Annotated in this window: 35 protein-coding genes (1 of these 35 cut by a window edge); 22 read left to right on the plus strand and 13 right to left on the minus strand. The window is 36.3% G+C overall.

The features are described 5' to 3' along the window. The 5 genes from OWO01_RS07345 to OWO01_RS07365 all read right to left on the minus strand — a co-directional run. Nucleotides 1-245 carry the 5' portion of a cupin gene (locus OWO01_RS07345; protein WP_268779793.1) on the minus strand. Its footprint begins 175 nt before the window's first position, so 245 of the gene's 420 nt are visible here — the first part of the coding sequence; it begins with the start codon at nucleotides 243-245; its stop codon lies beyond the left edge, outside the window. Between the two features lie 108 nt (nucleotides 246-353). Further along, nucleotides 354-1,178 carry a sugar phosphate isomerase/epimerase family protein gene (locus OWO01_RS07350; RefSeq protein WP_268779794.1) on the minus strand — a complete coding sequence of 275 codons (825 nt, stop codon included), beginning with the start codon at nucleotides 1,176-1,178 and terminating at the stop codon, nucleotides 354-356. A gap of 167 nt (nucleotides 1,179-1,345) precedes the next feature. Continuing rightward, nucleotides 1,346-2,665 (minus strand): anaerobic C4-dicarboxylate transporter family protein, encoded by a 1,320-nt coding sequence (locus OWO01_RS07355; RefSeq protein ID WP_268779795.1) that lies wholly within the window; start codon nucleotides 2,663-2,665, stop codon nucleotides 1,346-1,348. 71 nt (nucleotides 2,666-2,736) lie between these two features. Then, the gene (locus OWO01_RS07360; RefSeq protein ID WP_268779796.1) at nucleotides 2,737-3,603 is read right to left on the minus strand and encodes a PfkB family carbohydrate kinase; all 867 of its coding nucleotides are present in this window, start codon (nucleotides 3,601-3,603) and stop codon (nucleotides 2,737-2,739) included. Nucleotides 3,604-3,642: 39 nt separating this feature from the next. Next, nucleotides 3,643-4,617, minus strand: coding sequence for an SIS domain-containing protein (locus tag OWO01_RS07365; protein WP_268779797.1), 975 nt, complete (start codon nucleotides 4,615-4,617; stop codon nucleotides 3,643-3,645). 130 nt (nucleotides 4,618-4,747) lie between these two features. Between OWO01_RS07365 and OWO01_RS07370 the strand changes: the two genes are divergently transcribed. Further along, complete coding sequence (locus OWO01_RS07370) at nucleotides 4,748-5,452, plus strand: GntR family transcriptional regulator (protein ID WP_268779798.1); 705 nt, start codon at nucleotides 4,748-4,750, stop codon at nucleotides 5,450-5,452. A 1,187-nt stretch (nucleotides 5,453-6,639) separates the two neighbouring features. Here the strand turns inward: OWO01_RS07370 and OWO01_RS07375 are convergent. After that, entirely contained in the window at nucleotides 6,640-7,563 is a 924-nt protein-coding gene (locus OWO01_RS07375; RefSeq protein ID WP_268779799.1) for an AraC family transcriptional regulator, read from the minus strand. A gap of 142 nt (nucleotides 7,564-7,705) precedes the next feature. Here OWO01_RS07375 and OWO01_RS07380 point away from each other — a divergent pair, with 142 nt between their 5' ends. From OWO01_RS07380 to OWO01_RS07430, 11 genes are all read left to right on the plus strand, one after another. Then, complete coding sequence (locus OWO01_RS07380) at nucleotides 7,706-9,157, plus strand: rhamnulokinase (protein WP_268779800.1); 1,452 nt, start codon at nucleotides 7,706-7,708, stop codon at nucleotides 9,155-9,157. A gap of 20 nt (nucleotides 9,158-9,177) precedes the next feature. Continuing rightward, on the plus strand, nucleotides 9,178-9,837 hold the full coding sequence (locus OWO01_RS07385) for an L-fuculose-phosphate aldolase (RefSeq protein ID WP_268779801.1): 660 nt from the start codon (nucleotides 9,178-9,180) through the stop codon (nucleotides 9,835-9,837). 13 nt (nucleotides 9,838-9,850) lie between these two features. Beyond that, nucleotides 9,851-11,002 (plus strand): lactaldehyde reductase, encoded by a 1,152-nt coding sequence (gene fucO / locus OWO01_RS07390; protein ID WP_268779802.1) that lies wholly within the window; start codon nucleotides 9,851-9,853, stop codon nucleotides 11,000-11,002. A gap of 201 nt (nucleotides 11,003-11,203) precedes the next feature. Continuing rightward, entirely contained in the window at nucleotides 11,204-13,006 is a 1,803-nt protein-coding gene (locus tag OWO01_RS07395; RefSeq protein ID WP_268779803.1) for an L-fucose isomerase, read from the plus strand. 92 nt (nucleotides 13,007-13,098) lie between these two features. Beyond that, nucleotides 13,099-13,530: an RbsD/FucU family protein gene (locus OWO01_RS07400; RefSeq protein ID WP_268779804.1), complete on the plus strand. Its 432-nt coding sequence runs from the start codon at nucleotides 13,099-13,101 to the stop codon at nucleotides 13,528-13,530. Nucleotides 13,531-13,541: 11 nt separating this feature from the next. Continuing rightward, nucleotides 13,542-15,041, plus strand: coding sequence for a sugar ABC transporter ATP-binding protein (locus OWO01_RS07405; RefSeq protein WP_268779805.1), 1,500 nt, complete (start codon nucleotides 13,542-13,544; stop codon nucleotides 15,039-15,041). Nucleotides 15,042-15,047: 6 nt separating this feature from the next. Further along, nucleotides 15,048-16,028, plus strand: coding sequence for an ABC transporter permease (locus OWO01_RS07410; protein ID WP_268779806.1), 981 nt, complete (start codon nucleotides 15,048-15,050; stop codon nucleotides 16,026-16,028). Nucleotides 16,029-16,039: 11 nt separating this feature from the next. Continuing rightward, nucleotides 16,040-17,140 carry an ABC transporter substrate-binding protein gene (locus tag OWO01_RS07415; RefSeq protein ID WP_268779807.1) on the plus strand — a complete coding sequence of 367 codons (1,101 nt, stop codon included), beginning with the start codon at nucleotides 16,040-16,042 and terminating at the stop codon, nucleotides 17,138-17,140. Nucleotides 17,141-18,450: 1,310 nt separating this feature from the next. After that, the gene (locus OWO01_RS07420; protein ID WP_268779808.1) at nucleotides 18,451-19,332 is read left to right on the plus strand and encodes an aminoglycoside 6-adenylyltransferase; all 882 of its coding nucleotides are present in this window, start codon (nucleotides 18,451-18,453) and stop codon (nucleotides 19,330-19,332) included. Nucleotides 19,333-19,444: 112 nt separating this feature from the next. After that, nucleotides 19,445-20,215 carry a class I SAM-dependent methyltransferase gene (locus OWO01_RS07425; RefSeq protein ID WP_268779809.1) on the plus strand — a complete coding sequence of 257 codons (771 nt, stop codon included), beginning with the start codon at nucleotides 19,445-19,447 and terminating at the stop codon, nucleotides 20,213-20,215. Between the two features lie 287 nt (nucleotides 20,216-20,502). Further along, nucleotides 20,503-21,726 (plus strand): InlB B-repeat-containing protein, encoded by a 1,224-nt coding sequence (locus tag OWO01_RS07430; RefSeq protein ID WP_268779810.1) that lies wholly within the window; start codon nucleotides 20,503-20,505, stop codon nucleotides 21,724-21,726. A gap of 247 nt (nucleotides 21,727-21,973) precedes the next feature. Here the strand turns inward: OWO01_RS07430 and OWO01_RS07435 are convergent, their stop codons facing one another. After that, entirely contained in the window at nucleotides 21,974-23,077 is a 1,104-nt protein-coding gene (locus OWO01_RS07435; RefSeq protein ID WP_268779811.1) for a Fic family protein, read from the minus strand. Nucleotides 23,078-24,365: 1,288 nt separating this feature from the next. On the opposite strand from OWO01_RS07435, the gene OWO01_RS07440 reads away from it, so the two are divergent. Further along, nucleotides 24,366-24,638, plus strand: a complete 273-nt coding sequence (locus OWO01_RS07440) for a DUF4190 domain-containing protein (protein ID WP_268779812.1) — start codon at nucleotides 24,366-24,368, stop codon at nucleotides 24,636-24,638. A gap of 264 nt (nucleotides 24,639-24,902) precedes the next feature. On the opposite strand, the gene OWO01_RS16145 is transcribed toward OWO01_RS07440, so the two are convergent. Then, nucleotides 24,903-25,271: a competence protein ComK gene (locus tag OWO01_RS16145; RefSeq protein WP_418936208.1), complete on the minus strand. Its 369-nt coding sequence runs from the start codon at nucleotides 25,269-25,271 to the stop codon at nucleotides 24,903-24,905. A gap of 125 nt (nucleotides 25,272-25,396) precedes the next feature. Next, nucleotides 25,397-25,585: a helix-turn-helix domain-containing protein gene (locus OWO01_RS07445; protein WP_268779813.1), complete on the minus strand. Its 189-nt coding sequence runs from the start codon at nucleotides 25,583-25,585 to the stop codon at nucleotides 25,397-25,399. A gap of 404 nt (nucleotides 25,586-25,989) precedes the next feature. Here OWO01_RS07445 and OWO01_RS07450 point away from each other — a divergent pair, with 404 nt between their 5' ends. Beyond that, nucleotides 25,990-26,487, plus strand: coding sequence for a sigma-70 family RNA polymerase sigma factor (locus OWO01_RS07450; protein ID WP_268779814.1), 498 nt, complete (start codon nucleotides 25,990-25,992; stop codon nucleotides 26,485-26,487). Nucleotides 26,488-26,686: 199 nt separating this feature from the next. Here the strand turns inward: OWO01_RS07450 and OWO01_RS07455 are convergent, their stop codons facing one another. After that, the gene (locus OWO01_RS07455) at nucleotides 26,687-28,426 is read right to left on the minus strand and encodes a methyl-accepting chemotaxis protein (protein ID WP_268779815.1); all 1,740 of its coding nucleotides are present in this window, start codon (nucleotides 28,424-28,426) and stop codon (nucleotides 26,687-26,689) included. A 428-nt stretch (nucleotides 28,427-28,854) separates the two neighbouring features. On the opposite strand from OWO01_RS07455, the gene OWO01_RS07460 reads away from it, so the two are divergent. Then, entirely contained in the window at nucleotides 28,855-29,451 is a 597-nt protein-coding gene (locus OWO01_RS07460; protein WP_268779816.1) for a histidine phosphatase family protein, read from the plus strand. A 144-nt stretch (nucleotides 29,452-29,595) separates the two neighbouring features. Here OWO01_RS07460 and OWO01_RS07465 read toward each other — a convergent pair whose 3' ends face one another. Then, nucleotides 29,596-29,940 (minus strand): hypothetical protein, encoded by a 345-nt coding sequence (locus tag OWO01_RS07465; RefSeq protein WP_268779817.1) that lies wholly within the window; start codon nucleotides 29,938-29,940, stop codon nucleotides 29,596-29,598. A gap of 413 nt (nucleotides 29,941-30,353) precedes the next feature. On the opposite strand from OWO01_RS07465, the gene OWO01_RS07470 reads away from it, so the two are divergent. Continuing rightward, a complete protein-coding gene (locus OWO01_RS07470; protein ID WP_268779818.1) occupies nucleotides 30,354-32,417 on the plus strand; it encodes a BMQ_0737 family morphogenetic spore coat protein in 2,064 nt (687 codons plus the stop codon). A 245-nt stretch (nucleotides 32,418-32,662) separates the two neighbouring features. Here the strand turns inward: OWO01_RS07470 and OWO01_RS07475 are convergent, their stop codons facing one another. Next, nucleotides 32,663-32,872, minus strand: a complete 210-nt coding sequence (locus OWO01_RS07475) for a hypothetical protein (RefSeq protein ID WP_268779819.1) — start codon at nucleotides 32,870-32,872, stop codon at nucleotides 32,663-32,665. 139 nt (nucleotides 32,873-33,011) lie between these two features. Here OWO01_RS07475 and OWO01_RS07480 point away from each other — a divergent pair, with 139 nt between their 5' ends. From OWO01_RS07480 to OWO01_RS07490, 3 genes are all read left to right on the plus strand, one after another. Beyond that, on the plus strand, nucleotides 33,012-36,794 hold the full coding sequence (locus tag OWO01_RS07480; protein WP_268779820.1) for a 5'-nucleotidase C-terminal domain-containing protein: 3,783 nt from the start codon (nucleotides 33,012-33,014) through the stop codon (nucleotides 36,792-36,794). A 658-nt stretch (nucleotides 36,795-37,452) separates the two neighbouring features. Beyond that, nucleotides 37,453-37,995 (plus strand): phosphodiesterase, encoded by a 543-nt coding sequence (gene yfcE / locus OWO01_RS07485; RefSeq protein WP_268779821.1) that lies wholly within the window; start codon nucleotides 37,453-37,455, stop codon nucleotides 37,993-37,995. Between the two features lie 346 nt (nucleotides 37,996-38,341). Then, entirely contained in the window at nucleotides 38,342-40,018 is a 1,677-nt protein-coding gene (locus OWO01_RS07490) for an alpha/beta hydrolase (RefSeq protein ID WP_268779822.1), read from the plus strand. Between the two features lie 163 nt (nucleotides 40,019-40,181). Here the strand turns inward: OWO01_RS07490 and OWO01_RS07495 are convergent, their stop codons facing one another. Further along, nucleotides 40,182-41,489, minus strand: a complete 1,308-nt coding sequence (locus tag OWO01_RS07495; protein ID WP_268779823.1) for a methyl-accepting chemotaxis protein — start codon at nucleotides 41,487-41,489, stop codon at nucleotides 40,182-40,184. 763 nt (nucleotides 41,490-42,252) lie between these two features. Here OWO01_RS07495 and OWO01_RS07500 point away from each other — a divergent pair. Genes OWO01_RS07500 through OWO01_RS07510 form a run of 3 tightly spaced genes read left to right on the plus strand, consistent with a single transcriptional unit; the run spans nucleotide 42,253 to nucleotide 45,839 of the window. Continuing rightward, nucleotides 42,253-43,731: an ABC transporter permease gene (locus OWO01_RS07500; protein ID WP_268779824.1), complete on the plus strand. Its 1,479-nt coding sequence runs from the start codon at nucleotides 42,253-42,255 to the stop codon at nucleotides 43,729-43,731. Between the two features lie 16 nt (nucleotides 43,732-43,747). Then, the gene (locus OWO01_RS07505) at nucleotides 43,748-44,419 is read left to right on the plus strand and encodes an ABC transporter ATP-binding protein (RefSeq protein WP_268779825.1); all 672 of its coding nucleotides are present in this window, start codon (nucleotides 43,748-43,750) and stop codon (nucleotides 44,417-44,419) included. A gap of 40 nt (nucleotides 44,420-44,459) precedes the next feature. Further along, complete coding sequence (locus tag OWO01_RS07510; RefSeq protein WP_268779826.1) at nucleotides 44,460-45,839, plus strand: PASTA domain-containing protein; 1,380 nt, start codon at nucleotides 44,460-44,462, stop codon at nucleotides 45,837-45,839. Nucleotides 45,840-46,071 lie beyond the last annotated feature (232 nt).

Here is a 46,071-nt window from a genome sequence, read left to right on the forward strand (position 1 = left end):
CCAATTTTCATCTCAGTTAATTCAATATTTTCAAACCTTAAATCTTTTAAGTCAGCAGAAATCAAGATAGCTTTACCATTGACTAAAATAAACTGTTCGTCAGTCTCATGATGAACTTCAAGGTGCTTAACACCTGAAATATCATTATCGGGTTTCCAGTTTTTAATTGATACTAGCCATTCCTTATTTTTGTATACACATGAGATACCTTCTCTTGTATTTTCAAATATTTGTACACTTGACATTGCTACTTCCCCCAGTTCTTTTCTATCATCAAACTCTAATAGCTAAGAATTTATCATTTTTTCATTATCAAACGCTTGTAAAAATTTGCGGACTATATCCATATCGTTTTATTTTTGTTGTTCGAACCATTCCAAAGTTTTTTCAAGAGCTTGCTCAGGTTTGAAATAATAATTACGATCAAAGAATTCTAGACCATAGTAACCATTGTAGTTCGCGTTTTCGAGTATTTCTAACGCATTCACCATATCTAAAGAGCCTTCACCTGGAATTACATGACCACCTGGGTTTCCATCAACAAAATGGACATGGTTTATATAGGATCCCAAAGTTCCAACAAATCCTGCAACTGTTTCTCGCCCTGTAGTTGCTATTACGTCTGTATCAAGTAATACCTTTAACGCTGGGCTATTAACTTCCTCTATCATTTTTAAAATTTGCTTAGATCCATTTAAAGTTTGCGTAGAATATTTAGTGAACCCCTCTAACACCATTAGGACACCTGAATTTTCTGCTTTTTTAGATATTCTTTGTAGCGCTTCCACGCACCATTCCCACGTTAGCCTTGAATCGACGTCTATATAATCAATTCCTGTTGTTACGAGCACACGTGGTGAATCCAAGAAAGTAGCCGCCTCAATATGACGATTAAAAAAATCAATACTTTTTTCTCTATACTTTTTGTCAGGGTGCGAGATACTGACTGGATAAACCGCTTGTTCAGGCGTTAAACATTTTATACCTAAGTCATAGTACTTAAGTTTATTCTTTAAATCTATCATGTCTTGTCTAGAAAAGTATTCCAGATGAAAGTGAGGGCCAGAAGCCCAAAGTTCAATGTTTTTAAATCCTAATTCATGACACTTTTTTAAAAAATAATCTAAACTGTAACGTTTAAAATGATAGTTACCAGGTAATATACGTTCGATTTCCACATTACTGCCCTCCTATATTGCAATTATGACTTTGGTCTAGTAACTAAATGGCGATTAGAGCCCCCATAAGGGATGAAAAAATATCCTTCTGTTCTTCGTCTAATAAATGTTATTTCTTTATTTTCATCCCACTGTGTATTTTCTGTGTAAAATAGTAATAAAGATACTTAGATGATTATAAACCCTAAAATAATTGCAATCACAATGGAAAAAATAGTATTAAGAAGCCCTGGAATCATAAAGCTGTGATTTAATACATATTTCCCGATTTTCGTTGTACCTGCTGTATCAAACGATAACGCTGCTATAACTTGAGCAGAAACAGGAATAAAGTAGTTTGCATTTACAGCCATCCAAGATCCTATAATAATGGCGGGGTGTAGACCTAATCCAATTCCTATTGGCATCATAATTAATGTTGTTGCAGCTTGGCTTGTAATAAGAGCCGCTACAACAAATACTATAATTGCGAATACCCAAGGAATAGTTTCTACGATACCTGCAACATTGCCTTCGATAAATTCCCTTTGGGCATCTATAAATGTATAACTCATCCAAGCTAAGCCGAATGCACAAATTATAGCAAGAGATCCGGCACGAAATATACTAGTATTTAAAATTTCCTCTATTTTAGGTTTACAAAAAATTACTATTGCTGCTGCACAAACTAACATAATGATCTCAATTGTATAGGGCATCGATAGCACAGTAATCTCCCCATCTACTTCCCATGAAGGACGTAATTGAGAAAAAACACCCAATAATACAACCGCTATTACACCAACTAAGAAAATAAATACTGATTTTTTTTGGTTTTTAGTAGTTTGTTTTTGTTCTACTTTTTCTGTATCTCTATTTAGCGTCAACCCGTTTTCTAAACGCTTTTGAAATTCAGGATCTTCCCGTAACTCTTTTCCCTTTTTTAGTGTTATAAAGGCAGATAAAACAACACCAATAAGCGTAGCAGGAATAGTTATCATTAGTATTTCCGCAAAACTTACTCCTAATGGAAGCATAAATCCAATCATGGCTGCTGTTGCGGCCGACATAGGAGAGCAAGTAATAGCCTGTTGAGAGGAGATAATGCTATTTGAAATCGGTCTCTCTGGCCGGATATTATTATTAATTGCTAACTCATTAATAACAGGCAAAAGGCTATATACAATATGACCAGTCCCTGCAAGGAACGTAAATAACCAAGCAACAATAGGTGCCACTATAGTTAAATATTTTGGACTTGTTCGGAGTAATTTTTCTGCTAAAAACACTAAATAATCTAGTCCTTTTGCTGTCTGTAATGCTGAGGCGGCTAAAACGACAGATAGAATAATCAACATAACATCTATAGGAGGTGCGGCAGGTTGTTCTTTAAAAATGAATACAAAGATTGCAACACCAACTCCTCCCATTAAACCAATAAATACATCACCTTTCTTAGCACCAAAGTAAATAAGGATAGCAATTACGACTAATTGTAACCAAAACATACTAATACCCTCCATTTTTTATAAGATGTAAGCACTTTCATTTTTTTAGAAAAAACAAGCAAGAAGAACCCTTACTTGTTTATAATCGTACCATGTCCAAATGCCCCTTCAATTTGACATACTTTAGCAGAGAAATTAGCACCTTTCTTCATTGCTTGAGATACATCTTTAATGATACTCAATTTGTTAAAATCTATATGTCCGTTATGCACGCTAAGTAATTCGTGTAAAAAGGCAGTTAAATAAGCGTCGCCTGCTCCCATAGTATCTTTGGCTTCTTTTTGTAAAGAGGCTTCTTGATAAATTAAATTGTCTTTTACTAAGGAATATGATCCTAATTCGCCTACAGTTCCAACTACAATTTTAACCCCTAGATTAGCGAACTTCCTCATTTCAGATTCTCTTTCCGTTCTACTCAAATGACTAGTTGAAAGAAATGCAATGTCAATGTAAGGGCATACTTTCTTTATATATTCATCGTTCCAGCGAACAGAAAAATCATAAGAAATGGGCACTTGCAAAGTAGCTAATTGAGATAAATCAACTTCAATATAACTATTTAAACTAGAGTGAACCAACGAGAAGTTCTTGATATAATTTTCGTCAGCATCAGAAAAATTCCACCCATTGTTTTTAGAGACCCCCCCTTTATTAGATCTAATAAAACTACGGTCTCCTTTGATTAATTCTACTTCCGCGAAACCATTTTCTCCTTCAAAGCAACGTGAACGGTAATACTCAATATCAAGTGAGTCTAAAACGCTTTTTATATAGGTCGCGATTTCATCGTTTCCAAATTTAGTGATCAAAGAAGCCTTATTACCCAACATTTTTGTATAGACGCAAAAATTAAGTACATTCCCTCCTGGATACATAATGCCTTTGTTTATATATTTATCTACTACGTTATCGCCAATCCCTAGTACCTTATATGACATTTCAAAGCCTCTTTTCTACAGCTGGTTTAGTTAAGAATTTTAATATTCAACCTTCCACATGTAACGACGTGTTGACAGAGGGTGGTCACGAATTTCGGCTAACGCTTCATTGTAGACTGGATAAACATTATTGAATAACAAGTGGTTAAAGTAATCGATAACTTTACTATCAATTGTGGATAATCCTAATTCTTTCGCATCTAACACTTCAATTCGTTTGCCGTATTTATTTAGAAACGCTAAAGCTCGCTCATCAAGGGAGCGCGTACTACCCTCTGATACTTGAATAATAAATGGAATATTTGCATCAGTGATTTCAAATGGGCCGTGGAAAAATTCACCAGTATGAATAGTGGAAGAATTGATCCATTGCATTTCCATAAAGATACAGATGCTCTGCAAATAGGCAGCTCCCCAACCTGCACCACTTGCCATAGTATAAATAACATTATCATCTTTATGATTTATCGCAAATTGTTTGGCTCGTTTTTCTACATGCTTTTGAGCATTACTTACTATTGAATCGATCATGGAACGACCTTCCATAAACTGACTATAGTACTCATAACCTTCCGTTTGATTTAAAATTTCCACTGCAGTTAACAACGCATTCATTGTTTTTTCTTTTGAAATCTCTTTAGATGGTCCAAAAGAATAATCTATCACATAATCTGCTTCTGAAACAATTGGTGAATCATTAATCCAAGTTAATGCAATAACAGTAGCCCCTTTTCCTTTCGCGACAGTAGCTGCTTTAATAGTTTCAGGAGTATTACCTTTATGAGAAGCAACGATTACAACAGAGTTTTCTCCTAAAGATACTGGAGTGTTATGAACAAACTCATTACTGCTATAAAGGCTTACTTTCACTTCTTTAGCCTCTTTTTCTAAAAATGCCTTAGTTGGATAGAAGGCTGCATATGAGCCGCCACAGGCTGCATAGTAAACTTCTTTAATACCTCCCACATCTTTCTTTTTTTCAATAATTCTTGCAATAACGTCTTTTACTTGCATTTTAACCCCTCCATTAATGTATTGTTTTGTTATACCTGTATAATAATACATTTAGATACATTAAGCAATAGCAAATATTAAAAAAAATTGATATACTATAATTAGAAAATCTCAAAGGGAGGTTTATAAGTTGAAAGATGGAGCAATACCCAAATACAAACAACTAGAAAAAATAATTCTAGATAGCATTACGAAGGGTGAACTAAGCGCGGGAGACCAGATTTCTACTGAAAAAGAACTTAGCACTAAATACAATATTTCTCGGATTACTGTTAGGAAGGCATTAGAAAATTTAGAAAAACAAGGATATCTAACTCGAATATCAGGTAAGGGGACATTCATTGCGGACAAGGTATTATTAAAAGATATTTCAAATACATTAGGCTTTAGTGAAAATATCCTTTTGCAAGGAAAAAAACCTGGAGCCAAAGTAATAGAAAATAAAATTATTGATTCAACACCAGAAATAGAAAATGCATTAAATTTAGAAAAAGATGAAAAAGTAATTTCTGTTATTCGGGTTAGAACTGCCAATGAGGAACCGATTTCTTTGGAATACTCTATTTTCCCAATGGATTATGAATACCTTTTACACGAGGATCTAAATGATAAATCAATGTATGATATTCTTAAGAAGCAAAGCAATATACACTTTGGGAACAGTAGAAAAACAATCAAAATAGTAAGTTCAAATTTTGAAGAATCAAAATACTTAAAAATTCCTGAAGGTCATAGTGTATTATGCTTAAAAAGCGTGGTTGTAGACACCAATAACAATAAAATTCACATTTCAAAACAGATAATACTAGGTGATAAATTTACACTGATTGTATAAATCTGTTCATAGTATGTATTGATAGTGTGGTTGTGGTATTAACATGATTTAGGTAGATTCTTATCCCGGTAGTATACAATTTTGTGGAACCATTGGGGAGTAAACAAAGAAGAACGAGTCATTGAGGAAGTATTTACTTATCAACGAGATCGAATGATAATGGGGCTGCGGTGGGCATTTTCGAACAAAAACATTAACTTATTTGAGGGTTGAGAAATATTTAACAGATGAAAAATCCTTCGCTATTTAGCCTTAAAATAATGAACGATAGTAGAAAAATAATGCTTATGACAAGGATAGAACGATTTGTAATATTGTTCGTAACCGTAATAGTAGCTCCCAGAGGAATTCCAGATTTCTTTGAAAATGGCGGGCCAGGAAAAGCCAGTACTCGACTAGCACTAATGCGTTATTGATCGAAGAAAGTGATGAGGTAATAGAGGGAAAGACGATTTATGTAATAAAAAAGTAAGACCGTCAAGTGCAGGGTTTAGATCGAAGACATGGGTTCAGTTCCCATCAAAAGATAAATTGATGGATTTATTTTGGATCCGAGGGTCAGACCTCTTCTATGCAGCCCTTACTAAATTCTGTAGAAGAATCTAGTACTATGGCTTCTGCTGACTTCTGGTAGTTCAGCGAACAGTTGACTGTTCAGTTATGCAGTGTTGCACGTATCTACCAGACCTCCCCGGGTAAGTGCGTAATCTTTTTCTTCATCTATCTGCTTCATTTACTCTGTACAACCTTTGGTAGAATGGAATTTGTTTTGATTAGCAAACTCATCCAAATTGTACCTAGCCTTATATGAAGTTCGTGTTCCTCAGACCAAAGGTTGGCCACTCGCTTCCTTCAGATTCCACTTCACGATTGACACACCCTTGCGTTAAGCTAACTGTTACTTCTACCTTCACAGTTCGGGACCCTTACCCTATAGTTTACGCCCAGTATGAGGGTATGCTGGTGTTAAAAAACTAAAAAAGCGCCAAGCTTAAGCAAGCTATCACTTGTTTCGTCAAGAAGAAGTTAAGAATGACGGTCAACAGAATAATAAGTCAGAAACACATCCAAAATGACAAAAGCTAGCATGCTTTTTTAGTGCGTAATAGAATCAGTGAAGAGAAATTCAATTCATCCTGATGATGACGGTGCAATTGCAAATAAGTAAGCGAAGTTGCTTAGTTGAGTCACACTGAGCCATTTAAATTTAAAATCGTTTTATTTTCAAATTCTTCGGTATGTTCAATGTGAGCGGACTTTCTAATCTTATAAATGTACTCATCTTGATTCGCTACTTTCATGAACTGACTAGGAGCAATGCCAGTAAACTCTTTAAATACGCGGTTAAAAGATCGAATGTTATTGTAACCACAGTCGTAAGCAATTTCAATAATGCTTTGCTCCTTTTTTTGAATATACTCCAAAGCTTTTTCGATCCGAATCGCATTTAAATATCGAACAAAGGTTGAACCTGTATAGTCTTTAAATAATGTCGAAAAATAACTAGTATTTAAATTTAAATAATTTGCACCATCAGAAAGGGAGATGTCTTCTGAATAATTTCTTTCAAGGTAGTCCAGGAAAGATTGGAATTCATCGATACGATCACGTTGGCATTTTGGTTGATCATCATTGATTAAATACGCTGCATTTCTTTTTAATAATAGACAAAACTTACGTAATTCGGCCTCAATAATCTCATCGTAAAATTTGTTTTTATACTTTACTTCATAATTGATCGTGTAAAGTAAAGCCTGTAAATGTTTAGTCAATTGAGATTTTTTCAAAGTGTTTTTTGTTAACAAGGCTGTTTTTAGATTAAAGCCTTTAAAAATTGAATTAATGATAGCAGGGTCAAAAATGATAAATTCTAATACATTAGTATTTTTACCAATATTACTATAATGGATTTCACCACTTTCAACGATGATTAAGTCCCCTTTTGTTCCTCGGACACTTTCACTTTCTAATGTTACTTCTAAAGCCCCTTCTCGTATATATATCATTTCAATTTCCGTATGCCAATGGGGGACAAATGCAAGGTTTCGATATACCCTATGCCAAATCTTCACATGAGATTCGTATTGACGAGTTTCGTAAAACGCTTTCATTTAATAATACCTCCCTAGTACGTTTAATACGAATATACAGTGAATCTAAAAATTTGTCCATGTTTATAAAAAAAAATACTAGAAATGTAAGCGTTTTAATAAGATGATAAGGTTAATCATAAATAGCAAAGAAGGTGATTCAATGACAAATGTTTTAGCGATTGATTTAGGGGCTACATCGGGGAGAGCAATAATTGGAACATATGAAGCTGGTGGCGTTCATTTAACTGAAATATCTCGTTTTAAAGATTACGTAATGAAGTCAGAAAATACATGGTTTTGGAATCTTGATGAGATTATGCGACAAATAAAACAAGCCATAATAAAAGCGAATGATTATGACGGAGTAGATAGCATAGCTGTAAATACATGGGGTGTAGACTTTGGATTAATTGATGCGGAAGGCAAGTTAATCAGACAACCGATTCATTATCGAGATGAACGAACAAAAGATATGTTAGAGGTTGCTGCTGATTATATGCCACTAGAACAAATATATAAGGAAACAGGCATCCAGTTAATGGAGATTAATACGCTGTATCAATTGTTGTATGTGAAAATAAACGAACCTGAAATATATAAACGCGTTGATAAAGTCTTGATGATGCCAGATCTTATTAATTATTTATTGACAGGTATCATGCTTTCTGAGAGAAGTATCGCCTCGACAACACAATTATACAATCCAATGAAGAAGCAATGGAGCGAAGAAATAATTGAGTCGTTTTCGTTTGAACGTCACTTCTTCACTGACTTAATCGATGCAGGTCAAGTTATTGGAAAACTTAAACCGGAATTTACATCGGAGGAAACACAGTCTATTCAGGTCGTATCCATCGCAAGTCATGACACAGCTAGCGCGGTGTTTAGTGTGCCATCAGATGATGAGGCTTTTACATTTATATCGAGTGGAACGTGGTCTTTAATTGGACAAGAATTAGACTATCCAATTATTAATGATCAAGCATTTTCAAACGAAATAGGAGTGAAAGACAAAGTTACTTTCTTAAGGAATCTAACAGGACTTTGGATCCTAGAGCAGTGTAAAGCAGAGTACAAACGAAAAGGGTACGACTATAGCTACTCTGAGATTATGCAATTAACGAACGAAACAACGGAAACAACCGGTTACATTGATGTGAATGATGCTGTTTTCTCTACTTCTGGAGATATGATTGATCGAATCAATGACTACTTACTGCTCACTGGGCAAAAGAAAATCCAAACACCAGGAGAGGTGTTCAAGCTTATTTATACGAGCTTAGCAATGAAATATAGAGAAGTTCAAGAGCAACTCGAATCTATTACCAATATAAAGAGCAATAAAGTTTATATTGTTGGAGGAGGAGCTAAATCAGATTTATTGTGCCAATTAACAGCGAACATTTCAAATAAAGTAGTTGTTGCGGGGCCTTCTGAGGCGACAGCTACAGGGAATATTTCCATGCAACTTGTTGGATTAAATCATTTTGAAGACACACGAGAAGCCAAGCAACTGTTGAGAACTATTGGTGACGTTAAAGAGTACTTACCGATAGAAACAGACAACTGGGAAACAGCATATCAGCACTATGCGTCAATAATTAACAGATAACTTAAAAGGTGGTAATTAAAATGTTAATGGAAAAAGAGCGTTATGAGCTAATTGAGTTTGGCAAGAAGTTAGTGGACACCGATTTAACTAAAGGGACGGGCGGAAACTTAAGTGTATTTGATCGTGACCAAGGTCTAATGGCGATAACGCCATCAGGTATTGATTTTTACGAAATTAAGCCAGAAGATATTGTAATTATGAGATTAGATGGTGAGATTGTTGAAGGGGATCGCAGCCCATCAAGTGAATGGAGTATGCATAAAATTTTTTATGAGAAACGAACAGATTTAAATGCGATCATTCATGCGCATACGACGTATTCAACGGTATTAGCTACTTTACGTTGGGAGTTACCAGCTTCTCACTATATGATTGCTGTTGCTGGATCAACGGTACGAGTGGCGGATTATGCTACATACGGCACACCTGAGCTTGCGTTCAATGCTTTTGAAGCTATGCAAGATAGAAAAGCTGTTTTATTAGCAAATCATGGTATTGTTGGTGGCGATAAAGACTTATTAAATGCATTCAATGTTGTAGAGGAGGTAGAGTATTGTTCTAAAATATATGTAAAGGCGAAGACTATTGGTGATCCTGTTGTATTGCCTGAGGATGAGATGAGGCATATGGCTGAAAAATTTAAAACGTATGGTCAAAAAAAGTCTATCAAATCTGAATAAAGGAGAGATTAATATGGTAAATCGAATGATTCTTAATGAAACGTCATACTTTGGTGAGGGAGCTATTGAAGAGCTACCAAAAGAGATTCAGAAAAGACAGTTTAATAATGTATTTATTATCACAGATAAACAATTAGTAAAGATTGGTTTAATAGATACAATCTTAGCATTATTAGATAAGTATTCGATAAATTATACAGTCTTTGATGAAATCGATCCTAATCCATCAATTGAGAATGTGAAAAAGGGACTAAGTGTTTTTAAAGAAAAAGCTTCCGATTGTATTTTAGCGTTCGGCGGTGGTTCGCCTCAAGATGCGGCAAAAGCGATTGGTATTATCGCAACGAATCCGGAATTTGCAGATGTAAGGAGTCTAGAGGGCGTAGCTGATACTAAGCATCCTAGTCAACCTATTTTTGCGGTACCGACAACGTCTGGGACTGCGGCAGAAGTGACTATTAATTATGTCATTACAGATAAGGAGAACAAAAGAAAATTTGTTTGTGTGGATCCGCATGACATTCCAATTGTTAGCTTTGTCGATGCTGATTTTATGCTCGGTATGCCGAAGGCTCTAGCTGCAGCTACAGGAATGGACGCTTTAACTCACGCGATTGAAGGTTATATTACTCAAGCAGCTTGGGAAATGACGGATATGTTGCACTTGAAAGCTATTGAAATAATCGGTCGGTCTTTAAGAGATTCAACAACAGGAAATCCAGAGGCAAGAGAAGAAATGGCGCTCGGTCAATATATAGCTGGTATGGGATTTTCAAATGTAGGACTGGGGTTAGCTCATGGTATGGCCCATCCACTAAGTGCACATTATGATTTACCGCATGGTGTCGCGTGTGCAATGTTGCTCCCATTGGTTATGGAGTTTAATAAACCTTTTGTTACTGCTAAATATCATGAAATTGCGAAGGCTTTAAAGGTACATGATGTCCATTTGCTTTCTGAAGAGGAAGCGGCAGATGCGGCTTGTGAAGCTGTTAGAACTCTAAGTAAAGATGTTGATATTCCTACATCTTTAAGTGATCTGGGCATTCAAGTAGATAACCTTGATCAATTGGTAAAAGATGCGCAAAATGATGTATGTACACCTGGAAATCCTCGTCCGGTTAATATTGATGATATTAGAAAGATTTATTTAAGTATCCTATAAAAGGAACGTTATTCATACCTATTTAAACTCTGCACCATTATTTGGTGCAGAGTTTTTTATTGTTCAAATATAGGATTGATTAATAGAGAGAGAAAACATCAATCTAAAAAAATGTCCATATTGTAAAAAAAGCTTGCTAGCAATGTAAGCGCTTTTATTATAAAGTTTAATTACATTAAAAAACAACTGGAGGAGATATATATGTTTAAAAAGCGATTTGCAGAAAGTTATCCTAAAATAGGTATAAGACCAACCATTGATGGAAGACAAGGTCCTTTAAATGTTAGAGCCAGTTTAGAAGAACAGACTATGAGAATGGCGGAAGCGGCAGCTAAGCTAATTAAAGATAATATTAAATATAGTAATGGTGATCCGGTTGAGGTCGTAATTTCGGATACAACAATTTCACGCGTTCCTGAAGCAGCGGCATGTGAAGAAAAGTTTCGAAAGGAAGGCGTTGATATTACATTAACAGTAACGCCTTGCTGGTGTTATGGTTCAGAAACAATGGATATGAATCCACACACAATAAAAGGAGTATGGGGATTCAATGGGACAGAACGTCCTGGAGCTGTGTACCTTTCAGCTGTGTTAGCTGCACATGCGCAAAAAGGGTTACCTGCATTCGGTATTTATGGAAGTGAAGTGCAAGATGCGGATGACACAACTGTACCAAAAGATGTACAAGATAAAATTCTTAGATTTGCGCGTTCAGCAATAGCGGTAGCGACTATCAAAGGTAAGTCATATTTACAAATTGGCTCCATGAGTATGGGTATTGTAGGTTCGGCAATGGATTATGACTTTATGGAAGAATACTTAGGTATGAGAGTGGAATCAATTGATGAAGTTGAAATCTTAAGAAGAATAGAAGAAAACATTTTTGATGAAAAGACTCTTGAAGAAGCAATGGAATGGATGAAGAAATATGCAAAAGAGGGTATCGATACTAATCCAGAGGGATTCAAGAGTGCAGAATCTAAGAAAGAAAAAGATTGGGAATTTGTTGCTAAAACAGCCATAATCATTAAAGATTTGATGAATGGCAATGATAAATTAAAGAACGATTTTCCAGAAGAAGCTTTAGGGCACAATGCGATTGCAGCCGGTTTTCAAGGTCAAAGACAATGGACAGATTATTTACCTAATGCCGATTTTGCTGAAGCTATTCTTAATTCCTCATTTGATTGGGAAGGTGTCCGAGAGCCGTATGTCCTAGCGACCGAAAATGATATTTTAAATGGTGTTAGTATGGTATTTAATAAATTATTAACAAATAAGGCGCAATTATTTGCAGATGTGCGAACGCACTGGTCATCAGATGCAATAAAAAGGATAACTAATTATGACTTGGAAGGAAAAGCTGCGGAAGCAGACGGTTTATTATTGCTCTTAAACTCGGGTTCAGCAGCGCTCGATTATGCAGGTGAAGCCGTTGACGATTCAGGCAATAAGACGGTTAAACCATTCTATGACCTAACGGATAAAGATGTAATTAAGAATTTAAATGCAACAACATGGTCTCCAGCAAATAATGGCTATTTTAGAGGTGGAGGATTCTCATCAAACTTTACTACATTTGCAAATATGCCATTAACTATGATTCGTTTAAATCTCGTGAAAGGGATAGGACCTGTTTTACAACTCGTTGAAGGATGGTCAATTGAATTACCAGAAGAAGTAAACGATAAATTGATGGAAAGTTCAGACAAAACTTGGCCAACGACTTGGTTTGCTCCACGAATTACAGGAGAAGCCCCATTTGATAAAGCATACTCTGTAATGAATAATTGGGGTTCCAACCATGGTGCTATTAGCCACGGCCATATAGGTGCAGATCTTATTACGCTTTGTTCAATGTTAAGGATTCCGATCTCTATGCATAATGTTCCAAATGAAGATATCTTTAGACCGCATGTTTGGGCTGCATTTGGTATGGATAAAGAAGGTTCGGATTACAGAGCGTGCCAACAGTATGGTCCGTTGTACCGCAATATTAGATAATAAGATGAATGCAATAATTAAACTATAATAATGGATTTGTCACGAGAAGTTTAAAACTGTTTCGTGACAAATCAAAAGGAGCGTACGAATTAGTGTTAAATAATATTTCAAAATTATTATCCCCAGATTTATTAAAAATATTGAGTGAGATGGGACACGGGGATGAAATCGTCATTGCGGATGGTAATTTCCCTGCAAACTCAAACGCAAAGAGATTAATCAGGTATGACGGTGTCGGTGCGATTGAGTTATTAACAGCCATTCTTTCTGTATTCCCCTTAGATGACTATCATCCACACCAAGTTTATATGATGGAGGTAGAAGCTAAAGATGCATATGAGCCTGAAATGTGGGGGGAATTTAAATCGGTTCTTAGTGAAACACAAAATAATTTTTCGATAAAACATCTTGAACGCCAAAAATTCTACGAGCGATCTAGACAAGCTTATGCAATCATCGCAACAGGCGAAGAAAAACTATATGCAAATATTATTTTGAAAAAAGGTGTAGTAAATTTGGTTTAGGGGGCTATTACATGAGTTCTACACTGCTAGAAATGAGTGGAATTGAAAAGAGTTTTGGAACTAATAAAGTACTAAAAGGTGTAAATTTTGAGTTAATGCCAGGAGAAGTTCATGCACTTATGGGTGAAAATGGTGCGGGTAAATCCACGTTAATGAAGATTTTAACGGGTATTCACAAACGTAATGCTGGAAAAGTAGCCTATATGGGTGAACAAAAAGAATATACGGATCCTAAAGAATCACAATTGGATGGTATTGCTATTGTTCATCAAGAATTAAATATGATGAAAGATTTGACCGTTGCTGAGAATATATACATTGGTCGCGAAGAAGTCAATAAGGGTTTTATAAATGATCACGTGGCCATAGAAAAGACCGAGCAGCTGTTTGAAAGGCTTAAAGTAAATATAAGTCCAACTGAAAAAGTCGATCACTTAACTGTGGGGCAACAACAAATGGTTGAAATAGCAAAAGCTATTTCAATGGACGCAAAGTTAATTGTTTTTGATGAGCCAACAGCAGCACTAACAGAAAAAGAAATTAATGAGTTGTTTAAAATTATTGAAGACCTAAGAAAAAAAGGCATCGGCATTATCTATATTTCTCACCGTATGAATGAAATAAAGAAAATTACTGATCGAATTACTGTGTTACGTGATGGTGAGTATATTGGAACTGTGTTGACCGAGGAAGTAACTAAAGATGAAATCATTAACATGATGGTCGGGCGTTCGTTATCAGAAGATCCAAAACAAAGAAGTAATGTTAGCCCGAATGCAGAAGAAGTGTTAAAAGTAGTAGGGCTAAAAGTTGGAAATACAGTGATAGATGTTAGTTTTAATTTGAAAAAAGGGGAAATAGTCGGTTTTTCTGGTTTGATGGGTGCGGGTCGTACAGAGGTTGCCCGTGCAATTTTTGGAGCAGATAAGAGAGACCATGGTGATATATATATTAATGGGAAACAAGTGAATATTCGTAATACACATGATGCAGTTAAACATGGCATTGGTTATTTATCAGAAGATAGAAGAAGGTATGGCTTAGTTACTGGGTTTAGTATTGCTGATAATGTTGTAATGTCTGCACTTAGTAATTATTCGAGTAATGGCATTATACAAGATCACAAAGTACATCAAGAATCAGAAAAATATAGAAGAAAGATGAAAGTAAAATCTACATCTAGCACACAAATCGTTAGGAGTTTAAGTGGTGGAAATCAGCAAAAGGTTGTAATAGCAAAATGGCTTGTCAGAGATTCAGATATTATTATCTTTGATGAACCAACACGTGGTATTGATGTGGGTGCTAAGAGTGAAATTTATGATTTAATGAATGAACTTGTAAATCAAGGCAAGTCAATTATAATGATATCCTCAGAGTTGACGGAAATTTTAAGAATGAGCGATAGAGTTGTTGTTATGTGTGAAGGCAGAATTACAGGTGAGCTGCCAATTGAGAATGCTACCCAAGAAAAGATTATGGAACTGGCAACAGATAGAAAGGAGATGTAATTGAAAATGGAAAATGAAGTTAAGAAGAAATACAAATCAACGTTTAAATTAGGATCACAACAGTTGGTAGCGCTAGGCGCACTTATTGTTCTATACTTATACTTCTTTACTATGAGTCCCTCATTTAGATCAATAAATACATTAGCAAGTATATTTGATTCTGCGTACTATATTGGATTCTTAGCTATTGGGGTTACGTTTGTTATCGCTACAGGAGGGATTGACTTATCACTAGGTACGGTATTAATCACTTCGGCATTAACAGGAGGGTGGCTATACCATAATTACAGCTTACCTATGTGGATGACAATTATTATTACAATACTTGTTGGAACAATGTTTGGTTTACTAAATGGTGTATTAGTAGCAAAATTGAAAATCGCCCCGTTTATTGCAACGTTGGGTACTCAGATGGTTGCTAGAGGACTGGGATCCATCATTACCAATGTTCAAACAGTTGTATTTCCGCTTCGTAACAGTCCAGATGGTTGGTATAAATCAATTTTTAAAACGAGTAATAATTTCCCAACCGGAATATTTGTTTTAATTTTCTTTGCGATTGTTATGGGAATCATCTTAGCTAAAACAAAGGTTGGGAGGTATATATTAGCTTTAGGAAGTAATGAAGAAGCTACTAGATTATCTGGGGTAAATGTGGATCGGTATAAGTTAATTTCTTATGTTATTTCCGGCTTCTTTATGGGCTTAGCTGGTGTAGCCTATGCCTCTACTTATACAACGATATTACCTGGTGAAGGTTTAGGTTTTGAACTAGATGCTATAGCAGGTGTAATTATTGGTGGTACATCTTTAGTTGGTGGCGTTGCAAGTATTACAGGAACGATGATTGGTGTTATGATCATGGCTGTGTTACAAACTGGGTTACCTTATATTGGTTTGCAACCACATTATCAAGTACTAATTACAGGTATTGTTATACTAGTAGCGGTATTAGCTGATGTATATAAATTCAAATGGAGAAAATAGGAGGTAGCAAAATGAAGAAAATAACTGGTTTAGTTATACTGATGATTGTAAGCGCTCTATTTTTGATAGCCTGTGGTGGAGAAAATGATACAAGTAGTAATGGTTCATCTAACGAAAATGGTGAGAAACTGCATATAGAAGTGGTAGCTAAAGGGTTCCAGCACCAGTTTTGGACAGCTGTAAGTGAAGGAGCTGAACAAGCAGCAAGTGACTTCGGCGTCACAATGAACTTTACTGGACCTGCTAATGAAACAGCGATACAAGAGCAAAATCAAATGTTGAGTAATGCAATTAATCAATCTCCAGCAGCTATAGCATTAGCTTCGCTTGATACTGAATCGCAAATAGATTTAATCAGTCAAGCGCAAAATTCAGGTATTCCAATTATTGGTTTTGATTCTGGGGTGCCAGGTGCGCCAGAAGGTTCGATTACTGCAAATGCTAGTACAGACAATTATGCTGCAGCTGAACTAGGTGCGGAAAACATCTTTGATGCTATTTCAGAAGATGTTGATAATGCAACTACTGAAGCTTCAGTTAGAATTGGAATTGTATCTCAAGAAGTAAACTCTATGTCTATTAGAACAAGAACTGAAGGTTTTATGGATCGTATTGTGGAGTTAGTAGCAACTTCGGATAATGTATCCGAAGAAGAAATCGCAATCGTTGGCCATGATAGGTATAACAACGGCGTAAGTGAGAATGATGCGAAAGTTGTAGTGGAATTACAAGTACCAGCTCAAGCAACAGATGCAGCTATTCAGGTAAGTGCTCAAACATTATTTAATAAACCTGACTTAATTGCGATTTTCGGAACGAATGAACTTGGAGGAAATGGCATTATCAATGCCAATCAAGCAACAGGCAATAGGTTACAGACGGATGTTGTAGGAGGTGGATTCGACTCTGGTGCACTACAAATCGATGCAGTTAGAAATGGTGTATTACACGGAGCGATTACACAAAATCCAGTTCAAATAGGTTATATGGCTATCGAATTAGCAGTAAAAGCAGTTAATGGTGAAGATGTGAGCGATGTAGATACTGGTGCTGTATGGTATAATGCGAGCAACGTTGATAGTGAAGATGTACAAGCACTCTTATATGAATAATGTTGACTTTAAAAAGGGGGATCTTACGGAAGCGGCATTTTTTGGCTCTCTGTCAAATGATGTTGCTGAGAAAGTTCAACCAATAATTCAACTGTATATTTCACACGTTTTCGGCTGATTTAAGCAGCTGGAGCGTGTGTTTTATTTTTCTTCTGTTGATCAACGGGTTTATACTTGAAATGCAAGAGAATACGATGTTTGTAATTATAGAAATTTCTATAGCCATATGCGACAAGCTCTATTCTGCATTCCTTCAACCTCCATACGCTATTTCTTTTAAATTGTGAAGTTCTTCTTCTAAACTTTCTCATTCGTAATAGTCAGGCAGAGCACCATCTTTATTTTTATCTATTGTATGGAAGGCTTCTTTAACTGTATCAGCTTTATATTTCATTTGAAACTCTAATAGTTCTTCTACAACTTCCTTAAGACGCTCTTCTGGTTCTTGATTCCATTACTTTTTTGTTGATACATCATTTGGACTTTAATGGAATATGCTGTGTCACGCCATAGCGGAGAAAGTAGAAGTGCTTGTCCATAGTGGAACTTTGAATAATAAGTACTACAATAGATTTGTAACTACATAGTATAGTGGGCGGTTGGTCATCTCTCTTGAAGAAGGGAGGTGGTTAGATAACGATATGAGAAGTATTAATTTTGGTAGCTCAATTCAGTTTGACACTATTAGCTACGCTTACACTTGTTGTATACATTGTCGTCTTAAACAGAACAAAGTAGTCGCCCCCGACCAAGGATAACGAATACTTCTTCTGTTTTTTACTTATAGGCTTTGGTCATCCGCTTTTTATGCGGTTTGTAGTTATACTGACCGGGTGGTGACTGCTACTTGGTACTTTAAATTATATTAAAATTATGATTCAATATTTAGTCAAATTGATTTGCAATCTGGCAGTTCTCACCCCTTTTGATAAACTAATAATATTAGGTGAATCGAACTTGTACCGATTTCTTGATGTTTTCTATTTCCTCGTCTGTCATTACGCGGGTGCGAATCGCATGTAGCAGTTCTGAGGATATTTCTTTTACCTTTTTTCATTCATTTAAAAAGAGTCCTTCTTTTAATAGATTTAAATGTAAAAAAAGTAATTTCTTTTAAAAAAGGAATTGGTGAGCATATGTTGAAATAATATATAGAGATATCCTCAAATAGAAAGGTAGGTTAAAATGAAAAAGGATTTTAATAAATTATAACCTCAATGTAATAGGTTAGGCTTATATCATTCACGAGCCCCTCCACTGTGAATCACATTCCACTCAAAATATTAATAAAGGAAACGGAGGGTTATTTAATGAGAAATGAACAAGAAATGATGGACCTAATATTAAACATTGCAAAGAATGATGAACGTATTCGGGCTGTATATATGAATGGTTCAAGAACAAACCCTAATGCCCCAAAAGATATATTTCAGGATTATGATATTGTTTATGTAGTGACGGAAACAGCAACTTTTATTACAGATAAGAGTTGGACAAATATTTTTGGTGATTTTCTTATGATTCAGGAGCCAGATAAAAATAACCAATCATGTGGTATAGAGATGGATTTTAATCGTTCCTATGGTTACTTAATGCTTTTTACAGATGGAAATCGGATAGACCTTCACATAGAGACAAAAGAGTTTATGCTTGAAGGATATGTTAGTGATAAACTGACAGTGCCATTATTAGATAAGGACAACATGTTACCACTAATTCCTGCTCCCACTGATATTGATTATCATGTAAAAAAGCCAACAGAATCAATGTTTGTGAGTTGCTGTAATAATTTCTGGTGGTGTTTGCAAAACGTTGCAAAAGGAATTTGGCGTGATGAATTACCATATTCTAAACAAATGTTTGAATATGTAATTAGACAAGAGTTAGATGAAATGGTTTCGTGGTGGATTGGAAGTAAACATGATTTTCATGTATCGGTAGGAAAAATGGGAAAGTACTTCAAACAGTATCTTACTGAATCATATTGGAAGATGTATGAAAAAACTTATTCTGACCATGAATATGATAATTTTTGGAATTCTATATTTGTCACTTGTGAATTGTTTAGATCTTTAGCAGAAGATGTTGCAAAAGACTTATGGTTCACATATCCAATTGTTGAAGATACCAACATGACGAAGTATCTTAAAAGTGTAAGAAACTTACCTTCTGATGCGCAGGAAATAATTTAAATAGATCTCCATGTAATTTATTTTTAAAATTAATTTGTAGGTTAGTGTCCCTAATCGGTTTTAGTTGATTGGGGACTTTCTTTTTTGAAACGAACAAAAGAAGGAGAAGTAAATGACACGAGATAATACTGAAGAATATAACGATCCTATTTTATACGATAAAGAAAATGAACCTCATAAGGGAGACATTCCATTTCTATTAAAATGGGCATCGAAGAAGCAAGGACCTATAATTGATTTGGCTTGTGGAACGGGTAGAGCAACAATTCCGTTAGCAAGGAAGGGATATGAACTTATTGGAGTAGACATTCATAGAGGTATGTTGAACGAAGCCAAAAAGAAAGCATCTAGGAATAATCTGTCGATAGAATGGATAGAACAAGATTGTACCGAACTTAATTTGAATCTTAAGAGTAGTTTCATATATACAGTTGGAAACTCATTTCAACATTTCATTACAAACGAATCTCAAGATAGATTATTGTCCTCAGTAAACAGACATTTAGAAGTTGGTGGGGTTTTTATTTTTGATACAAGATTTCCAAGTGTGGAGGAGTTATTACAACAGAATACGGAGGAGTACTGGAAAACTTATATTGATAGCGAAACTTTAAATGAAGTGGATGTTTATACTATTAGTAACTATGACAGTCTAAACCAAGTTCAACATAACACTACTATTAGGAAATACAAAAACAGTGCTGGTGAGGTTGTAACTGAAAATAGTACAAACATAAGTTTAAGATATGTATACCCAAAAGAAATGGAACGAGCTTTATATACTAATGGATTTAAGATCTTAAATGTTTATAAGGATTGGAGCGAAACTCCTATAACAAATGATAGTTATTCAATGATATATGTTTGTGAAAAAATGAAATAGTATTATCCTATTTTTACAGCTTTAAAATAATGCAATAGTTTAAAAAATATCGTTCAAAGATTATCTTTTTTTGGTGATTGAAATTCCCCTTTTAGCCTAATTCCATAATAGAATAATTTTTAAAATATTGGCAGGAGATACTTTCATTAGTTCTTCCTGTCAATTTTATAATAAGAAGGAATTGTTATGATTCTTGGAGAAAGGTATGAGAGGTATGTGGTAATATACTAATACCGATGGATGTTGGTGTGATAGCTTGTCGCATAATTAGACGGGAGGAAGAATGTATGCAAATAAAGATCCAATATGCTTCCTTACTCATTTTTATAGTCTTTACGATTGCTTTTGTTTTGGGATGTGAAACAGCGGAGGATAATGATGTTACAAAGGATACTGAAGTAGAATTACCCATAGCAGACATTGCGTTTGATGACTATGGTTCTTCAAACACAGCTGCCGATGAATCTTTTGTTATTGAGGCAACGAGAATCATAAGAATTAATTGTCCTGTAGATGTTGAGGTGTACGATTCATCTAACAATCTTGTAGCTTCCATAAAATCTGATGAACCTCAGGATATTGCGGATAGTAGTATTATTTCTTCGGTAAACGAAGATGGCGAAAAACTTATTTATCTTCCAGCCGATGCGGACTACTATTTAAATCTTACGGCAACCGATAATGGTACCATGTCCTATTCCATTAATGAATATAGCTACCGTGTAGGGGGACATCTCCGATTGTTAAATTATTATGATATCGATATTGAACGAGGAGATATATTCACTAGTACAGTACCTTTATTGGATACTGATAATATTTCGGATGCAGTATTAAATGGATCTGCAACAGAATATTCGTTATTTGACCCATATGATGCACTCATTAAACCAAGCATTGAGTTAATAGGTACAGAAGCAAAGGAAGCTAGTTATATGGTTAGTGTTTCTGCAGAAGATGACTATGGCTTAGTATATGGGCAAGGCAGCAGACAATTAGGACACTATGCTAAAGTTAATGCTATGCCACATGACGGTTATGAATTTGAAGGCTGGTATCTAGCTAACGAAAAAATTTCTTCAACAGCTGAATACCGGTTTCGGGTAGAATCCGATGTAAATATCATTGCTAAGTTTATACCAAATGATGACTTCACAAACAACATTAAAAATACTGTGGAAATTGATAAAAACCAATATCACACAAATGACATAGTGAAAATACAAGAAACTATTAGCAATGTAAGTACAAATGAAACGGTAGAAAACTTTCATGTAGTAACTACCATTTTAGATGAGTATCAACGTCACATATGGCAGGATAGTCAACCAATAGAAAGCTTATTACCAGGCGAATCAATATATTTAGAAAACACATGGTCAATAGCTGATGGAAGCCCTGGTAGTTATACAGTTGATTCTACCGTTTATCAAACTATTTCTTCGGATAATTCCGATCACGAAAGCATTGTTTTTGTGATGGAGGAAACTACATTTACGATAGTGGAGTGAGTCCACCGGCATTTTCCGTCGTTACAAGCATACCGGTAATTCGGCCTCCAAAGTGATGAGGTAATAGAGAGAGACGGTATATATAATAAAAAAGTAAGATCATCAAGTGTAGGGCTCAGACCCCATTAAAGACAAATTGATGGATTTGTCCATGAATAGAGGATGAAGATATTACTTATCGAATAACCTATATTAACTATAAAGCTAGTGAAAATGAAACTATCCAGTCATATGGCTGGATAGTTTTTTAATCATTCATAATATTAATGAGGTCGTAATGATAGAACCTTCTATTCCTTTTTCTATCGTCCCCATAAATCATGTTTAGTTGAACGAGTCCATTTAGACTTTTTCGGATTGTTACAGGTGCTAAACTTGTATCATTTTCTATTTGTTGCACCGTTGCAATAGGATATTTAAAAAGGGCTCCCCAAACTTTTTCGGTGGAAGGTTGTTTCAATTTTTTTAATCCTTCTTCATATAATTTTTCTGCTTGTTCAAGTTTTTTAAATTGTCTTTGTGTCATTCGAATCGTTGCATTAAGGAAAAAATTTATCCAACTGTTCCAATCCGGTTTATCTTTGTTTATTGCACGAACTCCATTTAACATTGCGTAGTATTTAAACTTTTCTTTCTCAAGTTCCTCACTTAGGAAAAAGAAGGGAGAATCGATGATATTGGATTGCAACATATATAGTACGATTAGAATTCTTCCTAACCGACCGTTGCCATCTAAAAAGGGGTGAATAGATTCAAATTGTGCATGGATGATTCCTGCTTTAATTAAAGGGTGAAGGGTGTCATCTTCTTCATTTAAGTATGGATGGCCGTTAATATATCTCTCTAAATTGGCCATATATTCTCCCGTTAATTGTGGTTCAGGTGGAACATAGGAGGCATCTTTTAATTGCTTTGTAGGTCCGATAAAGTTTTGGATAGTCCTATATTCTCCTACAGCACTTGTAGAACCACGAGCATCATTCATTAACTCGTTGTGCATATCACGAATCAAACGCTCTGATAATGGATAACCTGTTTGGATCGTTTCCACTCCAAGACTTAATGCTCTTTGGTAATTGCGTACTTCAATCCTTTCCCAATCCTTCTTTTGGTCGATTTCATCTTCTAGCATTTCACTAAAAGTTACTTGGGTTCCTTCAATTCTAGTCGATTGAACAGACTCATGTAGTGTTAATAGTTGTAAAAATGGTTCGCTGACTAAAGAATAGTGAATTTTTTGTTTCAGTATTTCCAACATAGAAGAGGCTTCGACAACTTTCTTATAAAATGAAAGTTCAGATTCAGCATCAAATGTTATGGGTAGAAGTGGTAGTGGGTAAGGTTTTTTCATTTTAACACCCCGTTATAATATATATTAACTATATTATAATCTATAAAAGAAAAATGTAAACATTAGTGATATTTTTCTGATTAAAAATATCACTAGTGTCAGGGTAGACCTCTGCTATGGACAAAATGTAGTTTTTCTCTGTGAGAAGGACTGTTTGAGTGCTGCAATAAGCGTTTGGGGTATTTGATCATAAATTAATTTTATTTTAACATGTCGGACTAAAAGTTTTTTGTATGGAAATAAGGAGATCACTTGAGTAGTTTTCTCGTATACCACTATCTTCGTTTCTTACATGCAATAATTAAGAAGCACATTGCTATACAACGTTTGATCAAGAGAAAGCAAAAAGAGGTAAAGATCATGGTGACAAAGACTCAACATAAACACAATAAAAGCAACCTTTCTCAGTAATCGTTATCAGCACCCAAAACGATTTTTCTCTGTCCCTAGTTTTAGGTGGAATTTTACGAACAGCTATTTGTGATAATAATGTACAAAGATTGTACACTATTCTCCATAAACGGCAACCACATCAGAATGCGAATAAAAATCCATTAGAATACATAAGACAAATGAATCATGTTATGAAAACTCCTTTTTTCTTATACTAAAATAACCAATCACTAACGTTACAGGTAAAGGTATCAAGCGGATATATTCCATACTGTTGGTAGCATATTCTTGAACTCGCACGATATTTACAATTGAAATGAAAGGTATTGTATCTTGATAAAAGACAGCAAGGTCAAAGATAAGTATAGCAAAGCATATCATAATGTAGATACGATATGGATACTTTGCTAGTGATTGAAAGATAAATACAATGACAAAAATTTGGAGCATCCCACTAATAAATGTGTAGCAAGATAGGGCAATTAGTTTCCCCCCGTGCTAGCACGTCCAATGGAAAAAAGGACCTGTCTAGTGCTATGAAGCAAATGATCCAATATACACCTATTAGAATAGCAAACTGACAAATCAAAGCCATTAGCATATTTATCACGCGAAATACATACCACTCACGAAAGCATTGTTTTTGTGATGGAGGAAACTACATTTACGATAGTGGAGTGAGTCCACCGGCATTTTCCGTCGTTACAAGCATACCGGTAATTTGGCTTCCAAATAATAAAACGGTAGAAATAGAGATAAATGTTGTTAATCTATACGGAGATCTGGTCTTCATTATCATAACTGAAATTACTAGATATTATTGACGCTACGCCTGTATTGTGGGATAATTATGATCGTTAATATAGTTAATTACATAAAAAAAGGAGGAATGATTATGAGTGAACAAGGAACACAACAAACTGTAGTAGTACAACAAGCTGAGGGGAACGGTTTAGCTGTCTCGGGTATGGTCTTAGGGATTATCGCTGTAGTTTTAAATTTTATTCCATTTTTACCTTATGTACTTGGTGCACTAGCCATTATTTTCGGAGCAGTTGGTCTTCAGAAACCTGTCAAACAAGGGATGGCTAAGGCTGGGATTGTCTTGGGTATCGTTTCAATTGCTATGAAAATATTATTTTGGATGTTTATCGGTTCTTTAATTTAAATCAAAAGTAAATGGTTAATTGAAATAAGCTGTCATTGGAATTATATTTATTTCTTTTTTCAGAACAAAAAGAAAATATTTGCGCATATGCGTTTTTCAAGAATGATTATACATAAAAAGTGTCCTACACAGTCCATACAATGGATTGGTAGGGCACTTTTTTTAGACCAAGGGGACAGGTACTTTGATCCATTAGAAAAACGAACGCATTCGATAAGAGACACACGAATATGTTCGTTTTTTTGTTGAAAGGAATCAGCATCGTTATTTTCTCTGCGTAATAAAATAGTTAACATTGTTACTTAGCAACATCTGGCAACGGTTCGTAATAGTCAATTGCCTGTTTACAGTGTGCACGGATAAATTCACGTGTAGGTGAGCGTGCGAGAATACAAGTGTCACGCCTTCTTGTTCTTTCTTAACTTCCTGAATATGACTAGGGAAGATCCAATGACAATCGAAGTTTCTCGGTGATTCCGTAGGGAAGGCACAAATTTGCCGATGGGGTGAAATCGGCACGGGTAGCTTTTGGCGAATATGAAGTAAATGCTGCATCGCAATAACCCTTCCTTCATAGGTTGATCCACCAATAATACAACCATCCTTGATGATAGAGAGTGGTCGTTGTTTCACGTAAATTTCTTAATCCTGTTCGTAAACGATCGATTGATAATTGATGTGGTGGGCAGGAATAATCGCTTGTGTATGCTCTGTAATGAGATAGTGGCTAACTAAAGTCTCCATGTACGTTCCTCCACTTATTCCATGCTATCAAGATCATCGGTGAGGAATTGTTCCATCTCGATGATCTCCTCTATATCCTTTAATTGGTGAGCATCGATGTCTAATGCAAGTACAATTTTATGAAAAGTAAACAGGGAGGGGAGTTTTACTCCATGTTCAATTTCTCCAACAAAATTGTGGTGCAGATTAGATGCTTCTGCCAAATTTTCAATCGATCAATGCTTCTTTTTTCGATTGGATCGAATGACACGGCCTGCGGCAAGATAATAGTTTTTTAGAGTCATAGGACAACACCTTTTTTCTCTATTGTCAAAACATGGAAAAGGTTCTAACACCGTCAGTAGACTGTATAAAGAGAAAAAACAAATTTTTTTGGTGAAAGAATGATCATGTAACGTTTGGCAAGCATGAAAATAAGTAAATATATAAGGGATCTGCATCTTTTTTATGAGTGAAATTGAAATTTGTGTGAGTAAACGACAATTTTGGAGCAAGATATGTGGTGAGTTTTGTACGATTAGTAGACTGACAGGATGATGGCTATCGCTTATGCTCAATCTACCGCGGAATCATGGAGTAGGACCCTACTCGGCTGGAGTATTGGAGAATGGAACAATGTTTTGAAGAGGTATTAAAGCAGTTTGAACCAATGGTCTATCATTTAATTAATAAGTATCGGATTCGTGATGTGGAAGGGGATTTCTATCAAGAAGCAACGATTGCTCTCTGGCGTGCTTGGAAGGATTATGATGAAACGAAGATGAAATTCTCGTCGTATGTCTATTTCCGAATCGATAAAGCGTTGCTTAGTTTGATTCGGAAACAAAACAAGCAATCTGATCGAGATCAGTATTATGTTACGTTATTTCGAGGAGATAGTGTGACAGAGGACTTTAATCTGTCCATTGATTTTGTTTGGTTAGAACAAATAAAGCAGTTGCTTACGGATAAACAATGGCTCTGGTTTAAAGGACACATTTTAGAAGACAAAACATTAAAAATGATCGCAGAAGAAAATGGTGTCACCGAAAACGCCGTTAAAAACTGGAGCCGCCTAGCAAGAGAGAAGTTGCGTGCCTGTCACCGCCCGAATTTTGTCGAATGAGAGTTCGTTTAGGTTGGTGTTTTTACGAGGGAATTGGTGAGTTGGAATCCGCTTCCTACTGAATGATACGAAACAGTTGTTAGCCTTATGACGCAATTGTTGATGCGAAGAGGAATAGCAAAGGTCTTTGAAAAAAATATGAGGAATGCGATGAAAAAAACAAGCCTCCATGAACAAATGGGGGCTTGTTTATCAAATATTATGATTGAATACGATCAATCGTTTCTTTCAGAGAATCAACCATTTTTTCAAGTTCTGCGGATCCTTTTGAACTTTGATCGATTGTTTCAGTAAGTGAATCCATTGATGCAGAGACTTCTTCTGAACTCGCTGCGTTTTCTTCAGCAATGGCAGCAAGTGATTGAATCACGCTGAGAAGTTCTTCTTTCTTTTCGGTCATTTTCGTACCGGATACTTGTATCTCTTCTATATGACCACTGACACGATCAATGGTTTCAGTGATTTGGTTAAATCGTGAAGTCGTTTCTTTAATTTGTTCGGATTGTGTATCAATTGTTTCAGTTAATTGATTCATCGATTGATGGGATTCTGTTGAGCGATGATCTAATTCGTTAATATCACTGTCAATTTGTTCTGAGAATGTTTTGGCATTTTCGGCAAGCTTACGAATTTCGTCGGCAACCACGGCGAATCCTTTTCCTGATTCGCCAGCACGTGCGGCTTCGATCGACGCATTAAGTGCAAGTAAGTTCGTTTGCTCAGCTATATTATTGATTTCTTCACTCGCTTTTTTGATCTTATCTGTACTAGAGACGGTTTCGGATAAATTCGATGTCAGATCATTCATCGCACCAATTGTTTCTGCGTTTTGTTGAACTAACTTATTAAATGTTGAATGGCTTTGACTAGTTAACTCAGCAATCGATTCAACATTTTTTGTTAAATCTTGAATTTTCTCTTGATCTTCTTCAATAATGGAACCTAATTCTTCCATCTGCATGGATCCATTTTCTGTATCGTTTGCTTGTTCAGTAGCGCCACGAGCGATTTCGTCGAGTGCTCGAGTCACTTCGTTTGATGCTTCATTTGCTCGAGTCGTAATATTGTTAAATGTTGCTGCGTTTTCAGATATGTTGTCAACGGTTGTTTCAAACAGTCGGATTATTTCATCATAGTCTTGTTTAATTGCTCGAATAAGTTGTGCTGATTCTTTTCCGACTTTTCCTTTTTTATTTAATAGACTTAGCACATTTGTCATATCAATTTCGCTATTTGCAACATCAAAATTGATTAAACCACGCTCTAAATCTTTTGATGATCTGAGCTTGATATCAATACCTGTCACACCTATAATTTTTCCATTTACTTTAATAGGTTTCGCAACAGTTGTCATTAATGTATCTTGCCCATTGACAGTATAAGTGAAAGGATCAATCACGGTTAATTGATCATTCGCTTTCGGCATGTTGTAAAAATCTTCTTGATCAATGTTGGGTAGGTGTTCGATCTGGATACCATCTTTTGTCCGAACTGCATAAGCGATCATACGTCCGGTTTGATCATAAAATTCTTTGTTTTGATAAACTGAATCTTTTTGATCAAATGCATTTGGTTCATAAGCAACCCAAGTTCCTAAATAACTTTTATTTTCTTCTAGTTCCTGTTTAATTATGTTGATCACATCATCACGCGTTGTGATTTGATTATTTTCAATTGATTCATCCATGTGATGGGTTGATTGAATCGCTTGGTCAATAATGCCATAATCACTAAGAATGATTTTCTTAACGCCTCCAACTAAGTGATTATGAATCTTTTTCAGTCTATACTGCCCGAACAATGTAATGAATATTAATAGGAATGCAACGACACTTATCATAAAAGATTGACTGACAGATTCAATGAAAATCGTACTCCCAAAAATAAGTAATCCAATCACTCCACTTACATTATACCAATCTATTTTTTTCCAGTTCATCTTGATGTCCCCCTTGTTTTACGCTGACCATCATATAATACCCCAATATGTATATCGTTTAAACCTCTAATTTTGGGGTGCCTGTCACCGCCCGAATTTTGTCTGTTTTTGACGAAGGTGCGTTAATTTTGAATATTCATGATAGGATGGAAGAAAAATAATACGAAATTCATGGTGGCGTATTCTATGTTGTAGCAAATGACCGTAAATCAAAACAACGAGAAAATCAAAGTTGCTTAAGCGGGAGGAACTCAAGGTCTATCCTGAAGACTTCAAGGGTCTTCGAGTGAACATTTATAGGTGGACACACCTAAAAACCCCTATGGATTAAATTTTCAATTTATTAGGGATAACTCATCTACTCTATCCGAGAAATTCACTTTTAAAATGCAATGGTTGAGCAATCCAAAAGGTTAGGAGAGAATGCGATGCAAATTCTTATTATCAGGCATGGACAGTCTGAAGCTGATTTGTTAAAGGTTCATGAAGGGAGAGCAGATTTTCCGTTAACGGAATGCGGTATTCAACAAGCACATCACATGGTAGATTGGATGAAAGACAGATACAAACCAGAAATAATTTGGTCCAGTCCATTAATGCGAGCAAAGCAAACAGCGAACATATTGTCGGACACAGTTGGTTGCAAAGTTACGTATGATTCAGATTTGATGGAATGGAATAACGGTGTATTAGCAGGAATGTCAAAAGAAGAAGCAAAGAAGAAATATCCAGAACCTATTAACGGACATAGACCGCACGAGTCGGTGGAGAAAGGCGAATCAGCTATTGCTTTTCGAATGAGGGCAGAAATAATGTTAGCAAAAATACAATCCGTAAGTGAAAAATATAACTGTCTAGCGATTGTTTCACACGGTGGGATGATTGCTAGAATACTACACTCTTTTATGGAATTGCCTGTTAATAATGAATATGTGATCAAAACGAGTGATACGGGTATTCATTTACTAGAATATAGAGTGGAAAAACGAGTGATTCATTTTTTCAACCAAACGAGTCATCTTTGAGAGGTATTTCATACTAGTTGCATGTTCAGAAAGCAGGAGAATTAGATTCAGATCGAATCCTCTAGTTTCTAAAGATTAGAGTTGGGTCTTCTCTTTAATTAAGTTGGGACAAAAGAAAAGCCAACCACTCATGGTCAGCCTCGATTAATTTACTGTAACTATTTCAACTGGCCCGTGGTCATCGCAATGATCTCCATGGACATGGTGAAGTCGCCCGTTTATTAAATAGTCGTAATGATCTCCATGGGGAACAAGCTCATGTCCACAATCATCGTTATGGTTACAACCACAATTCAATGGTTTACATTCATCTGGATTCACTTCTGAAGCTTCAATTTTGCATTCGTCCCAATGGCCGTCGTGCTCATGGTGCAAGTGGCCATTATGAATGTAATCAATATGATCGTTATGCCTGATTTTGGTATGACCACAGGCAATACTATGCTTGTGTGAATGATTCGTATGCATATGGTGTCCGTTGTCTGCCATAAATAATCCCTCCTTTTTCTCTTATTATTCCCTAAGATTTTTTTACTAAAACAAACTTTCCTTTTTCGTAATAGGTTGAATCCATGCAAATACATGCAACAAGCAGGAATACTACAGGGTAAAATATTGATTTCACTTAAGTAGCAGCCTCCATTCTTCACAGGTTAGAACCTCTTATATAGACAGTTATGTTTGATAACGACTTAAGCAGCCATGGGGGATTTAGGATCTTGGTCATACAACTGCTTTTAATTGTTTAGTCGATAATTATTTTTTGCTTGTTTGGATAGCATTGTTCTTTTCCCTTTCGACAGGGTATGAATTATATAACATGAAAGATATAACTGTAGTCCAAACATTATTATCTGTCCCTTCATAAAATGTCTTAGTAAATGATAAAAGGAGGTATCTCTTTGAGTTCAGATCTATGTACATTACTTGAAAATGGAGGTGTTGTTAGCTGTTATTTGTCTGATTTATTTGGAACACCGGTAAATCCTTTCCGTTCATCTGGGGTATTATGTACCATTGAAGGGGAAAGAGAAGATGTAATCGTTACAAGCTCCGAAGGTCAAGAAGTTACTTTGCAAAAAGTATGGCTAAAAAATACAGGGTACATCGTTGTACAAGTAACAAATGATTCAGAACAATGTGTATCAGCACCTATTCCGTTTTCTTTAAAAGAAAGTGCGATTCTTTGTGCACCAGAAGGTACAGATATTGTATGTACCGTTCGTGACTTTACCTGTGATGCACGTATTCAGTGTCAAAATGGTGTTTACCAGTCGATTGAGATTTCCTTGGATTTCTGTCTAGATGTTCAAGTCATTGCTGATGTTGTCATTGAAATTTCTGGGTCTAGTTGTCATCCGAGAGAACAACTACTCACGGACCGCTACAATAGAGAGGGACTTGCTTCACACCAATACGATAGATCTTTTGATCGAACAAAAAAAAATCTACCGCAATTACAAACCGAAAAATCATCGAAAAGAGAGGGATGGGCGCGAAACGACCTTAATCATATAAGAGATATGTGTGTGAATGTGACCAAGGTGTATGATTGGATAACTCAACAATCGATCACACAAATTCGCAAAAATGCCGATGATGTCCCGTTTGATTGTGATATTTGTGCCTTGCACTTTTTTGTTCCAGCTATATTGGTTTGTGAGAGAACACTTTCCGGGACACTGGAGTGTAATGGAGAACGGGTGGAAGGAGCAAGTATTCATCTTTCTGCCACCCCTGACATTGTTTCCTTTTCCCCTGATCCAGCCGTTACCGATGCAAATGGTCACTTTACGACCGTTGTTACAGTACCTACAGGAACAGAATCAACGGATATAGAGATTAACGCGTCCACCACAACTGAGGGGGAGTTTGTATCAACGACTTTACCAACGATTGCTCTCTGTTTAGCAGATCCTTGTGTCTTAACTTTGTTTGGTGCAGATAACATGGAGTGTAATGATATCATTTCAGGAAGGGTCCGATGTAACAATACATTTATTCCAGACGTTGAAGTCACAACCACGGCAAACCCAGCAATTGTTACCTTTAATCCTAATCCAGCAATTACAGACGAGCTAGGAGATTATTTCGCTGGTGTTGTGATTCCTAACGGCACGCCACCAACAGATGTGGAAATTACGACTACTGCCACCGTTAATGGTGAAACGTTAACAGAAACGATTATCGTTAATGTATCGTGTGCATCTGCATGTGATTTAACAGTGAATGCTGATGATTTCATTACGTGTGAAGGAGAAATTACTGGTGTCTTAACATGTGACGGTGACCCAGTTGAAGGAGCGGAGATTGAGTTCTCTACCTTCCCAACAGTAGGCACATTTACACCTAATCCGGCAACGTCTTTAGCAGATGGTTCCTTCTCAACAACTTTAATCGTACCTGAAGAAACACCACGTCTTTCCACGGTAATAACTGCAATGACAACGGTTAATGGGCAAAGCGTTAGTAATAGTGTTGGCGTCCACGTGGAATGTCTTCCTGTTGATGAATGTCCATGTAAATTTAGAATCGGGATCAGTGGAAACGCTGCACCTGCATCAGTTGATATTATAACGGGAGGGGTCGCATCGACGTTAACCGGAACAATTAATGTAACGGCCGTACAATGTTTTACTGCTTCTGCCTCGTGTAATCCGGCCATTGACAATTTTAATGTCTCATTTGGTAGTGGCGGTAATACCATTAACTTTATTACAGGTCGTAGAATGGAAATTGAATGTGAAGGCAATACATTTGCACGGGTAAGAGGTATGGCCAGAGCAACGGGTAATGTACTACCAACAGGTATTTATGAAGTGGTCATTACTTGCGAGATCGGTACCGGAGGATTAGCTGTATGGACGGTTGACGCAACGGACTTCAGTGGAAACAGCTTTTCCACTTCATTTACGGCTAATGTAAATCCAGTTACGTTTATTGGTGACTGTCAAGATGTACCTTGATGGTTGGTTCATGTCTTGTAATTGCTAACTTTTATTTATCACTAACATTAATTTCGAATGAGAACAGAAGAACTAGCAACACCTCTGATTAAAATAAAGTTCTTTTGCTTGTTCCGTTATTCCAGAGTAACTCACCGTAGGACTCTCGCTTCAAAACAACAAAAGGTCAACGTTGTTTAAGCGGGAGTAACTCGCAGTTTTACCCCAAAAGCTTAAGCGATTTTACTTATTTTCATCTACAAACACTAATTATCTAATGGATACGAAACGAAATAACACCAATCGCTCATCGCTGCCCCGTGTATATCTGTTTGGTTTCCCTCCATATCTATGATCACAGCACGTTTTTTGCAAACATCATGATACAATTGTTCATCCGTTTTAAGTAAAGCGTGCTTTAATGTTGCCCCGTGAAATAGTTCAATTTTTTCATTGTTGACAAAAACGGTCATCATCATGATCAGCTCCTTATTCTATTATTATACCTTTTATACCAATAGGTAGATAACTTTTACAATTATTTAACACCATTTTAACAATCATTTGGTAATCTTAAGTAAGGAAAGATTACTTTAGATAGGAGTGGTTGAAGTTATGGATTGGAAACGATCGTTGAACAAAGGTTGCGCGCTGTTATTGATTGTTGTGATGACATTATCATTATTCACTTTTAACATGCCAACTATTAGCGCAGTGGAGGATGAACTAGTAGAGTTAAAGATTTTGCACACCAATGATATCCATGCTCGAATTAATGAGTTTGGAAAAATGGCTGCTTATATAAAAGCAGAAAGAGAAGCGGCTAGTCATTCTCTTTATTTAGATGCAGGTGATATTTTTAGTGGTAACCCTGTTGTGGACTTGCAGTACGGACTGCCAATGGTGGCTTTGTTAAATGAAGTCGGTCTGCAAGCGATGGCGATTGGAAATCATGAGTTTGATTACGGACAAGAAGAGACGGTCAAGCGGATGGAACAAGCGGACTTTCCGTGGTTAAGTGCGAATATGTTTGTCGGTGAGGATACGTTAGTTGATTTCCCTCAACCGGAACCGTATCACCTTTTTGAACTCGAAGGTTTAACGGTTGGTGTCGTTGCGTTAACCGAAACGCCCCCCTCGACAGCACCAATTAATGTGACGGGTATAACGTTTGAAGATCCAATTGAAACAGCTAAAAACTATCAACACTTAGAAGAAGAAACGGATATCCTGATTGCATTAACACATGTTGGTTATTCTGTTGACCGACAGCTTGCTGAAGAAGTAGATTTTTTTGACTTAATTATTGGAGGTCATTCACACACAACGTTAAATCAGCCTGCTGTTGTTAATGGTACACCCATTGTACAAGCTGGTGGCAATGGAGAAAATATTGGTAATGTAACTGTATTTTTTAATCCAGCCTCACGAGAAGTAGAAGCGGTTGAAGGTTTTTTACAGAATGTTAGTGCCTTAACATCCGTTGATCCCGAGGTTCAAGCGATGGTTGATCAATATAATGCGGAGATGGAAGAGTTATTGTCAGAAGAGATAGGTTATACCGAAACAGGACTAACTCGTAGTGGTAGCAACGATACCTCACTAGGTAACTTCTGGACAGATGCCATGCGTCATTATACGGATGCGGATATAGCGTTGACTAACAATGGGGGAATTCGAGCGAACATTGGTGTCGGTCCGCTTACCGTTCGTGATATTTATACGATTGAACCTTTTGCAAATGAGATTATGACTTATGAAATGACAGGAGCGGCATTGAAAGATGTGATCCAATTTTCCTATGAACGTAGGCAATCGATAGATTTACAGACTTCTGGATTGCATTATACGATCTTAACGAATAATACAGGTCGTTATGTTGACGCTGAACTGTATTTAAATGGTGAACCTATTGAAGAGGATGCCACTTATACGGTAGCGGTAGGTGATTATATTGGCGCTGGTGGAAGTGGGTATGATTTTCAAGGTACTGTATTGAACGCTTTAACAGGCATGATGACAGATGCGATGATTACTTATGCAAAGTATTTAACCGCTAATGGTCATCCAATTAATTATGATGCGAACGAACGGATTACCATTGACGTGACAGAAGCGCCAATAGAAGGTGAGCCAGTTGGTTCAACCGATTATGGCTTATCATCTGTCCATAATCGAAATGGAGATTCAGGGTTAGGAAATTTATATACAGATGCCGTTCGAGCAGAGACTGGGGCAGATTTTGCTGTTTTAAATGGTTCCTCAGTTAGTGGGAATATCCCAGCAGGCGTGATTACGGATAGCCAAATAGAATTTTTAGATCAATATAATAATAGAGTAGAAGTTGTTAAGACGAATCTTGATCGACTAAAAGATGTCATTTTAACACAGTCCAATTATCATGGTGGTGTTGATCTTCAAGCATCAGGCTTGCACTATCAATTGATTAAAGAAGAAAGTCAATTTGTTGATGTACTGCTAACATTACCGGATGGGACACCGCTTGATCAAGAGAAGGAATATGTTGTCGCCTACAATGATTATATGCATGGCAGTAGCTTTTACAATCTAGGTACAGTCATGGTTGAGCAAGAATATCCATTGGTCTGGAAAGCAGTGGTTGATTATATTCGTGCACATGAAGGACCGATTGATTATCAGGAAGGATCTCGGATTACGATTGAGCAATCAGAAGAGTCTCAAGATTATCTAACCGTTGCGGAAGCGATAGCGAATAATCAAGGTATTGGAACAGTTCAAGGCTATATTGTCGGTACAATGACTGGTAACTTTGATGGTCCTTTCGTTACAACGAATATCATGCTCGCTGATTCTCCTGATCAGCGCGACATGGAGCAGATCTTACCTGTTCAACTACCGAATAATCAGATCCGATCAGCTCTTAATTTAGTTGATCATCCAGATAACCTTGGTAAACGTATTCAGATAACAGGGGATTTAGATCTGTATTTCTCTGTACCTGGATTAAGAAGTCCAACACAATATCAATTTGTGGAAGAAGCTGAAGAACCAGAACTTCCTTTGATTAGTATTGCGGAGGCAAGAGCTGTTAGCAATGGTGAACAAGTAAAAATTATAGGAACAGCGACAACAAATAGTGGGAATTGGGGCGGTGCTGGTTTCTACTTGCAGGATGGAACAGCCGGCATTTATGTTTATCAAACAGAGCTAGACAGTGAAGCTGGTGATCAAGTGGTGTTAACGGGCAGTAAAAATGTATTTAATGGAGAGGTTCAACTGTCAAACATAAGTGAACTTGAAGTTGTAGGAAACGATACAATCCCAGATCCACTAATTTTAACACCGAATCAACTTTCAACAATTAATGAAGGGATGCTTGTCCAAGTAGAGGGAGTGACCATTACTGATTTAAAACAAGTGAACGAGTATGGGACGTTCGAATTTAACGCAACTGTTAATGGTGAGACAGTGTTAGTTCGTGTCGATAATCGGACAGGACTCATATACGATGATTTCGACTTTGAAGTTGGTGATCAAGTTACCATTACAGGTATTTCTAGCGTGCATCGTGATACGATACAGCTTAAGCCACGGGGTGTAAATGATGTTGTTGAATTTGAAGAAGATCAATTAGAATCGGTTGTCGATGCGAGTATTAAAATCGATCGTAACCGAATCATGATTGAAGATGATTCGATTGAACGTCTTGCAGAAGGTGGCACGCTAACAATTGATTTAAAGGATCTAGACTGGACACATTATCGAGTCGAGCTGACGACTGAACAGTTAGTAGCTCTTGTTGCTAAAAAGGCTAGCCTTGATGTAATAGCTTCCGATATCCAGCTGAATATTCCGATGATTAATTTTGCAGAGAACACGTCTTTTGCGCTAGTCATGGAGAAAATTACCGATATCGAAAATTCGATAAGTTCGGTCTATCAATTGACGATAGAAGATGGGAACAGAATAATTTCTTCGTTTGAAGAAGAGGGTATTACACTATCTTTTGCAGTAGATACAAAAGAAGTAAACAATCAAGGCGATTTAAAAATCTTTTATTTAAATGATAATAGTGACTGGCAATTAGTGGGCGGTAAGTATTCGCTTGGATATGTCACTGCAATCACCGATCACTTTAGTCTATTTACAGTCTGGAATCAAAACGAAGAAGACCTTCCTCATGTTGAAGAGGAAGAGACTAATAATGATGATGATCAAGAGTCGTTAACAGACGATGATTCAGGTGGAAATCAGCAAGTAGATGAACCTGAAGAGAGTGAGGATATATCGATAACACAGACCTTGCCACGAACAGCAACGTCGACGTATAATTGGTTACTGCTAGGCTTTGTGTTGATAATGGTAGGGGGAGCATTTATCCTGTTCCGTTCGAACAAAAGTGCCAGCAAAGATTAATTGTTACTAGGGATTAACACCTCTCAAATTTCTAAGTATTTAGCTTATTGGAGCGAATACTTGAATGGAGAGAGGTGTTTTTTGTGCTTAGAAAAAGAAACATGTTGGATAGAGGGTTTTTCGGAACAGAATTATTAGCCACGTCCGTTTTCGAATATAATAACTAGGGAACTCCACCAAACTATCTAGGGTAAGTTATCATCGGATAGCAATTTGTTGTGATTATTTTATCCCGGAGCAACCGTCGGCAAGACTCCCACATCAAAACAACGAGAATATCAAGTTGTTTAAGTGGGAGTAACGGACGCGCTAGTACCCCGAATGGTTCAAGGGCCTTTAAGGTCATCCTTTAGGGCTAACAATCAGTGGGGGAATATCTAAAAACCCCCACTGATTGAAGTTTCACTTTATCTCCTTTGATAACACAGTCAGTAGACAGTATTTAGGTGAAAATAAATTAATGTTAAGGTATGTAGGTATTGGAATACTGTGTAACAATGAAACAAAGTGATCATAATATAAATCAGGTTTTCTATGTTAATATAAAGGGGATTAGTGGAGAGGAATTGGGCGGGATATTTCAAGGTTTATGAAAAAAATAGTATACTTATGTTGGCTGACTTTCACTATTGAATGGTAACAAGAAAGGAAGGATACGATGAAAATGGGTTTTATCAGTGATACGCATGGAGGTTATGATGATCTAGTAAAGGCACTACATTTGCTAGAAGAATGTGATCAGATTTGTCACATCGGGGATGTCCTTTATCATGGGCCACGTAATGAGATTCCAGAAACGTATCACCCAAAGAAAATAATTGAAGTTCTTAAGGAACGGGAAGATATTGTTTATGTCCGTGGAAATTGTGATGCGGATGTTGATGAAATGGTTTTGGATCAAGATCTTTCTAGTAAATCGAGGGTAGTATCTTTTGATGATTTTAAATTTTTTCTTGTGCATGGCTATGAAGAGACGGAAGACGAGCGCATAGAGGAAGCAAAAAGGCTTGGTTGTGATGTTGTTGTTTCTGGTCATACCCATGTTAAAGTGCTTGAAGAAAAAGACGGGATTGTCGTATTAAATCCCGGAAGTACAACGATCCCGAAAGATGGGACAAAGTCTATTGCACTGTATGAAAATGGACAAATTAAACTAATGGATTTGGAAAGTCAAGCTGGTATTGCGGGTATAAAACTATAGGCTCGTCATCTAGGCAGCCTATTTCAACAACTGGTTAATTTCACTAATCCAATCCTTTTATGTATAGAAATGAAAACAAGCTATCTAGTTGAGTTAACTGGATAGCTTGTTAGTCATTCATAATTCGTCTCAGTTCATCATGATAGAATCATTTATTTCTTTTCGATCGTCTCCATAATTCATGTTCAATGGAACAAGTCCATTAAGGTTGTAACGCATACTAAGTTAGGATAGGTTTATAGTTGAATAAGTATAATCCATACCACTCAATAGCCCTTTTCAATTGTTGAAAAACATAATGAAGAATATAATAGAATTATAATTTTACATAAAAAGGGGAATTTGCATGCCTTTATTCGATTCTTTGTATATCCCATTATCAGGTGTAGAACAAAAACCAGTGCGCCGCTCTATAAGTATGCTTGCCTCCACATTCGTGGTGCTGAATATTCTTTCCGTACTATTAAGCATTGTATTTTTGTACGGTTTTGATATTGCAAGCTTTCTAACTGGGTTTGGGGTAGTGCTACTCCTTACTTTTATTGGTAGTATACTGGTTGCTGCATTGCCGAGCAATAACCTTGCAATGGATCGAGGGTATTTATTGTTTTCTGTTTTGGCTATGGTTTTTCTTCCGGTTATCAATACGTTTGCTGCTAGTAATCCTAATAACCAATCTTCTACTAGTTGGATATCTAGTGCAATCATACTCCTGTTGCTTGGATTTGGAACAGTGATGGCTTGGAAGAAAAGAACAAGGTCTCATTCTGTGATATTTGGAGGTTTCCACCAAGAAAAACAATCGATGAGGTCAATAATAGAATTTATTATATTGATATTTTGTTTATTGGTTGGTCTGTTTTTTGCTTATCAACTGCTAGTAGGGAAGACTGGTGGAGTTGTCGAACTGATCCTCCCTGGCTATGCCCTTTTTTTTAGTATTGCGACACTAGCAATCACTGCTTTGCTTATGAAAAAAAAGCGGACAATGTTCAGCGTCTTTCTAGCCGTTGTAGGGATAATGATAGCTGTAATCTTCAGTGTTCCGGTTGTCGCAACGTTATTTTCCATAAATGAAGCAGAGCAAGAGTTTGCAGAGACATTTGGGGAGAGCTGGGAAGAGAATATTTCTGACGTGGATCATTCATACTTTTTGCCTACAATTTTTTCGCTACCAAACTATTTCTTCGGTACAAGAACAGAGAATTATATGTTGAAAGAAGACATTCTGTTTTATGAAGGGACAGAAGGAGTAGACGAGGGTATTGAACTATACTTTGATGCCTATTTACCAACTGAAAATAGTGAGAGTCTCCCTGGTAATCGGGCTGTTTTGATTCGAATTCATGGTGGTGGTTGGACGATTGGTAATAAAGGAGCTGTGAACTATGCAGGAGTAAATAAGTATTTCGCTAGCCAGGGTTATGTTGTTTTTGATGTCCAATATGGGTTAAGTAATGAGGAGAAGTTTGTGGACTTTGCTCCTGTCTCTGAAAATGTTGTAGGAGATTTTACGATTGACGATATGGTTCGACATATTGGAATTTTCACCGATTATTTGGTTACCAATAATGACGAGTTTAACGGGGATTTGGATACAGTATTTGTATCTGGTCCGTCAGCGGGAGGGCAGCTTGCTAGTGCAGTAGGCCTTGGATTAGCGAGTGGTCAGTATAGCGATATATTGAATCAGGCGTTGGAGGTTAAGGGAATTATTCCGATCTATCCGGCTCATGAATTAGCAGGCCAGATCGGTATTGATGGATCAGAAGAACTAGTAGATCCAGCGTTACTAGTGACGGAGAACAGTCCCCCTGCGTTAATCTTTCAGGGGTCGGAAGATGGAATCGTTGACCCTTCTATTGCGAAAGCATTTGATGAGTCATATGCTAATCAAGATAATGAGAGGTCTATTTTACTTATGATGCCATTGGCAGGACACAACAGCGACTTCTACTTTTCAACCTATTATAATCAACTATTAATCTATTATATGGAGAGATTTATGTTAAAAGTCAGATGAGACGGTAGTTTCCGTGCCTAGTTTCGGTGCCTGTCACCACCCGAATTATGTCGAATGGGGGATGGGGTGATTCTCACTGGTACAATAACGCTTATAATAGGTAACTAGGTAAACAAAAAGAGACAGCGTCATATACCTGTCTCTTTCAATCTTTCAATTTGACCTAATTAATATGAAAAGCTTTAACTGATTGTTGCAGTTCTTCTGCCATTTGGGTTAGTGTATCGGCTGATGAGGCGATTTCTTCCATCGCTGCATTTTGCTCTTCTGCTGATGCCGCAACTTCTTGTGTGCTTTTCACTGAAGCCTCGGCAACTTTTCCAGTTTCTTTTATAGAAGTAGCAATCATATTTGTTACTGCTGATATTTGTTGAACGGCAGCTGACACATCTTGAACCTGTTTTGTAACAACATGAATGGATCCTGAAATGTCCTCAAAAGAGTTTCCTGCTTGATCAACAAATTCTAAACCGCCTTTTACGGAGGATCGTGCGTCTTTCATTGATGTAACAGATTGGTTAATACCAGATTGCATGTCGGAAATGAGTTCGGCAATCTGATCAGCAGCTTCTTTTGATTGTTCAGCGAGTTTTCTTACTTCATCAGCGACAACTGCAAACCCTTTACCATGTTCTCCAGCTCTAGCTGCTTCGATTGCAGCGTTTAGTGCTAATAAGTTCGTTTGTTCCGCAACGTCAGTAATCAAAGAGATAATACTCGTGATTTTTTCTGATTTAGTGTCGAGTTCTTCCACGTTATCACCTGTTTGATTCATTATTTGCTGAATATTTCTCATTTGTTTAATGGTTTTATTTATAATAGAATCCCCTTCATTGGCTTTTAAGGACATTTGTGAAGAAGAATCATTAACGGCTTCCATACTATGAGCAATTTGTTCTACTCCATTTACAACATCGGATATGGAAGTATTGATCTCATCTGAATTATTTAATTGTTGCTCTGCTCCAGATGCCATTTCTTGAATTGTTCCCGCAATTGCGTCCGTTGTTTGACTAGTTTCTTCCGCACTTGCTGTCAATTGCTCTGATGACGCAGCCACTTGTTCAGACGCATTTGCAACGGCTTGAATGAGTTCTTTTAAGTTATCCCTCATATTATTATATCCATCTGATAAGTCACCGATCTCATCTTTAGATGTGTCCTCAATGTTAACTGTAAAATCTCCATCACCAGCTTTTTCCAAAGCAACCTTTACATTGGTTAACCTCGTTTTTATTCTTTTGGTAAAAAACATAACGCAGATTAGAGCTATTATCAAGGAGACCCCAAGCACAATATAGAAATCAGTCATCATTGAAGCGATTAGACCATTACTAACTTCAGCTTCTTGAAGAGTCACGTTTATTTGAATTTGAAAGACAATAGCTATAGCTAGTGCAAATAAGATGAGTAAACCAATTACTAACAAGTTAATCTTTGTACTTATACTAAGTTTTTTAAAAAATTTCATTAGAGCACTCCTTTTAAATTTAGAATAAAGTTAAGTATTGTAGAATATCTTTTGTTGAGAAATCAAATGACATAAAAGGTAAAAAGAATAGAATTAGTTTTTTTAAGAATTAGTCATGGTTTGTACTCATTGCGATTTACTGATTGGTGTAAAAATAGGAATCTAGAAGTTCTTCTTCAAAAAAATGCAAGATGCAAGACATATTAGGAGAGTTCTGAATCGGTTTATGTATTGCTCTTTGAAATTTTTACAGGTGAAATTCGTTATGCTGTTTGTAATCGTTACCAATTTTTATTCACTAACACTCTTTCCCCCTTCCCCCTTTCCCATTGACAGATGGAAGGGTTACTAAACTATAGTACACCTTACTTTTTTATCAACGTTTGGAATCTGTAATTTAACATTCTATTTACAGTAAATATAATACAACGAAATACGCTAAAAACATACAAAATAAATAAAAATTCTACAAAATTTGACTTTTTAACTATACTTAGATAGAAAAATATAAGTCATAAGACATGAGAATAAAGAATCACCACAGGTGCCTGTCACCTCCCGAATTATGTCGATTAGTAATAGTTGTAATGAATTTGAAATAAAAATAACATTTTTTCTTAAAATTTAGGTTGTTATTTCCTTGGATATAAATGATAATATATATGATACTGATAGATAAATAGAAATATTTACAATTCACCCAAATTGGATTATTTTTATGAATCTGGATTTATACAATGTTATAAGTATGAGGGGGTTAGTGATGAATTTTATTAAACGTGGTTTTTTAAGTGTTTCAAGAAAGAAAACAAAATCTTTAATTTTATTAGCTGTCATTTTCATCTTAGGGAACGTCATATCAGGTTCGATCTCGATTCAACAGGCTACAGATAACGTGGAAACAAGTATAAAAGAAAGGTTAGGTGCTGCAGCAACCGTAGAACTTGATTATGAAAAGATAGACCAGATGAGTGAAGAAGAGCATATGAACTTAGAAATATCGAATTTAGATCTGGAACTAATAAAGCAAATTGGTGAACTATCTTATGTGAAATATTATGATTATAGCTTCTCTACATGGTTAGGCTCAGATACTGCTAATAGTTATCTAGGTGAAGGTGTGGAAGAGCGGTATGAATATGATGGTCCGAGCTATGATTTTCAATTAAAGGGTGTTAACTATGCACCAGTCTTGGACTTTGAAGAAGGAATAGGTAATTTATTGGAAGGTCGTGCTTTTGAGGATCAGGAAGTAGAAAATGGATCCAGTGTCGCAATCATATCTAAGAAATTAGCAGAAATCAATGATTTACAAATAGGAGATAATATCACTTTTACAAACAGTGTTTATAGTTATGATTACACCACTGGGGAAGAAAAATTAGAAACGTCACGCGATGTTATTTTAGAAGTCATAGGCTTGTTTAATCCGACTTCTGTAAGTGTAGAAGAAGGCGACAGGGATCAGGGAATGTTTGATTATATGAACATGGAGTATCAAAACACTGTTTATGTTCCAAATGAAGTTGTTATTAGTGAGGTAACCTATCAATTTGAGGAATATCTGAAATATGATGAAGAATATGCAGCGATTGTTGAAGAAGAAGGAATATCTATGACGGATTATTATATACCTATTTTTGTTTTGAATAGTCCTGAAGACAGTCGTTCGTTTGCGGAAGAAGTTCAACCGTTATTACCCGAAATTTATAAAGTTAGTAGTTCTGGTGATCAATATGACTCGATTGCAGCACCGGTTGAATCTATGTCTAAATTAGCTGGTTATGTGCTACTTATTGCTGTCGTTGCAACGGTATTGATTATTGGTTTGGTTGTTCTATTATTCCTTCGAGATCGAAAACATGAATTAGGAATTTACCTATCTCTAGGGGAACGCCGAGCTCGCGTGGTAGGCCAAATCTTATTAGAAGTAATGGTTGTAGCTCTAATTGGTATTACTTTATCCTTATTCACTGGGAATCTTTTAGCTCAAGGTATTTCAGAAACTTTACTCAACGCAGAAAATACGCAAAACCAATATCATGACATGATATATTACAGTGAGTTAGACGCTTATCAAACTAATGTAACCATGGATGACGTAATGGCCTCATATGAAGTAAAACTAGATTTTAGCTATATATTAATCTTTTATATTGTTGGACTATTAACGATATTAGTATCAACGATTATTCCATTAATATACATTGTTCGATTGAACCCTAAGAAAATAATGATGTAGTAGAGAGGTGAAATAGATGATATTAGAAGCAAAAGAATTGAATTATTTTTATCAAGATGGAGATAGTCGTCGTTATGTCTTAAAGGATACAAACGTAGGGTTTGAAAAAGGAAAGTTTTACACGATTTTAGGGCAGTCTGGTTCTGGTAAAACAACCCTTTTATCCTTACTTAGCGCATTAGATTCTCCGCATAGTGGTAATGTATTGTTCAACGAACAAGATATTAAAAAAATTGGCTATGAGAAATATCGTAGAAACAACGTCGGTATTATTTTTCAAAGTTATAACCTTATTCCTGCCTTTACAGCAGTAGAAAATGTACTAGTTCCGATGGCGATTACAGAAAATGAAATTCCTGAGGATCAAAAGACAGTTGCATATAACCTTTTAGATTATATTGGAATTGTGAAAAGTAAAGCAGATCGTCCTGTAAATAAGCTTTCGGGTGGTGAACAGCAACGTGTTGCCATCGCTCGAGCATTAGCTACCAATGTTGAATTAATTTTAGCAGATGAGCCAACAGGTAATCTTGATGAGGAAATGGAACAAGAGATCATTGACATTTTTAAAAAGCTAGCACATGAACATGATAAGTGTGTGGTGGTTGTAACACACTCGAATGAAATTGCCCAACAGTCTGATCAAACTTTCATGCTTCAGAAAGGCAAATTATCAGCTTATGAGTGATTTTTTATCGAAATTTAATAAGAATAATTACGAGGATACTTTGGATGAACAGGGTGATGAAACCTCGGAAGAAGTAAACGGTAAAGATAATGAGGGTATCGAATCAAAAACAGAAGAGGAAAAAATTCCGATGGCAAAAGCCCAATCGGCCACTCATCGAAGTATAGTAGGGGAAGAGCTAGAGTTCGATCCCACTTATCAGAAGCGAAAACGACGAAAGCTGTTATTGATTATTCTAGGAGTTATTGCAACCCTTGTTTTAGGTTTCATCACTTATTATAATCTTGTTCATGTAGAGGTGGAGGATTTTAGGGATAAACCTGTTTCAGAAGTGCGGGCATGGGCAGCAACAAATGATGTGCAAATGGAGTTAACAGAAGAGTACAGTTCAGATATTGAATTGAATCGAATCATCTCTCAAAGTATAGATGAAGGAAAAAAGATCCGAAAAGGTAAAACGATAACATTAGTTAGTAGTTTAGGACTGGATCCAGAAGAAACTATTCCTTTACCTGATTTTTCTGAAATGACGCAAAGTGATGCCGAGGTTTGGATAGCGGAACATCAGGCAGAAAACCTTAACCTTGTTTCCGAGTATAGTGATAACGTTGAGAGTGGAGCCTTTATTAAACTTGTCATTAGAGATAGCGATATTGATGAAGCCGAATATCGCCGTAAAGATAGTGCGACAGTCTATTACTCTAGAGGCGAAGAAGTGTTTGAGAAAAATATAAGTGTTCCAGATTTTTCTGAAAGTACAAAAGAAGAAGTACAGCAATGGGCAGATACCAATGAAATTGCATTAACTTTTGAGGAAAAAGATTCGAATACTGTAGAAGTTGGTAAAGTGATTAGTCAAAGCATTGAAGCAGAAGAAAAAATTGCAAAGAAAGACGAAATGAAAGTTGTGCTCTCTCTAGGGAAGGCTGTTGTCGTACCGAATTTTGGTGAACTAACGATGGATGAAGCAGTTAGTTATCCTGGATTAGCTGTAACGGTCAATCAGAAATTTCATTCCAAGTTGTCCTATGGAAAATTAATTGCTCAGTCAATTGAAGCGGATACTAAATTAATTGGAGATGATGATCCTTCGATTACTGTTACTTATTCAGTAGGTCAACCGTTTCTTGCTGATTACCGTGGCATGCTAGAGGGAGATTTACCGAGGTTATTTTATGATGACTATCAAGCAAAAGGGGCAAATATAAACTACATTGTTAAATACGTAGATGCTGATGAGGTAAAGGGAACTGTTGTAGGTATGAGTAAATTTAATGAATTTGTTTCCACGGAGTTTACTGTTGAAATAAGGATCAGTAATAACACATCCGCACCAACAGCATCCACCCCGATAGAATATGAGGAAGATGAAATAGACCCACCAATCGAAATAGAAGTGCCAGAAGAACCTAAAGAATAATTACTGGTGCCTGTCACCACCCGGTTTTTGTCGAAAATTGATGATTTCTTTGTGGTGAATGGGTAGATAAAGATGTTTTCTTAAGCTTGTGACTAAACTACCTTCTCTTATTAAGAAAGAATAAAACTATCCAGTCAGTTGACTGGATAGTTTTATTCTGTTCTTAGAAAACCCCCGGCTATGCCGGGGGTTCCAAAGAGCTTTCAGCGAGGTATCAAAAAAAGCCACACTT

The sequence above is a fragment of the Natronobacillus azotifigens genome (assembly GCF_026805325.1).
GTDB lineage: Bacteria > Bacillota > Bacilli > Bacillales > Amphibacillaceae > Natronobacillus > Natronobacillus azotifigens.

Coding starts and splice junctions, on each gene's coding strand:
- OWO01_RS07395 (WP_268779803.1), top strand. CDS start 11,204: ATGTTTAAAAAGCGATTTGCAGAAAGTTATCCTAAAATAGGTATAAGA.
- OWO01_RS07475 (WP_268779819.1), bottom strand. CDS start 32,872: ATGATGACCGTTTTTGTCAACAATGAAAAAATTGAACTATTTCACGGG.
- fucO (WP_268779802.1), top strand. CDS start 9,851: ATGGTAAATCGAATGATTCTTAATGAAACGTCATACTTTGGTGAGGGA.
- OWO01_RS07440 (WP_268779812.1), top strand. CDS start 24,366: ATGAGTGAACAAGGAACACAACAAACTGTAGTAGTACAACAAGCTGAG.
- OWO01_RS07435 (WP_268779811.1), bottom strand. CDS start 23,077: ATGAAAAAACCTTACCCACTACCACTTCTACCCATAACATTTGATGCT.
- OWO01_RS07415 (WP_268779807.1), top strand. CDS start 16,040: ATGAAGAAAATAACTGGTTTAGTTATACTGATGATTGTAAGCGCTCTA.
- OWO01_RS07465 (WP_268779817.1), bottom strand. CDS start 29,940: ATGGCAGACAACGGACACCATATGCATACGAATCATTCACACAAGCAT.
- yfcE (WP_268779821.1), top strand. CDS start 37,453: ATGAAAATGGGTTTTATCAGTGATACGCATGGAGGTTATGATGATCTA.
- OWO01_RS07410 (WP_268779806.1), top strand. CDS start 15,048: ATGGAAAATGAAGTTAAGAAGAAATACAAATCAACGTTTAAATTAGGA.
- OWO01_RS07360 (WP_268779796.1), bottom strand. CDS start 3,603: ATGTCATATAAGGTACTAGGGATTGGCGATAACGTAGTAGATAAATAT.
- OWO01_RS07380 (WP_268779800.1), top strand. CDS start 7,706: ATGACAAATGTTTTAGCGATTGATTTAGGGGCTACATCGGGGAGAGCA.
- OWO01_RS07450 (WP_268779814.1), top strand. CDS start 25,990: ATGGAACAATGTTTTGAAGAGGTATTAAAGCAGTTTGAACCAATGGTC.
- OWO01_RS07385 (WP_268779801.1), top strand. CDS start 9,178: ATGTTAATGGAAAAAGAGCGTTATGAGCTAATTGAGTTTGGCAAGAAG.
- OWO01_RS07365 (WP_268779797.1), bottom strand. CDS start 4,617: ATGCAAGTAAAAGACGTTATTGCAAGAATTATTGAAAAAAAGAAAGAT.
- OWO01_RS07480 (WP_268779820.1), top strand. CDS start 33,012: ATGGATTGGAAACGATCGTTGAACAAAGGTTGCGCGCTGTTATTGATT.
- OWO01_RS07495 (WP_268779823.1), bottom strand. CDS start 41,489: ATGAAATTTTTTAAAAAACTTAGTATAAGTACAAAGATTAACTTGTTA.
- OWO01_RS07375 (WP_268779799.1), bottom strand. CDS start 7,563: ATGAAAGCGTTTTACGAAACTCGTCAATACGAATCTCATGTGAAGATT.
- OWO01_RS07425 (WP_268779809.1), top strand. CDS start 19,445: ATGACACGAGATAATACTGAAGAATATAACGATCCTATTTTATACGAT.
- OWO01_RS07420 (WP_268779808.1), top strand. CDS start 18,451: ATGAGAAATGAACAAGAAATGATGGACCTAATATTAAACATTGCAAAG.
- OWO01_RS07355 (WP_268779795.1), bottom strand. CDS start 2,665: ATGTTTTGGTTACAATTAGTCGTAATTGCTATCCTTATTTACTTTGGT.
- OWO01_RS07500 (WP_268779824.1), top strand. CDS start 42,253: ATGAATTTTATTAAACGTGGTTTTTTAAGTGTTTCAAGAAAGAAAACA.
- OWO01_RS07405 (WP_268779805.1), top strand. CDS start 13,542: ATGAGTTCTACACTGCTAGAAATGAGTGGAATTGAAAAGAGTTTTGGA.
- OWO01_RS07455 (WP_268779815.1), bottom strand. CDS start 28,426: ATGAACTGGAAAAAAATAGATTGGTATAATGTAAGTGGAGTGATTGGA.
- OWO01_RS07490 (WP_268779822.1), top strand. CDS start 38,342: ATGCCTTTATTCGATTCTTTGTATATCCCATTATCAGGTGTAGAACAA.
- OWO01_RS07460 (WP_268779816.1), top strand. CDS start 28,855: ATGCAAATTCTTATTATCAGGCATGGACAGTCTGAAGCTGATTTGTTA.
- OWO01_RS07430 (WP_268779810.1), top strand. CDS start 20,503: ATGCAAATAAAGATCCAATATGCTTCCTTACTCATTTTTATAGTCTTT.
- OWO01_RS07505 (WP_268779825.1), top strand. CDS start 43,748: ATGATATTAGAAGCAAAAGAATTGAATTATTTTTATCAAGATGGAGAT.